Raw genomic sequence first — 57,671 nt, forward strand, 5'->3', positions numbered from 1 at the left:
TGGCGGTCAGCGTTGGAAATGACTTCATAATTATATGTTTATTTAATTTGTCTAAATTCTTTAAGCAGTGACTCGTTGTGAGAACTACTGAGGTAAAAACTGTGTTCCTATGCTTTTACCTGAAAACAGTTGTGTTAGCTTTTCTGGATATCGCCAAGTAGCCACTTCGATTGGTCGTCCGAGGTCGTTAGCGGCTTCTAGTGCGGCTTGAACCTTAACGATCATGCCGTCAGTAATCACTTTACCAGCAATAAGGTCATCGGCTTGTTGTTGATTAAGGCTTGGAATGAGGTGCCCTTTGCCATCCAACACACCACTTACATCAGAAAGAAGTACTAGCTCAGCATCAAGTGCGCCAGCAACGGCAACCGCAGCTTGGTCGGCATTGACGTTCATCAGTTGCCCTTGCTCTGTTAGACCAATAGAGCTAATGATTGGCAGTGAGCCAGCATTAAGAATCGCTTGCAGGACGGTTGAGTCGCCCGGCTCCGCTTTTCCTACTGCACCCAACTCAGGGTTCAGTTCGCTCACTTTGCATAAACCACCATCTGCTAGGCTCAAACCAACGGCATTGATACCGTCTTTAATCGCCTGACCTTGCAGTAATTTATTCGCCGTACCCGCTAGTGCACCAGCAATCACAGGGATCTGATCATAAGGAGTAACACGTAGCCCTTCTTTCTTAACGGTTTCGAGGTTCAATTTATTCATCAAATCATCAACAAGGTAACCACCACCGTGAACAATCACGATTGGTCGTTGTGCCTGTTGTTGGTAAGCAGAGATAGCACCAAATAACTTGCTAAGTGTTTCACCACAAGATAGCGCAGCGCCACCTAACTTTATGATTAATGGTTGATTATTAAGGCTCATATCTAGATTTCCTTACACTAACGCAGTTAATGGCGCAAAACCATAACGTAAATTTAAACACTGCATCGCTTGGCTAGATGCACCCTTTAATAAGTTATCAATCGCTGAAACAACGATGATATGTTGACCTTGAACCTTCCAACCTAAATCACAGAAAGGTGTCTGTTCTACATCTTGAATTCTTGGCAATGTCTCTTCGAGTAATCTCACCGCAGGTTTACCTTGGTAAGCTTGCTCAAAGGCATCTTGTATCTGTTGTTCTGTCACGCCTTCAGCCAATTTCATGGTGATGGTCGCCAAAATACCGCGCTTAAAGTTGCCGAGGTGCGGAGTGAAAATCACATCACATCCTAAGTGTGCAGCCATTTCAGGTTGATGACGGTGATTGAACACGCCGTAAGCTTGCAGACTCACTTCGCAGAAACTGTTAACCATGGTCGCCTTACGACCTGCTCCTGTAACACCACTCGTTGCGTTAATCACAGGCCATTGGTTCTCGTCCAGTAACTTAGCGTCAACCAAAGGCTTAATCGCCAGTTGTGATGCCGTTGGGTAACAACCTGCGACTGCAACAAGCTGAGCTTCTTTTATTTCTTGTTCGTTCCATTCAGCTAAGCCGTAAGCCGCTTTATCTAGCCACTGTTCGTGTTGGTGTTCAAAACCGTAAAACTCTTGGTAGAAGTTTTCGCCTTTAACTCTAAAAGCACCCGATAAGTCGAATACTTGGCAATCATTCTCTAGAAAGATAGGAGCTAGGTCGTGGCTTACTTCGTGTGCAGTAGCTAAGAAAATCACATCAGACTGCTTTGCCACTTCTTCTGGATTCGTTAATGGTTGTACTGGCATATCAATCAAGCCAGCCAACTTACCGTGTAGCGATGCAATAGGTTTACCTGCGTCTACACTATTGGCTGAGACATACAAACCTGATAGCGTGAGCTCAGGGTGTCTGTTTATCATTAGAGCCAGTTCTGCTCCTGTGTAGCCGCTTGCGCCAATGATCGTGGTTTTCAACATCTCAACACATCCATTTCTGAGGTAAGTTACATTTCAAAATTTGACTATTCATACTTAATTTTTAGCTTTATTTGATTTCTTATGCATTAAATATGATTTAATATGTGTTTTACCGACTTATAGTTTTCCTGTCAATAGTAGAAGTGAAGATATTATGCAATTACCGAGTTTCCTTGAGGTCTATAAAGGCCTAATTTCCACCGACTCTATTAGTTCTACTGATCCAAGCTGGGATCATGGCAACGAGAAAGTGATCGAAAAAATGGCCCAATGGTTTAAAGACCTGGGCTTTAGCGTAGAAGTCGTGGAAGTTGAGCCTGGCAAGCATAATATGATCGCAAAAATGGGCTCGGGTGAAGGCGGCTTATTATTGGCCGGGCACAGCGATACCGTGCCATTTGATGAAGGGCGTTGGAATTTCGACCCTCACGCATTGACAGAACACAACAATCGCTTCTACGGATTAGGCACCGCCGACATGAAAGGCTTCTTTGCTTTTGTGTATGAAGCGGCTAAAAAGATGGATTGGAGCAAACAGGCGAAGCCACTTTATGTATTGGCAACCTGCGATGAAGAGACCACCATGCTAGGCGCGCGTCACTTCACGGAGAATGCACCATTTAAACCGGACTACTGCATCATTGGCGAACCCACTAGCCTAGTGCCAATTCGCGGGCACAAAGGCCACGTAGCAAATGCGGTGCGAGTAACCGGCAAATCAGGTCACTCTTCTGATCCTGCATTAGGCGTCAACGCCATCGAGATCATGCATGAAGTATTGTTTGCTTTAATGCAGCTGCGTGACAAGTTAGTGAAAGAGTACCATCACCCGGGTTTCGCGATCCCTAGCCCAACACTAAACCTTGGTCATATTCATGGCGGTGACAGCGCGAACCGTATCTGTGGATGCTGTGAGCTGCACTACGATGTGCGTCCTTTACCGGGTATCAGCTTAGATGGCTTGGACAACATGCTGCGCAGCGCATTGAAAGAAGTAGAAGCAAAATGGCCGGGCAGAATTGAGATTACGCCGCTACACGAACCTATCCCGGGCTACGAGTGCCAACACGACCATCCATTTATTGGTGGAATGGAATCGGTATGTGAGATTGAATCACAAACCGTCAACTACTGCACTGAAGCGCCTTTCCTACAAGAGTTATGTCCAACCTTGGTATTGGGTCCAGGCTCAATCGACCAAGCCCACCAGCCGGATGAGTTCTTAAGCTTCGATTTTATCGACCCAACGATTGATGTTCTGAGTAAATCGATCCGTAAATATTGTTTCTAGTTATTACTAGCTGTCCGATATTTTTGTATAAAAGTCACCCGAAAAGGTGGCTTTTATTCTGTTATCCCGAACACAGCCTGATCTTGTAATTAAATTTCACTTTATTCCGAAGTATTGAAAAATTTACTTCTCCCGCATTTCTAAACCTAATAATTGCAAACTTAGAATGCTTTATTTGACTAGATACAGCAGTTTTCGCTAGATTGTGTACTTAACAAGGAACAATGGATGTAATTTTTTTACGAGGCAGGATGACAATGAACGAGAAATACGCCGCTCTCAAGAGTAACGTAAGCATGCTGGGACGCTTGCTAGGTAACACAATCCAAGATGCACATGGTGACGTTATCTTAGAGAAAGTGGAGACTATCCGTAAACTTTCCAAATCCGCCCGCGCAGGCAACAAAGCTGACCGTGACAGCCTAGTTGAAGAAATCAAAAACCTGCCGAACGAACAACTCACCCCTGTTGCTCGTGCATTTAACCAATTTCTCAACCTCACCAACATGGCAGAGCAGTACCACACGATCTCTCGCCACTGTGAGGAGCATGTTTGTGAACCAGACGTGCTGCAATCTCTATTTTCCAAATTAAACCAGAATGACATCAGCAAGCTAGATGCAGCTCAAGCCGTTCGCGATCTGAACATTGAACTCGTTCTGACTGCACACCCAACAGAAATCACTCGTCGCACCATGATCAACAAACTGGTTAAGATCAACGAGTGCCTGTCTAAATTAGAATTAAGCGACCTGTCACACAAAGAGCGAACGAAAACAGAACGTCGCCTAGAGCAGCTTATCGCTCAAGGTTGGCACTCTGATGTGATTCGTCAGCAACGCCCTACGCCACTTGATGAGGCTAAATGGGGCTTTGCAGTTGTTGAAAACTCACTTTGGGAAGCCGTTCCTGATTTCCTGCGTGAAATGGATGGACGACTAAAAGGCTACCTTGGTGAAGGCCTGCCAATTGATGCACGCCCTGTACACTTCTCATCTTGGATGGGTGGTGACCGCGATGGTAACCCATTCGTAACGCACACCATCACTAAAGAAGTACTGCGCCTATCTCGCTGGAAAGCCGCAGACCTTTATCTAGGTGACGTGAACGAGCTGATTACCGAACTGTCGATGACCAAGTGTAATGATGCCGTTCGTGAACTGGCAGGTGATGAACACGAAGCTTACCGTGCAATCCTGAAGAACCTACGTACTCTGCTGAACAACACGCTAGAAGTGCTGGATGCAAAATTGCATGACACTGAAGTACCGAAGAAAGAAACACTACAGAACATCGACCAACTTTGGACACCGCTTTACGCGTGTTACCAATCGCTGCACGAATGTGGCATGGGCGTAATCGCAGACGGTTCTCTGCTTGATACCCTGCGCCGCCTAAAAGCGTTCGGTGTACACCTAGTGCGTCTCGATGTTCGTCAAGAAAGCACTCGTCACTCAGACGTGCTATCTGAATTGACTCGCTACCTAGGCATTGGTGATTACGACCAGTGGAGTGAGCAAGACAAGATTGCTTTCTTAACCAATGAACTCAGCTCTAAGCGCCCGTTACTTCCTCGCGATTGGGAGCCGTCAGAACAGGTTAAAGAGGTTTTAGACACCTGTAAGGTCATTGCTGCTCAACCTCGTGAAGCCTTCGGTGCTTACGTAATTTCTATGGCTCGTACTGCATCCGATGTTCTGGCTGTTCACTTGCTACTGCAAGAGTGTGGTTGCCCATACCGCATGGACGTGTGTCCACTGTTCGAAACGCTAGACGACTTGAACAACTCAGAAGCAGTAATGAAACAGCTAATGAGCATCGATTTGTACCGTGGCTTTATCCAAAATCACCAAATGGTGATGATTGGATATTCTGACTCAGCGAAAGATGCTGGCGTAATGTCTGCTGGTTGGGCTCAATACGATGCAATGGACAAACTGGTTAAGGTTTGCGACGAAGAAGGCATTGAACTGACTCTATTCCACGGTCGTGGCGGTACGGTTGGTCGTGGTGGTGCGCCAGCGCACGCTGCTCTTCTTTCTCAGCCACCTAAGAGCTTGAAAGGCGGCTTACGTGTAACTGAACAAGGTGAAATGATCCGCTTTAAGCTTGGCTTGCCAGATGTTGCTGTAAACAGCTTCAACCTTTACGCAAGTGCGATTTTAGAAGCGAACCTTCTGCCGCCACCAGAGCCAAAACAAGAATGGCGCGACCTAATGGAAGTGCTGTCTCAAGTCTCTTGTGAAGCTTACCGTAACGTGGTTCGTGGCGAAGAGAAGTTTGTTCCTTACTTCCGTCAAGCAACGCCTGAACTGGAGCTAGGCAAACTGCCTCTTGGTTCTCGCCCTGCGAAACGTAACCCAAATGGCGGCGTAGAAAGCCTACGTGCAATTCCATGGATCTTCTCTTGGAGCCAAAACCGCTTGGTACTTCCAGCTTGGTTAGGCGCTGGTGAAGCAATCCAATACTCAGTAGACCAAGGCCACCAAGCGCTACTTGAAGAGATGTGTCGCGAATGGCCGTTCTTCTCAACTCGTCTGGGTATGTTGGAAATGGTGTACTCGAAGTGCAACATGGAAATTGCGAAGTACTACGACCAACGTCTTGTTGACGAAGAGCTATTACCTCTGGGTGAATTACTGCGTGAACAGCTGCAAAAAGACATCAAAGCGGTACTGAATGTAGAAAATAACGAGAACTTGATGCAGAGCGACCCTTGGGGGCTTGAGTCAATTCGCCTACGTAACATCTATGTTGAGCCACTAAACATGCTTCAAGCAGAGCTGCTTTACCGTACTCGTAAGTGTGAAACACCACCAGCAGAGCTAGAAGAAGCGCTAATGGTGACGATTGCAGGCATTGCAGCGGGCATGCGAAACACTGGTTAATTAGTATTTTCCACTACAAAAAGAACAAAAGGTCGCCATGTGCGGCCTTTTTATTTTGAAAAATAACCACTAGTGAGTATTTTATCAGTTTTTTGGGTTATTTTGTCCATGTATTCTACTTTATGCTTATTATTTAGATATACTACTGCTCCGCTGCGGAAACACTCCAAAAAAATAATCTGCAGCAACTTGACCAATAAACTGGTCATCCTAGGTGATAAACGGCTTTGTAAGGTGACATAACCAACCGATGAGTTGGTGCTACTTAGACATAACCAATATAACGTGCCATTAGAAGCACACTTGTTGTTTAAGTATTTGTTTACTGTTTACCATTTGGATTTCAGACATGTCATTACCACACGTAATTCTAACCGTTTTAAGTACACGCGATGCTACTGGTTACGATATCACAAAAGAATTCTCCGCAAGCATTGGTTACTTCTGGAAAGCTAGCCACCAACAAGTTTACCGCGAGCTAAATAAAATGGCTCAGAACGACCAGGTAACTTGCGTGCTTGAGCCTCAAGAAGGCAAACCTGATCGTAAAGTTTACTCTATCACTGATGCTGGCCGTGGCGCGCTAGGTGAATGGTTTGAACAACCAACTGCACACCCAACCGTTCGTGACGAGTTTTCAGCTAAGCTAATGGCTTGTGCTGTCCAACCTTCTGACGCTTACCGTGTACAACTTGCTGAGCTAGTAGAAGAGTCTCGCAAACTGGTTTCTCACTACAAAGAAATCGAAGCAGCTTACTACGCAACCCCATCGACACTAGACAAGCAAGCACGTCTTGAGCGTCTAACGCTTCGTCGTAACCTACTTATCCGTGAAGCATGGATTGTATGGGCTGAAGAAGTACTGCTTGAACTTGGCGCTCTAGCTTAAGTTAAGCTAGAAAAGAAAAAGGCTTGAACTCTATGAGTCCAAGCCTTTTTTGTATCTATAGGATTTGAAATTCAACTGTCAGGGACTTTTATAAGTACCTAGGCTCAAATTACAGCGCAGCAACTTGTGGACGAACGCCTAGCGTATGGCAAAGTGCGTAAGTCATTTCTGCACGGTTTAGCGTGTAGAAGTGGAAGTCCTTCACACCTTCACGGCTCAGTGTACGAACCATATCAATCGCTTGGCTAGCACCAACAAGCTGACGAGTCGTTGGATCATCATCCAAGCCTTCAAACTGCTTCGCCATCCAGCCTGGTACTTTTACGTTGTTCATCGCAGCAAAGCGAGACGCTTGCTTGAAGTTAGAAACCGGTAGGATGCCCGGTACAATCTCAACATCAACACCCGCCGCCACACAACGGTCACGAAAACGTAGGTAGCTTTCGACATCAAAGAAGAACTGAGTGATAGCACGGTTAGCACCGGCATCCACTTTACGCTTTAGGTTAATAAGATCCGATTGAGCGCTTTTCGCTTCAGGGTGAACTTCAGGGAATGCAGCAACTGAGATATCAAAATCGTGACGAGATTTAAGTAGTTCAACTAAGTCAGAAGCGTACATCTCGGGTGCACCACCGCCTGCTGGAATATCACCGCGCAGCGCAACAATACTTTCAATACCATTTGCCCAGTAATCGTCAGCGATTTGAATCAGCTCTTCGCGGCTCGCATCAATACACGTTAGGTGTGGTGCTGCCACTAGGCCAGTTTGGTTTTTAATTTCTTTAATGATTGAGTGGGTGCGGTCACGTTCACCCGAGTTTGCACCGTAAGTTACCGATACAAATTTTGGTTGAAGTGTTTTAAGACGGTGAACAGAGTTCCACAGGGTCTCTTCCATCTTCTCACTGCTTGGTGGAAAAAACTCAAATGACACATTGATGTTGTCAGAAAGCTCAGCGATATTCTGATTTAAAGCGTCGATATGACTAGCGTGTGTGTATCCCATCTTACTCTCCCTGTGGTAAAAGCAACCACTAAAAACTCAAATCCTTAAACGACGTTTAGACGTCTATATGTCTGTAGAATGTATTGAATACGATTTAATGTCAACAGATCCATTATGAATTTTTCTCAAGTAGATCGTGAGTAAAACTCAAGTAGTTAGATGGCTCGCAAAGCAGAAATAATGTAGAAAAAAGGCTGAAAAACACATCGTGCTTCCAGCCTCATTTATCTTAGTGAATAGTATGCTATTTAGGATTTAAAACAGGCTAGACATTCTGTTTAGATCCGATTGAATTGCACCTGCCGTTACTTCACGACCTGCACCCGGGCCACGAATAACCAACGGATTATCTTTGTACCATTTGCTCTCAATTGCAAAGATGTTATCGCAAGGCAGTAAGTTCGCCAGTGCGTGTTCTTTAGATAGAGCTTCAACACCTACGGTTGCCTTACCATTCTTCTCTAAACGCGCTACGTAACGCAGAACCTTCTGCTGAGAATGTGCTTTCTCTAAACGCTCGGCTAACTCTTCACTCAGCACAGAAGCCTTATCAAAGAAGTCATCCACCGACAGGTCTTGCAACTCTTCAGGTACCAGCGATTCCACTTTTACGTTTTCAGGTTCAATATCTAAACCCGATTCACGAGCCAATATCACCAGCTTACGCATTACATCTGAACCATCGAGGTCAGCTCGTGGATCTGGTTCTGTCAGGCCTTGTTGCCATGCTAAATCCACCAGCTCGCTGAACGGCACCGTACCATCAAACTGTTGGAACAACCAAGACAGCGTGCCCGAGAAAATACCTGATAACGCAATAATGTCATCGCCACTTTCACGCAGGTCGCGTACCGTGTGATTAATCGGCAAACCAGCACCCACTGTCGCGTTGTACAACCAATGACGGCTGATCTTAGCAAACGCATCTTGTACCTGATGGTAATACTCGCTTGATGCCGAACCTGCCACCTTGTTCGCCGAGATAAGATGAATACCTTGTTGTGCGATTTGCAGGTATTTTGCCGCAAGTACAGGGCTCGCAGTCACATCCAGCACCACCGCTTCATCGTAACCCTGAATGGAGCCTAAACGCTCTAACCAGTCGTTTCCATTATTGGCAATCGCTTCGTCGTCAAAGCGTTTACCTACCGAAGTCGCATCAATGCCTTGGTCATCGAACCAATAGGTTTGGCTATCAACCACCGCAACCAATTCAAAGTTCATTCCACGACGCTTTTCGAGTTCCGCTTTTTGCTCAGCAAACAGGCTCAACCAGCTTGAACCAATGTTGCCCTTACCACATAAAGCAATCGCAACACGCTTCTGCGCTTGGAATAGTTGAGAATGAATGCCTTTCACTAGGCTTGATGTTTCACTTTTGCGAATCACTGCCACTAAGCTCAAGCCAGAGTTAGCTTCTGAGATGAATTCAACCGGCGAGCTCTTAAGCTGTTGGTAGAAACCGTAACAGTGGTTCGGATTCTTAGTCACGCCAGCACCCACCGCAGCAATTAAGGAGAAACCCTCTTTGAGCTTAATCTCAGCTTCAATCGCATGATCTTGTAGATATTCTAAAGCGCCACCAGCGATCTCTTCTGTATAAGCAAGACGCAAACAGTGTTGATCCGGTTCAAGCTCATAAGCCAGCGGCTCGAGTTGAGCGCGCTTAAGCCCTTCAAGCACTTCACTCTCTAGACGGTCGAAGTCATGTCCGTGACCAAAGGTCAGCTGCACGATAAGTACTTCATCTAAAGAGGTAATGATTTTCGCGCCACGACCTGATGCCAGTACTCGCTCTATCTGTGTAGAGCCCGCTTCAGGCTGATAGCTGCAACGTAAGCTTAAGTCCATCGCACTTTGAGCCACAGGCTGTAGCGTTCGGCTGTGAAGTACTGGAGCCGCTAAACGAGCTAACTCACTCGCTTCATCAAGGCGAAGCAGAGGCAATAGACACGCATCCGATACCAAACGAGGGTCTGCGCTATATACACCAGCTACGTCACTCCAAATCGTCACGCGTTCAACCTCAGCCAATGCACCAATCACGGTTGCTGAGTAATCTGAACCGTTACGACCGAGTAATACCGTTTCACCATCAGTGTTTTGAGCCATAAAACCAGTAATCACGACGCGGCAATGTGCATGCTGCGCTAGAGCTTCTTTAATCAGAGGGTAAGAGCGTGCGCGGTCAACTTCAGGTTGAGCACCCGCTTCTGCACGTAAAAAGGCACGTGCGTCTTGAGCCACCGCTTGTAAATCATGTTGGCACAACAAAGCGGCTAATAGGCGTGAAGACCAAACTTCACCATGGCCAAGCACCTGAGCTTTTTGCGCTTCGCTTAGAGGAGCAGTTAGCTCACCCAAAGCAGTAAATTCTTGCTGAATAGTGGCCGTTAGCTGAGCCGCAGACTCACCTTCAAGCAGCGCTTCAATCAGCTCAAGTTGGAACTGACGAAGTGCTTGCAAACATTCGTGAGCGATACGACCATCTTTATCGAGCGCTTCAACAAACTCAATCAAGCGGTTAGTTGTTTTACCCGCTGCCGACACCACGACCAAGTCAGTGGCTGATGAGTATTCTCTAAGAATGTTGACCACGCGCTGGTAACACTCAGGATTCGCTAAGCTGCTACCACCAAATTTATGTAGCTGGCGAAAGGTTGCCATTATTAACCCTCCCCTTCAGCAATAAAGCCTTGTGTCTTTTCAAACGCTTGCTTGAGGTCATCAATCAAGTCTTCTGCATCTTCAAGACCAACAGAAAGACGCAGTAACTGTTGAGAAACACCCGCTTCTGCCAGCGCTTCTTCGCCCATTGCACGGTGAGTCATCGAAGCAGGGTGACAAATCAAGCTTTCCACACCACCCAGCGATTCCGCCAAAGAGAACAGCTCTAACTTATCAACAAAGTATTTAAGCGCCTCGAATGAGCCCGCAAACTCAAAGCTCAGCATTGAACCAAAGCCAGACTGCTGCTTCTTCGCGATATCATGACCCGGATGTTCAGGAAGGCTTGGGTGGTAAATCGTGCCGACGAGCTCTTGCTGCTGCAGAGACGCCAGAATTTCGCGTGAGCTTTCTTCGTGAACTCGCATACGCGCACCTAGCGTACGAATACCACGTAGAGTCATGTAGCTATCAAATGGTGTGCCGGTCGCACCAATACAGTTGCCCCACCATGCTAGCTCTTCAGCGTGCTCTTCAGTTTTCGTGACGACAACGCCACCAATAACGTCCGAGTGTCCGTTGATGTACTTGGTGGTTGAGTGGATAACAAAATCCGCACCCAGTTCTAAAGGCTTTTGGAACACTGGAGTCAAAAACGTGTTATCGACAGCAACCAGAGCACCAACCTCTTTCGCTTTACGGCAAGTTTCTGCAATATCAACCACACGAACCAAAGGATTCGATGGTGTTTCAATTAAGATCAACTTTGGCTTAAGCGCGATCGCCGCATCCAGCGCCGCTTGATCCGATTGATCAACGAACAGAACTTTAAAGTCACCTTTGAGTGAGCGAGTGTTAAACAGACGGTAAGTACCGCCGTAGCAGTCGTGTGGTGCGATAATAAGATCATCGCCGCCTAGGAAAGCAGAAACCCATAAGTTAAGCGCCGAAGTACCACAATTAGTGACAACCGCGCCTTTACCCGATTCAAGCTCAAACAGTGCCGTTTCTAATAAACCGCGATTTGGGTTACCAGAACGGGTGTAATCGTACTTTGGCACTTCACCAAAAGCGGGAAACCCATAGTTAGTCGAAAGATAAATAGGTGGGACAACGGCATGGTGTTGCGTGTCTGACTCGATACCAGTACGTACTGCGATGGTTGCTGGCTTCCGGCTGCTCATAGGTGCTTCCTTACAAGTTTTGCGTCTGAGAATCACAGCTGCTTGTCGGCATTTTGCGGCTGTGTTAGATATATGTTATTCACTTTACTTTCATAAACGTGAGACGTCAACACTTCTAGACGTCCATATGTCTTTGCTTATGGCGGTAAATCCCGCTAAAATCACCACTATTAATTTATTCTAACAACTAAAGTGATGAAGGTACGCAATGGCCGACTGGAATGGTGAATACATAAGCCCATATGCTGAGCATGGAAAGAAAAGCGAACAAGTAAAGAAGATTACAGTTTCTATCCCTCTAAAAGTGTTAAAGGTTCTAACTGACGAGCGTACTCGCCGCCAGATTAACAACCTACGCCATGCAACAAACAGTGAGCTACTGTGCGAAGCCTTTCTACATGCGTACACAGGCCAACCACTACCAACGGATGAAGACCTTCGTAAAGACCGTCCTGACGATATCCCTGCTGAAGTGAAAAAGCTGATGACAGAAATGGGCATCGAGTTCGAAGCGTTTGACGAAGAATAAAAACAACTCAGTCACTGCCTTCATTATTGATTCGCTCTAGCTGAACCCTATTTATCACACCGCGCATTGTTTTTTATGACTGCGCTGTGAATGATAGACATAAAAAAACCGACTCCAGATGAGTCGGTTTTTTATTATTCTTTTCGTCTCGATAACGAAACGACGATACCAGAAGATTATGTCATCCAGTCTCTATGCCATATGCTTCTATGCCATGTAGTTAGCAGGCATCTCGATACGAGCTACGCCAGATTCAACAGCCGCTTCTGCTACTGCTTTTGCTACGCGAGGAAGTAGACGTGGGTCCATTGGCTTAGGAATGATGTAACCCTTACCGAACTCCAGTGCAGTCTCGCCCGCAGCTGCTAGTACTTCAGCTGGAACTTCTTCTTTCGCCAGTTCACGAATCGCTTTAACCGCCGCTAGCTTCATTTCGTCATTGATTTCGCTCGCACGCACGTCTAGTGCACCACGGAAAATGAATGGGAAACAAAGTACGTTGTTTACTTGGTTAGGGTAATCACTGCGGCCTGTACCCATGATAAGGTCAGAACGAACTTCGTGAGCAAGCTCTGGCTTGATCTCTGGATCTGGGTTTGAACATGCAAACACAACTGGCTTATCAGCCATCAGCGTTAGAGCTTCTGCTGGAAGCAGGTTAGGACCCGATACACCCAAGAACAGGTCAGCGCCTTCGATAACATCTTCAAGCGTACGCTTATCGGTATTGTTTGCGAACAGCTCTTTGTATTCGTTTAGGTCATCACGACGAGTGTGGATCACACCTTTACGGTCAAGCATGTAGATTTTTTCACGCTGAGCGCCACACTTAATCAGTAGTTCCATACAAGCAACCGCAGCTGCGCCAGCACCTAAACAAACGATCTTACACTCTTCAAGTTTCTTACCTTGAAGTTCGATCGCGTTCAGCATACCCGCTGCTGTCACAATCGCAGTACCGTGTTGGTCATCGTGGAATACCGGAACATCACAACGTTCAATCAAGCGACGTTCAATCTCAAAACAGTCTGGTGCTTTGATGTCTTCCAGGTTAATACCGCCGAATGTATCTGCGATATTCGCAACCGTATCAACGAACTCATCGATTGTGCGGTGTTTTACTTCAATATCGATAGAATCTAAACCAGCAAAACGCTTAAACAGGAGCGCTTTACCTTCCATAACAGGTTTAGAAGCAATAGGACCAAGGTTACCTAGGCCAAGAATCGCTGTACCGTTAGAGATAACTGCAACCATGTTGCCTTTACCTGTGTACTTATAAACGTTATCGACGTTCTGTGCGATCTCGCGAACAGGCTCGGCTACGCCTGGGCTGTATGCAAGTGCTAGGTCTTCTGCAGAGTTTGCAGGCTTCGTCAGTTCTACGGCAATTTTGCCAGGAATTGGGAACTCATGGTAATCAAGAGCTTGCTGACGGAATTGTTCTTGAGGCGATAATTCTTGAGAGGATTGATCTTGGCGGCTGTCTTCAGACATAGGTGTAGGTTCCTAGGATATTATTATTTGGGGGATCTTGTTCATGTTAATGGATGTACTTCAAAGTTCCTAGGTGGTAAAAGCCTCTGTCTCATGAAAAAACGAGATTTCACTACTAATAAGACCAGTGAGCAGTTGAAATTACTGTCGCCTGTTGAACTTTCGAACGGAATTTTAGTGGCGAGAGATAAGCAAGGAGTTGCTCTACAATAGAAAGAGAAAAAAGTTATCGTTAGGCGGGATTGAAACTTGAATGAAAGTCAGTGCTTTCTCAGATAGCAGGCAACCAAAAAGGACACCGAAGTGTCCTTTTTCATGTCTAAATAGCGAGAATTACTTCTTGCTAGAAAGAGCACCGAAACGCTTGTTGAAGCGATCAACACGGCCGCCCGTATCTACGATACGTTGCTTACCAGTGTAGAACGGGTGACATTTGTCACATACGTCTAGGTGGATTGATTCTTTTGCTAGCGTTGAGTTGAACTCAAATGTGTTGCCGCAAGAACAAGTAGCAGTAACTGCTTTGTATTCTGGGTGGATACCAACTTTCATGGGAAAACCTCAATTAGGCCGTGTCGCCATCCGATTCTAAGCCGGACACCACACGTTGTTAAAAAATAAATAAAGACACCGCTGCACCACGAATCGCGATAAAGCCATACCTTTAAGGCGCAGTATAGTAATGAATCTATAAGACAGGATCAACTGATTTGATACATTTTTCACCAATAGTATTTTTCTCTCCCTTATCAGCTTGATATTTCGGGCTTCCATTGCCGTCATTAGTTAACTCACGACGCTCATCCAAACTGCTTCTCGAATTTAAGCGCCTTATCCATTAGACTGTTCGCTCTCGTCAACTCAGATAAAGCCATCCCTTTATGCGTCCAATGATTGCCCGCGTGGCACTGCCTGTTCCACTCGACAAGCAGTTCGATTACAAGATTCCTAGCCACCTATTCCCAATTATTGGTGGACGAGTCTCTGTGCCTTTTGGACGACAAACCTTAACCGGTATTGTAACGGCTCTGGTTAACGAATCAGAATTCGATCTAGACAAACTCAAACCCATTAAAGCCCTATTAGATAATCAGCCAGTTTGGCCGGAATCTGTCTATTCACTATTAATGTGGTGCAGTCAGTTTTATCAGTACCCACTTGGCGAAACCTTTGCTAACGCCCTACCAAGCGCTTTACGTAAAGGCAAAGCCGCAGACTTCGCAACTTTGGTTGAGTGGCAGTTAACGCCATCAGGCAGAGACCAGCTGATGCAGGGCTTTGGTCGCGCGGTCAAACAAGCCAAAGTAATGCACATGCTTGAGCACGGCCCAGTTCCTCATCAAGAGTTCATTGATGAAGAGGTTGGCAGCGCAGTCCTCAAGACGTTAGAAGAGAAAGGCTGGATTGAATCGGTAGAGAAGAAGCCGAAACGTCAGCCGTGGCCAGTGGATCTTGAAAACGACCAAGACAAACCTAAGCTCAATGCTGAGCAAGCTATTGCGATTGCGACCGTAAATAGCCAGACCGCCTTTGGTTGTTTCCTGTTAGAGGGCGTTACTGGCTCAGGTAAGACTGAAGTTTACCTGAATATGATCAAACCGATTCTCGACCAAGGTAAACAAGCGTTAGTGTTAGTGCCCGAGATTGGCCTAACCCCTCAAACGATTAATCGCTTTAAGCGACGCTTCAATGTACCTGTTGAGGTTATCCACTCCGGTCTCAACGATTCAGAGCGCCTAAATGCGTGGCTCTCGGCTCGCGATAAGATAGCAGGCATAGTGATTGGTACCCGTTCAGCTCTGTTCACGCCATTTGCAGACTTGGGCATTATCATTGTCGATGAAGAACACGATGCCTCTTACAAACAGCAAGATAGTCTGCGCTACCACGCTCGCGATGTGGCTATCATGCGTGCTCATAAAGCGCAGATCCCGGTTGTGTTAGGCTCGGCGACTCCGGCCTTTGAAACTCTGCACAACGCTCAGATAGGCAAATACAGTTATCTTACTCTTACTTCACGTGCAGGTGTCGCACTGCCGACCACCAATAAGGTGTTGGATGTTAAGGGTGAATATTTAGAAAGTGGCTTGTCTGCGTCGTTGATTGCAGAAATGCAAAGACACCTCAAAGCAGGTAACCAAGTGATGCTGTTTCTCAATCGTCGTGGATTCTCTCCCGCATTGATGTGTCACGATTGTGGCTGGACAGCCGAATGTAAACGTTGTGATGCTTACTACACCTATCACCAATACAGCAATGAAATGCGCTGCCACCACTGCGGTTCCCAGCAGCATATAGTGCACAATTGCCAAGGTTGTGGTTCAGCGAACTTAGTAACGGTAGGTGTCGGTACCGAGCAATTAGAAGCTCAACTTGGCCAATTATTCCCTGAATACAAAACCATTCGCATTGACCGCGACAGCACCCGCCGTAAAGGCAGCTTAGAAAGCGCACTAGAGTCGATTCGTAAAGGTGAATACCAAATTTTAATCGGCACACAGATGCTCGCTAAGGGCCACCACTTCCCTGACGTGACACTTGTGGCGTTATTGGATGTCGATGGCTCTTTATATAGTAGTGACTTCCGAGCGTCTGAACGTCTTGCCCAACTATTCATCCAAGTAGCAGGACGCGCAGGGCGAGCAAGTAAGCCCGGAGAGGTGATCTTACAAACTCACCATCCAGAACATGGGTTACTGCAAGCCTTGCTTCACAAAGACTACAACCACTTTGCTCAGACCGCACTGGCAGAGCGTAAGCAGGCAATGTTACCGCCTTATACCTTTATGACTCTGTTTAGAGCAGAAGCGAATGACACACGCTTGGTGGAAGAGTTCTTGCGTCAGGTTCGTCATACACTGGAGTCACACCCACTGTTTGACCAATATTGCATGGTGTTAGGGCCAACCCCTGCACCACTGGCGAAGCGAGCGGGTAAATCTCGCTGGCAATTGATTTTACAAACACAGACTCGTTCATTAATGCAGAAGCTATTAATGAGCGCTAAGCCGGCAATTAATATGTTACCCGCCGCGAAAAAAGTTCGTTGGTCACTCGATATAGAGCCGCAAGATTTAAGCTAAACCCCTTCGGGTTAAAACTAATGATAAGTTTGTTCACAAATATTTCATATTTCTCGTGAGCAACTTCACACTAGTCATGTGATTTTTGTTAATCTAGCCGTAACTTTACACGGATTAAACGAATAAAATATTGCAATAAAAAAAGTGTTAGCAACACTTTCATAATATCTATTCGATTACATTTATTATTCACGCCTTAGATACTTAGGCGATAAAGGAACTTAAAAGAGGGTTTAATTTATGGCGACAATGAAGGATGTTGCCCAGCTAGCAGGCGTCTCAACAGCCACAGTATCACGTGCATTGATGAACCCTGAGAAAGTCTCAGTTTCAACTCGAAAACGAGTCGAAACAGCCGTACTTGAAGCTGGATACTCACCCAATACATTAGCTAGAAACTTACGTCGCAACGAATCAAAAACCATCATCACTATCGTTCCTGATATCTGTGACCCTTATTTCGCCGAGATCATTCGTGGTATCGAAGATGCCGCAGTAGAAAATGATTACCTTGTTCTACTGGGTGATAGCGGCCAGCAAAAGAAGCGCGAGTCTTCATTTGTTAACTTAGTTTTCACCAAACAAGCTGACGGCATGCTGCTGCTTGGCACTGACCATCCGTTTGATGTCAGCAAGCCTGAGCAAAAGAATTTACCGCCGATGGTAATGGCGTGTGAGTTTGCCCCTGAGCTTGAGCTGCCTACGGTACACATCGACAACCTGACCTCTGCATTCGAAGCGGTTAACTACCTCGCTCAGTTAGGTCATAAACGTATCGCTCAAATTTCAGGACCAGTATCAGCAACGCTGTGTAAGTTCCGCCAACAAGGCTACCAACAAGCCCTGCGTCGTGCCGGAGTATCGATGAATCCAGCTTACAGCACAGTCGGCGACTTCACCTTTGAAGCGGGCGCTCAAGCGGTTCGCCAATTACTGGCACTTCCTGAACAGCCAACCGCTATTTTCTGTCACAACGATGCGATGGCCATTGGTGCAATTCAAGAAGCGAAGAAGCTCGGCTTACGCGTTCCTCAAGACCTGTCGATTGTCGGCTTCGATGACATCCAATTCGCCCAATACTGCGATCCACCGCTAACCACCATATCTCAACCTCGTTACGAAATTGGACGTCAAGCGATGTTGATGATGCTAGATCTACTTAAAGGCAATGATGTGCAAGCAGGTTCGCGTCTGCTTGAAGCTAAATTGGTCGTTCGAGGCAGTACAGCGCCACCTCGAATGTGACCCTCAGAAATACCCTTATAAATCTGCGGCACATTTTGATGTGCCGCTTCCATTTCTGCACTATTATCCTCGCGCAATCTGGATTACCATGAGGACAGAATCAGCAACTATTGAAATGTCTTGTGGCTAATAGAGATTATGTAAAGCGCGGTCGTGGCACCAAAAAGCCGACCAAAAAACAAGCCCCTCGCCGTAAACCTTGGCGCAGTGGTCTTTTGGCGATCCTCCTTGCCGGTGGTTTTGGTTACGGACTTTACCTATTGAGTAATGATCCTGAGCCGCCAGCAGCAACTCCAGTGGTAACTAAACCCAAACCTAAGCCGAAACCAGCAAAAGTGATTCCGCCGCCTCCTGAAGAGAAGTGGGACTACGTTGAAACGCTGCCAAGCCGAGAGGTTGAAGTAAAAGCCAAAGAGCAACAGATCTCTAAGATCCCTTACATCATGCAGTGTGGCGCTTACAAAACCTCGTCGCAGGCAGAAGCACGTAAGTTGGATATTGCCTTCCAAGGTATCTCGAGTGAGATCCGCAAGAAAGATGGCAGTAGCTGGTACCGCGTGGTTTTAGGGCCATACAAGTTGAAGCGTGACGCAGAACGCGATCGCCATAAGCTACAACGAGCGAAAATCGAACCTTGTGCTATTTGGAAAGACACCGAATAGTTTTAGATTCAGCGGCAGTCTCTGTCTTAGTAAAAGCCGAAAAACAAACACCGAAAGCCTCCCATTGTGGAGGTTTTCTTTTATCCCTCCCCCTTTAGCCAAATTTCCTTACAACTTCCGCCGATAAGTTGCGCGACATCACTCGACCTTCCTTGAATTATCCGAGCACCATCCTCATATACTTTTTATACCCAAAGATAAGAAATATTAAGAGGCCCTACTCGTGACTACCATTGTATCTGTACGTCGTAATAATAAAGTCGTCATCGCGGGTGATGGACAAGTATCTCTAGGCAATACTGTAATGAAGGGCAATGCCCGCAAAGTACGTCGCCTATACAACAACAAAGTACTGGCTGGTTTTGCTGGCGGTACCGCTGATGCTTTCACGCTATTCGAAAAATTTGAAAGCAAACTACAAATGCACCAAGGCCACCTAACCAAAGCTGCCGTTGAGCTGGCGAAGGATTGGCGTAGTGACCGTGCTCTACGTAAGTTAGAAGCACTGTTAGCAGTAGCGGATGAGACCGCTTCACTGATCATCACTGGTAACGGTGACGTAGTTCAACCTGAGAACGACCTGATTGCGATCGGTTCAGGCGGTAACTTCGCTCAAGCAGCCGCTACGGCACTATTAGAAAATACTGATTTAGATGCGCGTGAAATCGCAGAAAAGTCGCTGAACATTGCGGGCGATATCTGTGTATTCACCAACCATCACCACACTATTGAAGAACTAGAAAGCACCGTTGAGCTGCCAAAGCCAGAGTAACGAGCGCTTCCATAAATAACGTTGTATTCAACAGTGATTAAAGAATTAAGGAAAAACCATGTCTGAAATGACTCCTCGCGAAATTGTTCACGAACTCAATCGCCACATTATCGGCCAAGACAACGCTAAGCGTTCAGTTGCCATTGCACTGCGTAACCGCTGGCGTCGTATGCAACTTGAAGAAAGCCTGCGTGTTGAAGTATCACCAAAGAACATCCTAATGATTGGCCCAACGGGTGTAGGTAAAACTGAAATTGCTCGCCGCCTAGCGAAACTAGCAAACGCGCCTTTCATCAAAGTAGAAGCGACTAAGTTCACCGAAGTTGGCTACGTGGGTAAAGAAGTTGAGACCATCATCCGTGACCTAACGGACGTTGCAATCAAGATGACGCACCAACAAGCGATGGAAAAAGTACAATACCGCGCTGAAGAGCAAGCCGAAGAACGTATTCTTGATGCGCTTCTGCCACCAGCACGTGATGCCTGGGGTCAGAACGAGCAATCAACTGAAGACACCACATCTTCAAACACTCGCCAGATTTTCCGCAAGAAGCTGCGTGAAGGTAAGCTAGACGACAAAGAGATCGAAGTCGATGTAGCCGCACCACAAATGGGCGTTGAAATCATGTCACCTCCTGGCATGGAAGAGATGACGAACCAGCTACAAGGCATGTTCCAAAACCTAGCTGGCGACACCAAGAAAAAGCGCAAGATGAAAATCAAAGATGCATTCAAGGCACTGACAGAAGAAGAAGCTTCAAAGCTTGTGAATCAAGAAGAGCTAAAAGAGAACGCGATCTTCAACGCTGAAAACAACGGCATCGTATTCATCGATGAAATCGATAAAATCTGTAAGCGTGGCGACAGCTCAGGCCCAGACGTATCTCGCGAAGGTGTTCAACGTGACCTACTGCCTCTTATTGAAGGCAGCACAGTATCAACCAAGCATGGCATGGTTAAAACTGACCACATCTTGTTTATCACATCCGGTGCATTCCAAGTGGCTAAGCCATCAGACCTGATCCCTGAGCTACAAGGTCGTCTGCCAATCCGCGTAGAGCTTGAAGCACTTTCAGCAAATGACTTCAAACGTATCCTGACTGAGCCAAAAGCCTCTCTGACAGAGCAATACATTGCCCTAATGAAAACAGAAGATGTCAACATTGAGTTCACTGAAGATGGCATTAACCAGATTGCTGACGCAGCATGGCGTGTGAACGAAACGACTGAAAACATCGGTGCGCGTCGTCTACATACTGTAATGGAACGCCTGATGGACGAGATTTCATTCGACGCAACAGACAAAGCTGGCAGCACGCTCGTGATTGACCAAGCTTACGTAAACTCGAAGCTTGGTGAATTCGTTGAAGATGAAGACCTAAGCCGCTTCATCCTGTAGCACACAAAACTCCAACTTATTGCTCTATCTCAAAGAAATAGCAGCTAATAAGCGAATTCAAGGCCCACTTTCGAGTGGGCTTTTTATTACCCGAAAAATGGGCGTATACTCAAATCACAGTATGAAACGAAGACTTACAAAGAATTAGACCTACGATGAAACAATCTCTACTGATTTGGCTTGATGCCGCACGACCAAAAACTCTGCCTCTCGCACTTGTCTCTATTCTTACAGGAAGTAGTTTAGCGTTCGCCGGTGGTCAGTTTTCTCTATCAATTGCACTACTGGCTTTTTTAACCGCCACCCTATTACAGATTCTGTCGAATCTCGCCAATGACTATGGCGATGCAGTAAAAGGCACAGACAACGAAAACCGCCTAGGGCCAACTCGTGCAATGCAATCTGGCGCGGTGACGGCGAAAACCATGAAGCAAGCGATCATCCTCAACATCGTGTTTACCGTGATTGCCGGGCTGATTCTTATTTTTCATGCACTGAGTTCGCTAGAAAGTATCTTATCTTTCATCGCGTTAGGTGTACTAGCCATTGTTGCAGCCATCGCTTACACCGTAGGGAATAAACCTTATGGTTATATCGGCCTTGGCGACTTATCGGTGTTTATATTCTTCGGCTTGTTAGGCGTTTCAGGGACTTACTTCTTGCACACGGGTCATGTTGAACCAAGCCTATTTCTACCGGCTTTAGGCTGTGGACTGATGGCGGTTGCGGTACTCAATATCAACAACATGCGTGATATCGAAAACGACAGCGAATGTGGTAAGCGCACCATGGCGGTTCGTCTAGGACAACGAAGAGCTAAGCACTATCATTTCGCACTGCTTGGGCTCGCCCTTGCTTCGTTTGCTATCTACTTACTGATTCAAGAAAAACCAGTCTGGATCAGCCTGCCGTTTTTGCTGAGCATTATTATCGTTTATAAGCACGGCAAGGCTGTTTGGGAAACCGAAAGACCGGCGCAGATCGCACCAATGATGCCTGTGATTGTGAAATGCTCATTGGTCACTAACCTATTGTTTGCAGGGGTTGTCGTAGCTCAAACTCTATTGAGTTAATTCAGACTAATCATTGCAAAGGGATCAAGCACCGATATACTCAAAGTAAGCTCATTGTTCAAAAGGTATACGAATGGAATACAACACTTCAGCACTGTGCGACATATATTTGGATCAAGTTGATGTCGTGGAACCAATGTTCAGCAACTTCGGTGGACGTGCATCCTTCGCAGGACAGATCACGACATTAAAGTGTTTTGAAGACAACGCTTTGATTCGCTCCGTGCTAGAACAAGATGGTCTGGGACGTGTGTTGTTAATCGATGGTGGCGGCTCACTACGCAAAGCGCTGATCGATGCTGAGATTGCCCTACTTGCCGAAGACAATGAGTGGGAAGGTATTGTCGTTTACGGCTGCGTTCGTGAAGTCGATGAACTGGAAGACATGAACCTAGGTATCCAAGCCTTGGCTTCTATCCCTGTTGGTGCGAGTCAAGAAGGTGTCGGTGAGCTAGACGTTCCAGTGAACTTTGGTAGCGTGACCTTCTTACCAGAAGATTACCTCTACGCCGACAACACTGGCATCATTCTCTCTGCAGAGCCTTTAGATGTAGAACTCGATCTGGATGTCGAAGAAGAAGAGGTCGAGTAACTCACTCAGCTTTGAATACTAAAACAAAGTATAAGAATACAAGCAAAAACGCCCGCTACTGAGTAGCGGGCGTTTTTTTAATTCTGAAGAGTGAATTACTCTACTTCATCCATTTTACCAAGAAGGTTACGGATGCGATCTTGCCATGCTGAATGCTCTTCCTGCATTTGCTGAGTTTTTTGCTCTAGCTCGTGACGGCTTGCTTTAAGCTCACCAGCTTCTGTTGCTAGTGCTTGTTTCTCTTCTTTAAGCTCTTCCACTTCCATTTGAAGAAGTGCAATTGTATCTACTGCTGTTTGAATTTTTGCTTCTAGCTGCTCTAGTACTTCAAAAGACATTCTGGCCTACCTTTAAGTTATCCGTTTGATGGTGAAGGTTCACTCCACTTATTTCCCCATTCTACTCAGCAGAGCAAGGATAAACACTCAATATATTCGATATTTTGCGCCATTCGATGAAAAAAACAGCGCTTTTTACCGAATATTGACGTGAACGATTGCCGCCACAACGGCAAACCGATTATTTTGATGAATAATAACTGTTTTCCACTACGAATTGATCGAGAGCAATCTCCAAAAAACAAAAAGGCAAACGTTTCCTTTTGGATATGGTAAAATCCGCCGCGAAATTTCTATTCCCCCTTTGAAAATTTTGGAGTCCGCATGAAACGCGATTTAGCAATGTCATTCTCTCGTGTCACAGAAGGTGCAGCACTAGCTGGTTACAAGTGGCTTGGCCGTGGCGATAAAAACGCTGCAGATGGCGCTGCTGTAGAAGTAATGCGTAGCCTATTAAACAAAACCGAAATTAGCGGTGAGATTGTTATCGGCGAAGGTGAAATTGATGATGCACCTATGCTATACATCGGCGAAAGCGTAGGTGTAGGCGGCGACGCAGTCGATATCGCAGTTGACCCAATTGAAGGGACACGCATGACAGCAATGGGCCAATCAAATGCATTGGCTGTATTGGCTGCAGGCGAAAAAGGCAGCTTTCTTAAAGCGCCTGATATGTACATGGAAAAGTTGGTTGTTGGCCCGGGCGCTAAAGGCGTGATTGACCTAGAATTACCACTAACAGAAAACCTAGAAAACATCGCGAAAGCATTAGGTAAAACACTCGATACTCTAGTAGTAACCACGCTTGCTAAGCCTCGTCATGATCAGATCATCGCCGACATGCAAGCAATGGGCGTTCGTGTATTTGCCGTGCCAGACGGTGATGTTGCAGCTTCTATCCTAACGTGTATGCCAGACAGCGAAGTAGACGTAATGTACTGCATTGGTGGCGCGCCTGAAGGTGTCGTTTCTGCTGCTGTAATTCGCGCACTTGACGGCGACATGCACGGTCGTCTTCTACCTCGTCACGAAGTGAAAGGCGACACAGAAGAGAACCGTAAGCACGGTGAACTTGAGCTTGAGCGTTGTGCTGAAATGGGCGTAACTGCTGGTATCGTGTTGAAGATGGAAGACATGGCACGCAGCGACAACGTTGTATTCTCAGCAACAGGTATCACGAAGGGTGACTTGCTGGAAGGTATTACTCGTCAGGGCAATATCGCAACGACAGAAACTCTGCTTATCCGTGGCCGCTGCCGCACAATTCGCCGCATCAAATCTATCCACTACCTAGAGCGTAAAGATCCAGAAGTGGTTGGTCATATCCTGTAATCCTCATATCGAGTGAAACAGAATATTCAAAGGCTGATACCAAGTATCAGCCTTTTGTTTTGTTGCCCTATCAGATTATCACCATTGCTATTGATAGGTCAGTAACTGTCAAAATAGTAAATGGTTTGCTTTATAAACACCTTGCCTCATAATAGTAAGGTTCATGAGGTAGGGATAGTATGAAAACAAGCGACAAAATCTTACAGACCATTAAGCGTCAAGGCGCGGTAACCGCGAAACAACTGTCAGAAGAGTTTGGCATGACGACAATGGGTGCGAGGCAGCATCTGCAAAGTCTGGAAGATGATGGCATTCTTGCGTTTCATGACGTGAAAGTAAAAGTGGGTCGCCCGACTCGTCATTGGTCCCTTACTCAACACGGCCACGGTCAATTTTCAGACCGACACGGTGAACTGACGATTCAAGTCATTGATGCAGTCGAGAACCTGTTTGGTAAAGAAGGACTGGCTAAGGTCGCTGCCGAACGTGAACAGCACACTCTCAAGCAATATCAATCTGCCCTATCTGGCTGCAATAACCTGATCAGTAAGCTTGAAAAGCTCACTCAACTTCGTGAAGAAGAGGGTTACATGGCTGAACTTCAAGAGCACGACGATCACTACATCTTGATTGAGAACCACTGCCCTATCTGCAAGGCTGCGACTCGCTGCCCTAGCCTGTGCCAATCTGAGCTCAACGTGTTTACTGAGTTACTAAAAGATGAGTGCCATGTGAGCCGTACAGAGCACATCATTGCTGGCGAGCGACGCTGTACTTACACCTTAACACCCACATTTTTATCTTAACGGAAATCGGTTAATACCGTCTCAATTTTGAGAAAACGCAGATAGATTAAAATTTGTACAGATTTCTTTCTTAAGCTTAAAGCATATGAAACACGCTTAATGCTAAGGAAGGAATGATGGCACATCCACAACCCGCTCAAAAACTGCCACCCTTTGATGAACTTGTCCAACTCGCGAAAAGCGATCCTAAAGCATTCAATCAATTCAAACACGAGATGTGTGAACAGATGATTTGTTCGGCTTCAGAAATGATGCAAGACAGACTTCGCGCTCAACAAAGTCACATCGACTTAGTGGTTAGCCGTTGTAAAAATCCGCACCATGCTAATGTCGTGCTTATGCAGGAGTTGCGTTGTCAGGTCTGTAAATTCCAAGACGCACTCGAAGGCCGCTGCGGTTTTGACGAAACTCTGCCTGAAAATGTCGTACCTTTTAGACCGAATACCGAACCTAAAATGTACTAAGAGTAGAAAGGTATTAAAAAAGGGAGCTCTATGCTCCCTTTTGTTTATTCATTATTCAGCGATTACACTGGATCTTCGCCATAATCATTGCGGCCTTCAGTGCCTTTCAACAAGCCACATTCAATCAAAATCCATAAGCCACACACTAATGCCGCAACGGTTGCCGCCATATGAACTGGCGATACAGATTCTGTCGTCGTCGCTGCCATTGGTGAAGCTAAGCGACCTAGCACTAGCGGCACATTCAATAATAACCAGTAGTTAGACTTGTTGCGGTCGTGCCAGCGCTTAGCGGTTACCGCAAGGTCTGGGATCACAAGCATCAATAGGAAGATTGGCAGCAGGATATAAGAGTAAGCAGGGAACAACACAGAGATACCAGAAGCAAAGCCGGTAATCGCTATATAGTAGAAAACATTCCAAATCCAGTAAGTCTTACGACCAATTCTCCCTTTGAAAGAGAGCAGTAATTCTTTCATCGACATCTTAAATACTCAAATTTATGCGCCGCTGAAAGTCAGCAGCAATGGTTAGTTTATTACTTTTTGAAAGCAACTTTTATCCATATCACGAATATTCACCGTTAAGCTTCTTACATGACTCGCTTGTTCTTGCAGGGTCTGCATTAACGATCGTGACAATTCTCGCTTTTGCTCTTCCGTTCGTCCCGAAAGTAGCTCAAAGCTGATATGAATAAAGTCTACACTATCTTCCTCGTCACCGACCAACCAATTATGGCAACGCAGTGAACGAGACTTCACTGACGGCACATCAAACAAGCCGCATGTGAGTGCTACTTGATGGAGATCTTCTAGTAAGCCTTGGATATTCACTCGCTCATCCACTGAATTGGAGTACTCTAGAACTAGATTCGGCATTGTTACTTCCTGTTGTTAACGCAATCGTTTGTCCCTTAATAACAACTAACGATGAAAAATCCGAGAGGTTAGCTATTATTCTGTCTGCCGGATCACTGATATATGTTCAAAATCTACTCTGACCATTGAGTAAGATCCAAGAAAGTCATGACCACAGTCATGATCTGTTGATATTAATCTGTTATATTATTTCGTAATAAAGTTTACTTTTTTACATTCGATTTATTTAAATACTTTGGAGATATTCCTATGCGTCATCCTGTAGTTATGGGTAACTGGAAACTAAACGGCAGCAAAGAAATGGTTGTTGATCTACTAAACGGTCTTAACGCTGAACTTGAAGGCGTAACAGGCGTAGACGTAGCAGTTGCTCCACCAGCACTTTTCGTTGATCTAGCAGAGCGTACGCTTACTGAAGCGGGCAGCGCGATCATCCTAGGTGCTCAAAACTCTGACCTAAACAACAGCGGTGCATTCACTGGCGACATGTCTCCAGCAATGCTTAAAGAGTTCGGCGCATCTCACATCATCATCGGTCACTCTGAGCGTCGTGAATACCACAACGAATCAGATGAGTTCGTAGCTAAGAAATTCGCATTCCTAAAAGAGAACGGCCTAACTCCAGTTCTTTGCATCGGTGAATCTGAAGCACAAAACGAAGCAGGCGAAACTGTTGCAGTATGTGCACGTCAACTTGACGCAGTTATCAACACTCAAGGTGTTGAAGCTCTAGAAGGCGCTATCATCGCTTACGAACCAATCTGGGCTATCGGTACTGGTAAAGCAGCTACAGCTGAAGATGCACAACGCATTCACGCTCAAATCCGTGCACACATCGCAGAGAAATCTGAAGAAGTTGCTAAGAAAGTTGTTATCCAATACGGCGGTTCTGTTAAGCCAGACAACGCAGCAGCTTACTTCGCACAACCAGACATCGACGGTGCTCTAGTTGGCGGCGCAGCTCTAGACGCGAAAAGCTTCGCAGCTATCGCTAAAGCAGCAGCTGAAGCAAAAGCTTAATTTAAACGTCACCGTTTAAATTGAATGAAAGGTCAACTTAGGTTGGCCTTTTTTATTGCCTGTCATTTCTGAAATCTCAAACAACAGACATAAAAAAACCGCTGATAAATCAGCGGTTTTAAAATTCTTTAAGCAAACACTAAGCGTGGCTTAGAACAACTCTTCTGCTACACGGAACAGCTCAGAACGGTCTGGGTTCTGCATATTCTCGATACAGTCGATGATGTCGTGGTGAACAAGTTCTTCTTTCTCAATACCAACACAACGACCACCGTGACCTTCTTGAAGAAGGTGAACAGCGTAGTTACCCATGCGTGAAGCCAGTACACGGTCAAATGCAGTAGGACGACCACCACGTTGGATGTGACCAAGAACCGTTGCGCGAGTCTCACGACCTGTTGCAGTTTCGATCTCTTTAGCCAGTTCGTTCGCATCCATCATTAGTTCAGTTAGAGCAATGATTGCGTGCTTCTTACCTTTCGCAATACCATCTTGGATGTTGCCGATAAGCTGCTCTTTATCTAGGCCAGTCTCTGGAGTAATGATGTACTCACAACCACCCGCGATTGCTGACATAAGCGTAAGGTCACCACAGTGACGGCCCATGATTTCAACAATAGAAATACGTTGGTGAGAAGAAGACGTGTCACGTAGACGGTCGATTGAATCGATAACTGTATTAAGCGCTGTTAGGTAACCGATTGTGTAGTCAGTACCCGCGATATCGTTATCGATTGTGCCTGGAAGACCGATACATGGGTAACCCATCTCAGTTAGCTTCTTAGCACCCATGTAAGAGCCGTCACCACCGATAACAACAAGTGCTTCGATGCCGTGTTTCTTAAGGTTTTCGATGCCTTTCTCACGAACAGCAACGTCTTTGAATTCAGGGAAACGAGCAGAACCTAAGAAGGTACCACCACGGTTGATTACGTCAGATACGCTTGAACGGTCAAGCTTTTCGATACGGTCTTCAACAAGACCTTGGTAGCCGTCGTAAATGCCGTAAACTTCAATGCCAACTGATAACGCAGTACGAACAACGCCGCGAACTGCTGCGTTCATACCTGGAGCGTCACCACCACTGGTCAAAACACCGATCTTCTTAATCATGCTCACCCTCGATTTTTGGGAATCTATTATTCAATTCTTGTTCTTGCTGATTGTATATCAACAAGATTTTAAATCTATATTTGTGCGTTATGTTACATTTCCTCAACAGGAATAGCACTCAAATCGCGTAAAATTATGTAACATTTCTACTTCTGTAAGAGTATTACAGTTTTACTCAATAACTTTGTTGATTCACATCAGAATCAACATTAATTGTTACTAAGGTGGTTTTTGAATCACCTAGGAGTTAATAATTTTTACTCACTCTAGTTCAAAAGCCACCCACTTACCATTTGCCAGCTGATTTTTAGCACGCATTACCACGAGTGGAATTTCTGCTGCTTCTCCGGCCCAAAGACGACCGAGTACGGGTCTTGGTGAATTAATACATCAGCATCAGGGAACACAGAGATAAGCTTAGCCTCTACTTCATCAGAAATGCGATGCGCTTCAATAAGTGGCATCTCATCTTCAAGTTCTAAGTGCAATTGAATGAAGCGAATTGGCCCCGAACGACGAGTTCTCAGCTGATGCACACCAAGCACCCCTTCCACACTCAACGATGTCTCTTTTATCTGCTTTAACTCTTCATCTGGCAACTTATGATCAAGCAGAGATTGAATCGCTTCCATCGCCATTTGATAAGCGCTGTAAAGAATGTAGATACCGATACCGACCGCAAATACAGAATCCGCTTGGCCAATGCCAAACCAGCTCAACGCTAGAGCCAGCATGATTGCTGCATTCATATATAGGTCAGATTGGTAGTGCAGTGAGTCAGCGGCAATGGCTTGGCTACCCGTTTTCTTCACCACGTGTTTTTGGAATCGAACTAAGCCGAAGGTCATGATCATCGCGAATAAGCTGACGTAGATACCAATCTCTGGAGAGTTCAGTTCATGAGGTCTGAAGAAGCGCTCAATACCATTAAGAATGAGGAAACAAGCCGAGCCCGATATAAACATCGCTTGAGCTAATGCGGCAAGAGATTCAGCCTTGCCATGACCAAAGGTATGTTCTTTGTCGGCGGGCTGCAAAGAGTAGCGAACTACGATGAGGTTAACGACAGAGGCCGCAATATCTAACATTGAATCCACCACGGAAGCCAACAGACTCACGGAACCTGTCACCCACCACGCTACGACTTTCACTATCAATAAAATAGTGGCGATGGTGGTGGCTGCCCAAGCAGCGAGCGTAACTAAACGTGCGTATTCTTGTTTCATAACTTGGCTATAAAGTGACTGATAGCACAAAGTATAACCTGCAAACAACCAATTGAATATGACAGCTAGGATGTAAGACATTCATTTTTAGCGATCAAAAAAGCGGCACTCGGCCGCTTCTTTCTAAACACTTTCATTCAAAGCTGCTTTCTCAAGCTTGAATTACTTGTCTTTATTCATGTGCTTTTCCATTTTTTCAGCACACTTAGTCATGCGCTCTTGTTGGATCTCTTTCAGTTGAGTCTTTTGCTCAGCCGTTAGTACGCTCATCATTTCGTGTTGCTTCTTCAGCATTGCCACGCGACGCTCAGTTTGCTTCTCAACCATTTCGCTTGCTAGGTCGTTCGCTGCTGATTCATCGAAGTTATCAGCCAGTACCAATGCTTGAACTTTCTCTTGGTGCGCTTTCATTTTCGCCATTTTATCGGCTTTATTGCCAGCGTGTTTTTCTTTCATCTCTGCACGATTCGCTTCGCGCATCTCTTTTAGTTCTTCTTTTTGAGCGTCCGTTAGGTCTAGCTGACGCATCACTTTCTTGTCGAAGCCGCCGCATTTACCGTGCATGCCTTTATGATCGCCTTTATCACCACCACCGTAAGCATACGCGCTTGCTGTACCAAAAATAAGTGGAAGTGCCGCAGCTGCTAGTACAAGTTTCTTAGTCATTTTCATAATTGTTGCCTCAATTCGGTATAATAAGTCATGTGTTGCGTCTGTTTCTCAGCGCTTGAATATAGATTAGTCTTTCCCTCGTAAAGTGACGTTTAGAAAGCGTAAAGAATCGTAAAGAGTGAAAGTTGACGAATAATTAGCAGTATTATTAACGTGTAAATAGTAGATAACCGATTAAGGCTTCCCAATGGCGAACATTCTTCTTATTGATGACGACACCGAGTTAACCAGCTTACTCAAAGACATTCTGAGCTTTGAGGGCTTCACTGTTTCCGAAGCCAATGATGGCTATGCGGGACTTGAAGCTATCAATGATGAGATTGACCTGATTCTTTTGGATGTGATGATGCCGCGTCTTAATGGCATGGAAACACTCAAGAAGCTGAGAGAGAATTGGGAAACACCCGTGCTAATGCTGACGGCAAAAGGCGAAGAGATCGACCGTGTGATTGGCCTTGAGCTTGGCGCAGACGACTACCTTCCAAAGCCTTTCAGTGACCGAGAGTTGCTTGCTCGTATTCGCGCTATCTTACGCCGAACACAAACCAACAGCACTCCTAAAACAGCCAGTGATAAGGTTCAATATCAAGACATTGAAGTATTCCCTGGTAAACAAGAAGCCTACTGCAACGGTGAGCTAATAGACCTCACCACAACAGAGTTCGCACTACTGAGTCACCTTATCCAAAACCCAGGGCAAGTGATCACCAAAGAAGCACTAAGCCTAGACGTGCTAGGTAAACGGCTCGCGGCGTTTGATCGCGCGATAGACATGCACATCTCCAACCTACGTAAGAAGATTCCCGAGCGCAGCGACGGCAAATCACGCATCAAAACCTTACGCGGTCGTGGCTACTTATTGGTAGAGGAAGATTAATGCGTATACCTAAAATCACCAGCTTATATGGACGTATCTTTGCCATCTTTTGGTTCACCATGTTACTGGTGCTTTTATCTGTACTTTCGCTGCCACACTTAGACCCGCGAGTGGCGCGCGATGTGCCCGCCGATCATCTCAATAAATTAGAGCGTATTGCTAAGAGCACCGAAAAACGCTACGCCAGAGAGCCGAATCTGGGGAAGATCATCTTCCAACTTGAGGCACCACGTAGCCGTAAGGATTCTCGGGCTCGCATCTATTTAACCGACCTTGAGGGCGCAGTCCTAACCTCAAAAAGGCATTCAGACTACAAACTTAAAGCGATTCGTAACTTTGTGACCTCAATTGATAACCCAGAGGTACCAAAGCAGAAGCTTTACGGACACTACATGGTGGCTGGGCCAGTGCCGATTACACTCGCTGGTGAAGAACTGCTGATGTACGCCGGAGTGAAGTGGAATCAACCGCCGCCATTTTTGCTACGACTGTTTGATAGACCTCTACAGCTATTGCTTGCTGTCATGCTAGCGAGTACTCCGCTATTACTTTGGTTAGCTTGGGCACTGAGTCAACCAGCTCGCAGGCTAGAACGCGCAGCTCAACGTGTAGCGAAAGGTCAGTTTGAGGTCGACCCTACACTTGAAAAAGGTACCTCTGAATTCAGACAAGCGGGTGAAAGCTTTAACCAAATGGTCGAAGCGGTAAACCAGATGATTTCAGGGCAACAACGACTGCTCTCTGATATATCACACGAGCTCCGCTCTCCACTGACTCGTCTGCGCATGGCGAATGCACTGGCGATTCGTAAACAAGGTGATAGCCCAGAGCTTGATCGTATTGATACCGAGGCGCAGCGTTTAGAGCAGATGATCAGTGAGCTACTGACGCTGTCTCGCATGCAGGTCGACAGCCACATTACTCGTGAGGTTCAGCCTATCTCGAGCCTGTGGGAAGAGATCTTGAAAGACGCACAGTTTGAAGCCGAACAAATGGGCAAACAACTGACGTTCTCAGAGATCCCTGAACGTTCAATTTCAGGTAATCCTAAGCTGCTGATGAGTGCGTTAGACAACATTACACGCAATGCGATCTACTACGGCAAAGACCAAGTCGATGTGCAATTCCATGTGGTCCAAGATCAGCTAACAATTTGCGTCAATGATAATGGTGATGGTGTGCCAGAGGATGAACTGGACTCTATCTTCAGACCTTTCTATCGTGTCTCCACTGCTCGTGATCGTAATACCGGAGGCACAGGGCTTGGGTTAACCATTACTGAGAGTGCGATTCGCCAACACAGCGGAACCATCACAGCAACCCGCAGCCAGTTAGGTGGATTGCAACTCGAAATCACCCTACCTATCTTACCGGTGTAATACCCCTACAAAGATCACAGTTGATAATGATTGTTATTATCATTATGGTAAATCCTCTAATTATGGAGGATTTACCATGTCGCACACTTTCCCTGATCTACCCTACGCTTACGATGCCCTAGAACCTTACATTGATGCTAAAACGATGGAAGTGCATTACAGCAAGCACCACAGAACCTACTACGATAAGTTTGTTGCGGCGGTGTCTGGCAGCGAACTAGAACAGCAATCTCTGACCGAGATCTTCGCTAACATCTCACAACACAGTCCTGCCGTGCGCAACAATGGTGGCGGCTACTACAACCACATTTTGTATTGGAACTGTATGTCCCAAGACGGCGGTGGTGAACCAACGGGCGAGCTTGGTAAGGCGATTAAAAGCACATTTGGAGATTTTGCTGCATTCCAAGATCAGTTCGCTCAAGCAGCAATCAATACCTTCGGTTCAGGCTTTGCGTGGTTGGTGGTAGAAGAAGGGCAATTGAAAATCATCTCGACCTCAAACCAAGACAACCCGTGGATGGATACCATCGCCAGTAACGGTGAGCCGATTCTTGCGCTGGATGTTTGGGAACACGCCTACTACATCAGCTACCAAAACCGTCGCCCCGATTACATCAATGCATGGTGGAATGTGGTGAATTGGAATGCGGTTTCTGAAAACTACGCACAAGCCCTCGCGAATAAAGCGTAAGCTAATGGTGGTGAACTGTACTCACTCAGCTTGCCACCGTATACTCTGGCTATCTTTGATTATTCTTATGAACCAACATGTTTGATATCGCTCTATACGAACCAGAAATTGCACCCAATACGGGTAACATCATCCGCCTATGTGCTAACTGTGGCGCAAACCTGCATCTTATCGAACCACTTGGCTTTGATTTTGAAGAGAAGAAAGTGCGTCGTGCTGGCTTGGACTACCATGACCTTGCCCGAGTTAAGCGTCACAAGAATCTAGAAGCCTTCCTTGAGTATCTAGAGAATGAACGCGAAGGTGATTTCCGTATCTTCGCTTGCACCACTAAAACCACAGGTCACCACGTTGATGCCAAGTTCCAACAAGGCGATGTGTTGATGTTTGGCCCTGAGACACGCGGCCTACCTGCTGAGTTCATCGAAAGCATGCCGATGGAACAACGTATTCGTATTCCAATGATGCCAGACGCACGCAGCCTGAACCTATCAAATGCTGTAGCAATCATCGCATTTGAAGCGTGGCGACAAATGGGCTTTGAAGGCGCGGTATAAATACCAACCTCAGTAAAGAACCGCTCACCCGGCCTGTTACCTATTCCTGCTAACAATAGTAAATAGCTAATACGCAATAAAAAAGGCTCTTACCGTTATCTCTTTCTTGCGAAGGATAAAGGTAAGAGCCTTTTCTGTTTCTGGTCTTTTATCTTTCTATATAAAAGAAAGTATAAAGCGACGAGATTAGTTTAAGCGATTACGATCGTTGTCATCGTCTTTCTTCTCAAACTCACCTTCAAAGGTGTTGCCGTCTTTTGACTGATCAAATGGGTCACGATTAAACGGGTCTTGTCCAAATGGACTCTGACCAAAACCACCCTGCCCACCAGCGTGGAAACCGCCAGACATGTTTTTAACCACCATTTTTTCCATCATTTTCTTGGCAATCATCGCTCTTGGCGCTGGCAGTAACACCAACATACCAAGCGCATCTGTCATAAAGCCCGGAGTCAGCAGCAGTACACCTGCAACCGCAAGCATTACGCCTTCAAGAATCTGTTGTGCTGGCATTTCGCCTTGTTGTAACCGACCTTGCACAGACATAAGTGTCTGAATGCCTTGGCTACGAACAAGCGATGCACCAACAAATGCCGTGATCAAAACCAACGCAATAGTTGGCCACAATCCTAAGAAGCCACCAACTTGAATAAATAGCCCAATCTCAATGATGGGTACGAAGATAAATAGTAATAATAAGATAGGAAACACACGCCCTCCTTTGTTACTTGCAGTTTACGCTGAAAGCCCTAGCAATCTCAAATTTATCCTGTAAATAAGCGTGTTTATTGACCCAAATTAACTTTGCAAAATATTGACGAAACAAAACCGAAAAAGGTGATCAACTTACTATTTTTATGCGCTAAGTACAGTATCATGTGCCACATAAGTCAGGACGGATTTATCAGCCCAATATTCTAGCGAACGGAGTATTTGCACACAGAATAGGCTAATAACTAACTATATAATCAGAATAATTCTCTAAGGATCCTGTTATGGCTACTCTATCAGAAGCACAAGTTGATGCTCCTCAAGCTACTCGTCTCGAAGAAGATCTTTTAGGTCAACGTCATGTTCCGGCTGATGCTTACTACGGCATCCACACCCTACGCGCAGTTGAAAACTTCAACATCTCAAATGTAACGATCTCAGATGTACCTGAATTCGTTCGCGGTATGGTGATGACAAAGAAAGCAGCGGCTTTAGCAAACAAAGAGTTAGGTGTGATTCCTAGCGAAGTGGCTAAATACATCATCCAAGCTTGTGACCTAATTCTAGACACTGGCAAGTGCATGGATCAGTTCCCATCGGACGTTTTCCAAGGTGGTGCTGGTACTTCTGTAAACATGAACGCAAACGAAGTTGTAGCGAACGTGGCACTTGAGCTTATGGGCAAAGAAAAAGGCCAATACGAGTTCATCAACCCGAACGACCACGTAAACCGCAGCCAATCGACTAACTGTGCTTACCCAACTGGCTTCCGTATCTCTGTGTACAACAGTGTTCGTAAACTGATCGACGCTATCGAGTACCTAAAAGGTGCATTCGAACTTAAGAGCCAAGAATTCAACACAATTTTGAAGATGGGTCGTACTCAGCTTCAAGACGCAGTTCCAATGACGGTTGGCCAAGAGTTCCACGCTTGGGCTGTAACCATCAATGAAGAAATCAAAAACCTAGAATACACATCAAAGCTACTGCTTGAAGTTAACCTAGGCGCAACAGCTATCGGCACAGGTCTAAACGCAGCACCAGGCTACCAAGGCCTTGCAGTTAAACACCTAGCAGAAGTAACGGGGCTAGAGTGTGTAGCGGCTGAAGATTTAATCGAAGCGACATCTGACTGTGGCGCGTATGTAATGACGCACGGCGCACTTAAGCGTCTAGCGGTTAAGCTGTCTAAGATCTGTAACGATTTACGTCTACTTTCTTCAGGCCCACGTACTGGCCTGAACGAACTGAACCTACCTGAACTACAAGCTGGCTCTTCAATCATGCCTGCCAAAGTAAACCCAGTTGTACCTGAAGTAGTAAACCAAGTTTGCTTTAAAGTTCTAGGTAACGACAACACGGTTTCTTTCGCTGCAGAAGGTGGTCAACTTCAACTTAACGTAATGGAGCCGGTTATTGCACAAAGCATGTTTGAGTCTCTAGACATTCTAACAAACGCATGTGTGAACCTGCGCGACAAGTGTGTCGACGGCATTACTGTGAACAAAGAAGTATGTGAATCACACGTATTTAACTCTATCGGTATCGTTACTTACCTAAACCCATACATTGGCCACCACGAGGGTGACATTGTTGGTAAGATCTGTGCTGAAACAGGTAAGAGTGTTCGTGATGTGGTTCTAGAACGCGGTTTATTAACCGAAGAAGAACTTGATGACATTTTCTCTGTTGAAAATTTGATGCATCCTCAGTATAAAGCGAAGCGCTACGAATAAAGTTAGCGAGAAAGGGCTCCAAGCGGAGCCCTTTTTTAGGCTCCAATACGGTTAACCCTGTTTATTTTGTGGTTTTCTATATGTTGCACTTTTGCTTAATCGAATCTAAACCATAGAACTATTATCTGAACATTCCCTCAATGAGTGGTCACATAATAAAATCTAAATGAGGTGTTACTTATGATTGCAGTAGAACTATTTATCGTCCTGCTCTTTATCTTTTTGGGGGCCAGAATTGGCGGCATCGGTATTGGTTTTGCCGGTGGTGCTGGTGTTATTGCCCTTTCACTTATTCTTGGCGTTCCAACAAGCCAATCTTTTATCCCAATTGATGTAATCTTGATCATCATGTCGGTTATCACCGCAATTGCTGCAATGCAGGTTGCTGGCGGTATGGACTGGTTAGTGCAAATTGCAGAAAACTTTTTGCGTAAGCACCCAGAACGCATCACCTTTTACGCGCCGATTGTGACCTTTTTAATGACGCTGATGGCGGGTACTGGTCATACAGCATTCTCAACTCTGCCAGTTATTGCAGAAGTAGCAAAAGGCCAAGGTGTACGTCCTTCTCGCCCACTGTCTATTGCTGTTGTTGCTTCTCAAATTGCTATCACGGCTTCGCCAATCTCGGCAGCGGTTGTGGCTTTCGCAGCAATGCTTGCACCGTTCGGTGTTGATTACCTAACGCTACTGATGGTTTGTATCCCAACAACCTTCATCGCTTGTATGGTTGGCGCGGTTGTCGCTAACTACATGGGTAGCGAGCTAAAAGACGATCCTGTTTACCAAGAGCGTCTAGAGAAAGGTCTAATTAAACTGGCAACAGAAGAAAAACGCGAGATCCTTCCAACAGCGAAGAAAGCAACTTACATCTTCCTAGCAGCGATTGGTTTCGTGGTTTGCTACGCAGCAGCTATCTCTAGCTCAGTTGGCCTAATTGAAAACCCTGCACTAGGTCGTAACGAAGCGATCATGTCTGTGATGTTAGCGGCAGCAGCGGCAATCGTTATGTTCACTAAGATTGATGCCGCGAAGATTTCTTCAGCGCCAACATTCCGCTCTGGTATGACTGCGTGTGTTTGTGTGCTTGGTGTGGCTTGGTTAGGTTCAACGTTTGTAAACGCACACGTTGCTGAAATCAAAGACGTAGCAGGTGCTCTATTGGCTGACTACCCATGGATGCTGGCTCTTGTTCTGTTCTTCGCTTCTATGCTGCTTTACTCTCAAGGCGCAACAACCGTTGCACTGATGCCTGCAGCTTTAGCGATTGGCGTAGCACCACTAACAGCCGTAGCTTCTTTTGCTGCGGTAAGTGCGCTGTTCGTTCTTCCAACTTACCCAACGCTACTAGCAGCCGTTGAGATGGATGACACAGGATCAACGCGTATCGGTAACCTAGTATTCAACCACCCATTCTTCATTCCAGGTGTGGTAACAATCAGTACTGCGGTAGCGCTAGGCTTCGCATTCGGCGGCCTGTTTATCTAACACTCGCTAATGATTGAACATTAAAAAGGAAGCTTCGGCTTCCTTTTTTGTTTTCTACCCAATGTGATATTTGATACACGTCAAATATCCATTATAAACTTTAAAAATCGCCCAAAAATAAAGTTTGAATAAAATTCCAAGGTTATTCAAACCAACTAGAAACAACACCTATCAAATCAATCCCCCCTCGCTTTTCTTTAATCCATATCGAATATTAATCCAAGCTAACTAACCAAAAAACCTTGCTGTTTTCATGCCATTTTTCAGCCCATTCATTGGCGATTATTTTTGTGAACAGCACCAAACTTAAATACTGAAGTAAGGAATAAAATAACCGCAGCTAAAATAAATCCAACTTCATTTAGATTGGTAAATATAAAAATAACCTTAATTTAAAGTCAGCAACTTTTATCGTTGGTCACTTTATAATAGTCAATGTGTTTACAATCTATAAATCATTAGTCGCTAATTCACATCACTTTTATTTAAGATGATGTAAGGAGATAGCCATGACAACTCAGACAATACCAAGCGAGACAAAAAAGGGCGGCTTCTTTGCCAATTTTAAATTCCCTTCTGCTTATACCATTCTATTTATTCTAATTGCGTTCGTCGCGCTCCTTACCTGGATTGTTCCAGCAGGACAATACGACCGAGCAATGAATGAGGAGCTAGGTCGAGAAGTACCTGTAACAGGTACTTATCAAGCGGTAGAGGGTAACCCTCAAGGTGTAATTGACGTACTACTAGCGCCTATTGACGGCTTCTACGACCACAATAGCTATGAAGCTGCGGCAATAGACGTTTCACTGTTCATCTTAATCATTGGTGGCTTCTTAGGACTCGTCACCAAGACGGGAGCGATTGATGCCGGTATCGAACGCGTCACCGCCCGCTTAGAAGGGCGAGAAGAGTTGATGATACCAATACTGATGGCACTATTTGCCGCGGGCGGTACTGTCTACGGCATGGCAGAAGAATCACTGCCCTTCTACACCCTATTAGTACCTGTGATGATGGCTGCTCGTTTTGACCCTCTGGTGGCTGCCGCAACCGTACTGCTTGGCGCAGGCATAGGGGTGCTAGGCTCAACCATTAACCCGTTCGCAACGGTTATCGCTGCTAACGCCTCTGGTATTCCATTTACCGACGGTATCGCGCTGCGTGTTGGTATGCTAATTATTGGCTGGGGTATCTGTGTCGCCTACGTCATGCGTTACGCAAGAATGGTGCAAGCCGATCCAAGCAAATCGATTGTGTATGACAAATACGAAGAGAACAAAGCGCACTTCCTTGGCAACGCAAGTGGCGAAAAACTTGAATTCACCGCAACTCGTAAGCTAATTCTGACTATTTTTGGTGGCTCATTCGCGGTAATGATTTACGGTGTTTCCGTTGCTGGATGGTGGATGGCAGAGATCTCTGCAATGTTCTTAGCTGCGACCATCATCGTTGGTATAGTGTCTCGCATGAGCGAAGAAGAGTTTACGTCAAGCTTCATTGATGGTGCTCGTGACCTACTGGGCGTGGCGCTTATTATAGGCATCGCACGTGGCATTGTGGTGGTGATGGACCGCGGTATGATCACAGACACCATCCTCTTCTCTGCAGAGCAGATGGTCACCGGGTTGTCTTCGGTTATCTTTATTAACGTGATGTTCTTCTTAGAAATTCTATTGTCATTTTTAGTGCCATCAACGTCTGGTTTAGCGGTATTGACCATGCCAATCATGGCGCCATTGGCCGACTTTGCTGGTGTAGGTCGTGACCTTGTTATCACTGCTTACCAATCAGCCTCTGGCTTGGTGAACTTAATCACACCGACCTCTGCGGTAGTAATGGGTGGCTTGGCGATTGCTCGTGTCCCTTACGTACGCTGGGTTAAATGGGTTATGCCATTAATCGGTATCTTGATGGTGTTCTGCATCATTGTACTGAGTATTGGTGCGCTTATCTAAAACCAGCACACCTCACTTTCTCACACAAAGCCGCTTTCTTAGCGGCTTTTTTGTCACTATCGACTCTAACAAGCTCCTTTCAGAAAAATGCCCTCACAAGCTGCCCACGCATCATTTAAAGCCTCTCTATCACCTAACCTAAGCAGTAAAACGCAAACGAGCTGAAGACACTTGCTAGAAAGCAAAATCAATATTTAACCATCCACGTCAAGGCTAATAAATAAACAAACATTCATCGCTACTATATTTAGATAAATACTTAGTCACTTATTAGAGTTAATTATATTTAAAGAAATTAATTCAGTAATAACCTAGGAGTAATATTGGCTATTTTCATAGAAAATCAGATTAAAACACTCGATTATAAAGTGTGACCGCAATAGCTTTATTCGAATTTAAATTGTTAAGGAATAATTAATTTCACATTCAAAATTAAATATATAAATACTAACACTGCATACTTCCACCTTAAGCTTAATCTTATCAATAAATTTATATTGCATATAAACCCCTGCAATCTCCGTTCTAGTAAGACGAGCAAAAAAAGCATGCATAATGTTCCCTAAGAGTTAACTATTTAGAAGGGATAAACAATAGTTAAAAGTGCATAAAGTTTGTTACAACCCTTAATTTTAAAGGGCTGCGGGATAAAAAACGATTTGTGATAGATCTCTAAGAATACCTGACTAGCAGGCGTAATATTAATTCCAGACAAGAGATATGAATAAATAATTCATTCTTCTCAACTGAAAATAAATAATTACTCTTAGCGATAAAAGTAATTCAAATATATAAGAGAGAGACGATCATGAGTAAGTTCTATGTAGGTTCTGAAATAGGTCAATTACGCCGCGTTCTAGTTCACCGTCCAAGACGCGCACTGACTCACCTAACACCATCTAACTGCCACGATTTGCTGTTTGATGACGTACTGGCCGTTGAGCGTGCAGGTAAAGAGCATGATGCATTTACTCAAACGCTACGTGATCAAGGTGTTGAAGTTCTTCTTCTTACTGACCTACTAGCAGACACGCTAGCCGTGCCAGAAGCGAAAGATTGGCTTCTGAATCATCAAGTTTCTGATTACCGCTTAGGTAAAACTTTTGCTAACGATGTGCGCTGCTACCTGGGCGACTTACCAAACCTAGAGCTAGCAAAAATCCTAACGGGCGGTCTGTCTTACGCAGAAATGCCAATGAAATCATCTTCAATGATGCAAGGTATGCACGCACCAACCGACTTCATTATCGAACCTCTACCAAACCACCTATTTACTCGTGACACATCTTGCTGGGTATACGGTGGCGTATCCATCAACCCGATGGCGAAGCCTGCTCGTCAACGTGAAACCAACCACGTTCGCGCTATTTATCGCTGGCATCCAACATTCGCTGGCCAAGATTTCATTAAATACTTCGGCGATGAAGAAAGCATCAGCTACGACAACTCAACGATTGAAGGTGGTGACGTTCTTGTTATCGGTCGTGGCACGGTTCTTATCGGTATGTCTGAGCGTACAACAGCACAAGGTGTTGAGCACTTAGCATCTAGCCTATTCAAACACGGTCAAGCGAAACAAGTTATCGCAATGCAACTACCAAAACACCGTTCTTGCATGCACTTAGATACCGTTATGACTCACATGAACGAAGATACGTTCTCTGTTTACCCTGAAGTGGTGAGTAAAGACGTGCAGTGCTGGAATCTAACTGGCGATGAGTCTGGCGCGGTGAAAGTGAAAGAAGAAGGCTACTTTGTAACGGCTATCGAAAAAGCACTGGGCGTAGACAAGCTAAACCTAATCACGACGGGTGGTGACAACTTCCATGCAGAACGTGAGCAGTGGAACGATGCAAACAATGTACTAACGGTTAAACCTGGCGTCGTAATTGGCTACGAAGGCAACACCTACACCAACGAAAAATACGACAAAGCAGGCATCACGGTTCTTCCGATTCCTGGAGACGAACTTGGCCGCGGTCGCGGTGGCGCACGCTGCATGAGCTGCCCAATTGAGCGTGATGGTATCTAATCACTAAGACGAAACGGCCAAGTTGAACCATCTTAAATAATCTCAGCTTGGCCAAAATGAGAGAACACAATTATGACTAAGCAAACTGTTGTTGTTGCACTCGGCGGTAATGCCCTACTTCGTCGCGGTGAACCGTTAGAAGCCGATGTTCAACGCCGTAATATTGAAACGGCGGTGAAAACCATCTCTGAAATAGCAAAAGTGTACAACGTAGTGTTAGTACATGGTAATGGCCCACAGGTTGGCTTACTTGCTCTACAAGGTTTGGAATACAAGAAAGTAAACCCATACCCGTTAGATGTGTTGGGCAGCGAAACTCAAGGCATGATCGGCTACATGTTGATGCAAGAGTTCAAGAACTACCTGCCTAACCGCAACATCTCGTGCATGTTGACCCAAATGACGGTTGATCCAAACGATCCTGCATTTGCCGATCCAACCAAACCGATTGGCCCGATCTACGAAGAAGCTGAAGCGCGTGAATTGGCAGAGAAATTCCATTGGATCGTCAAACCCGACGGCCAACATTTCCGCCGTGTAGTACCAAGCCCAAGACCAACAGGCATTGTTGAACACGAAGCGATCACCCAGCTTATCGATGCAGGTCACCTAGTGATTTGTACTGGCGGTGGCGGCATCCCAGTGAAAAAAGAGAATGGCAAATTAGTTGGTGTGGAAGCGGTTATCGACAAAGACATGTCAGCGGCTTTCTTGGCGAAACAACTGGATGCAGATGCGCTACTTATTTTGACCGATGCTGACGCAGTGTACCTTGACTGGGGCAAACCGACTCAACACGCACTACGCAGTACTACACCAAGTGAACTCGCAAAATTCGAATTTGATGCCGGTTCAATGGGGCCAAAAATTGAAGCATCGTGCGAATTCATCCAACAAGGCGGCAAAGTCGTCGGTATCGGAGCGCTGGAAGATGGTTTGCAAATTCTGCAAGGCCAAGCGGGCACCAACATCACCAAAGATTAATCCACTCGCGAGCACTTTAAACCTTGCGAGAAAACTGAATCACCGTTTGAACTGAAATTAATACACAAAAATTGAATCGCGCTTTCTTGAATTTTCTTTCCCTGTAACAAGAAAGCGCCTAAATCTAAGAAGGAATACATCATGGCTTTTAACCTACGCAATCGTAACTTCCTAAAACTACTAGATTTCACTCCACGCGAAATTCAACACTTGTTAGATCTTTCTATGGAGCTTAAAAAAGCGAAGTACAACGGTTACGAACAGCCAACACTGACTGGCAAAAACATTGCGCTTATCTTTGAGAAAACATCAACTCGTACTCGCTGCGCATTTGAAGTTGCCGCATTCGACCAAGGTGCTCGAGTTTCTTACTTAGGCCCATCTGGCTCTCAAATTGGCCACAAAGAATCAATGAAAGACACGGCTCGCGTTCTTGGCCGTATGTACGATGGCATCGAATACCGCGGCTTCGGTCAAGAAATCGTTGAAGAGCTAGGCGCTTACGCTGGCGTACCTGTATGGAATGGTCTGACTGACGAATTCCACCCAACACAAATTCTTGCTGACTTCCTAACTATGACGGAATACGGCCGTGGTAAACAACTGCATGAAATCAGTTTTGCTTACCTAGGTGATGCTCGCAACAACATGGGCAACTCTCTGATGGTTGGCGCTGCGAAAATGGGCATGGACATTCGCCTTGTTGCTCCAAAACAATTCTGGCCACAAGAAGAGCTATTGGCTCAATGTCGTGAAATTGCTGAACACACTGGCGGTAAAATCACGCTAACAGAAGATGTTCAAGAAGGCGTGCAAGGTTGTGACTTCCTATACACCGATGTTTGGGTATCCATGGGCGAAGCAAAAGAAGCGTGGGCTGAGCGTATTAACCTAATGATGCCTTACCAAGTGAACATGGAAATGATCAAGGCAACAGGCAACCCACATGTGAAATTCATGCACTGCCTACCAGCTTTCCACGGCGAAGATACTACGGTAGGCAAACAACTTGCTGCTGAATATCCACAACTAAAAGACGGCGTGGAAGTGACGGATGAAGTGGTCGAGTCTGAATACTCTATCGTGTTCGATGAAGCTGAAAACCGTATGCACACCATCAAAGCGGTAATGGTTGCAACACTAGGCAGTTAACAAACGAAACAGTTAATAAAACTTAGAAGCAATGCACTCTCTTATTTACAAAGAAGTCGATAAGTTGAGTGCAATAACAGGGAAATGCGGGTGGCGTACTTGGGATTTAGCCCTTGGATAAAGCCCGCATTTTTTTTCATTCATTTGAAAGAATTATAGCCGAAGAAAGTCGAAGTTTTTCAGCTTCAACAAAGGCTTAAAAAGAAGTAAAAACACAGACCAACCTGGCATAAATATCCATAAAATGAATACTTTACAGAAACTATTGCGTGCTGTTTTTATCTGAGTATAATCCTCCGAAATTTGTCTTAAGAGAGCAAAAAATGAACCGCAACTCTGTCGCACATAATTGTCAAACTACACGCCAAAGAGTGGCGGTGGTGTCATTTTTATTTTGCTCTATTGATCGTTTCGAAGCCTCCTATTTTTAGGGGGCTTTTTTTTGTCCGCAATTTGACTGTATGCATAGAAAAAGGAAGACCCGTTATGGCGCATTCGTTATTTAACAAGCACATCATCTCCATACCTGAGCTCACTCGTAATGAACTAGAGCTTATCGTCGACACAGCAGCAAGACTCAAGGCCGAGCCAAACCCAGAGCTGCTAAAAAATAAAGTCGTTGCGAGCTGCTTCTTTGAGCCTTCAACTCGAACTCGCCTTTCATTTGAAACCGCAGTTCAACGCCTTGGCGGCACGGTTATCGGCTTTGATAATGGCGGTAACACATCGCTGGCTAAAAAAGGCGAAACGCTTGCCGATTCAGTGCAGGTTATTTCATCTTACGTCGATGCCTTTGTGATGCGTCACCCACAAGAAGGCGCGGCACGTTTAGCCTCTGAATTTTCTAACGGTGTTCCGGTGGTGAATGGTGGCGACGGTGCCAACCAACACCCAACTCAAACCTTGCTGGATCTGTTCTCGATTTACGAAACGCAGGGCACGCTTGATAACCTCAATGTGGCATTCGTCGGCGACCTAAAATATGGCCGTACTGTGCACTCACTGACGCAAGCGCTATCAAAATTCAATAACGTGCGTTTCTTCTTTATCGCACCAGAAGTGTTAGAGATGCCAGATTACATCTGTGAAGAATTAGAAGAGATGGGTATCCAATACAGCACTCACAGCAGCATTGAAGAAGTCGTGCCAGAACTGGATGTTCTGTACATGACTCGTGTACAGAAAGAGCGCTTTGATGCATCGGAATACGCGCACATGAAATCGGCTTACATCCTCACCGCCGATACATTGAAAGACGCTCGTCAAAACATGAAGGTCCTTCACCCGCTGCCACGCGTCGATGAAATCACCACCGATGTCGATAAAACTCCGCACGCTTACTACTTCGAACAAGCTGAAAACGGTGTATACGCTCGCGAAGCCCTATTGGCCCTAGTTCTTAACGACACTTTATAAGCAGGAGAAACAGTCATGGTTAAACAAACTCAGCTACAAGTAGAAGCGATCCGTAACGGCAGCGTGATTGACCACATCCCTGCGCACCTTGGTATCAAAATCCTTAAACTGTTTAAGCTGCACAAAACAGAGCAGCGCATCACTATGGGTTTAAACCTGCCATCATCGGCACTTGGCCATAAAGACCTAATCAAAATTGAAAACATCTTCCTGACCAAGGAACAAGCCAACCAATTGGCTCTTTATGCTCCGCAGGCAACGGTCAATCAGATTGAAGAATATAAAGTGGTTAACAAGCTAACCCTTGTACTGCCAGAGCAAATCCACAGTGTGTTCTCTTGCCCAAATAGCAACTGTATTTCACACGGTGAACCTGTCGAAAGTCACTTTAAAGTGCAGTTAAAACAGGAAAAAGTGCAGCTAAAATGTCACTACTGTGAAAAAGTATTCTCTCGCGAGATCATGAATGAAATTCGCTAACCCTTAGCGGTATTACCTTCGCAACAAAAGCCACTTAACTAATATGGATATTTATTCCCAAGTCGGAATAAATATCCATTAACCAAAGAATAAAACCCCAAAATAAAAGCAATAAACCAGAATATTATTTGGTGATCGCCCTCAAAAAGATAACTATCCTTTAGTGGTAGACTCAATGCATAGATGATCATACATCTCGCATACCCTCCCTTCTTTACTTCGGGATTCATCGGTAAGCCCTATTAATAATCGTACTCTACGGCTTTGGGAGTGCGTTCGGCGCTATGGACAAGCGATATCCACACGTTGACCTTAAGGAGTTGTTCATGAACGAAATCACTGAGCACGGTTGCTTGTATTCAGCTGAAGATAAAACACTGACTGCGGCGTGCAAACGCTTACTACAACAACAAAGCTTCTCGACCCAAAACCAACTGCGCGAGAAACTGGTCGAGATAGGTTATACCGGCATTAGCCAATCAACCGTATCTCGTATTTTGTCACAGCTTGGCGTAGTAAAAATCCAGAACGCCTGTGGTAAAAAGGTGTACTGCATCACGGTTGAAAGTGCACCTGTTCGTGTCGATGCGTCCATCTCATCGCAAATCGAATTAATCACTCATAACCAAGCGATGGTGATAGTAAAAACCCACCCTGGTTGTGCACAGTTGGTCGCAAGATTGGTTGATATCGACCCACATACCGAGATTATCGGCACTGTTGGTGGCAACGACACCGTGTTAATTATTCCAAAAGACACGACCAACATAGATGCTTGCGAACAAGTGGTAAAAGCACGCTTGGGTGTTGCCTAAATGTCTTATTGGCAAGGGCTGTTCACTGCAGTTGCTCTGCTGACTCTCTCTCGACTGCCGACGAAAGTGGCTCACCCGCCCTAATGGATATTTGCTGGTCGATGAAACTAATCACAAACTATTACGGTCTGATTGAGTTAAGATACCTTCAACTCCATTTTGATGACTAAATAGTATGCGACGACTTGCCACATTACTTTTTGTTTGTGTTTCCCTATTCACCCAGCCTGCGTGGGCGCTTTTTGGAAATGACAACGCCGAGCCAAGCTTCGGAGGCAATAACAATGGTTTTGTCCCTGTAGACCAAGCTTTCCCTTTCAATTACTACCAGCAAGACGGCAAGCTCCTTCTCGACTGGCAAGTAAAAGAGGGCTACTACCTCTATCAACATAGCCTCTCTTTCACCGGCAAAAACCTCGCGATCGGCAATGTTGAAATGGAAGACGGCCAACCACACCAAGATGAGTTCTTTGGTGAGGTGAGCATTTATACGCAGCCGCTATTCGTGCAAGTTCCGCTACAGAGTTACCAAGATGGCTCACAGCTGATCGTTAAGTATCAAGGCTGTGCGGACGCTGGGTTCTGCTACCCGCCAGAGATTCGAGTAATCGACATTGAACCGTTTACTGCGACGAGTCCTGGGGATATGAAAAGCAGTGATGTACAAAACAGTGGTGCCTCACAAGGTTCATCTGATGCAACTAGTGAAGCTGACAATTCAGTACAACCCTCTTCTCCTACAGCTGACGCAGCAAGCAATACCACTCAACAAACCAATACTCCCGTTTCAAAAGAAGCAGGCTTAGCCGATAAGCTCGGTGACAGTTGGTGGACTCCTCTCTTGTTCTTAGCACTCGGTGTTGGTTTAGCGTTTACGCCGTGTGTGTTGCCTATGTATCCAATTCTAACGGGTATCGTTTTAGGTGGCGGCAAGCTCAGCCAAGGTCGAGCGCTGATGCTGTCGTTCATTTACGTGCAAGGCATGGCCTTAACCTACACCTTATTGGGTTTAGTGGTTGCCTCTGCCGGCATGCAGTTCCAAGCGGCTATGCAGCACCCTTACGTGCTGATCGCGTTGAGTGTTCTGTTCGTGGCGTTAGCGATGTCGATGTTTGGCGTTTATAACCTGCAACTACCAAGTAGCATTCAAACTTGGCTCAATAACCAAAGCAATAAGCAGCAAGGTGGCAATACTCTAGGCGTGTTCGCGATGGGTGCTATCTCTGGCTTAGTGTGTTCACCTTGTACTACAGCACCACTGTCTGGAGCATTGCTGTACGTTGCTCAAAGTGGTGACCTATTTACCGGTGCAATTGCCCTTTATGCCTTAGCGATCGGTATGGGTATTCCACTGGTCTTAGTCGCGGTATTTGGTAACAAGTTACTGCCGAAAGCGGGCGGTTGGATGGATAAGGTTAAGGTCGTATTTGGCTTCATCTTACTTGCGGCGCCAATCTTCCTATTAGAACGTATCATCCCTGAATTTTGGGCGACGGTACTTTGGTCTAGCCTTGGTTTCATCGCCTTTGGTTGGCTTTACCACAGCAAAAATACTCTGCCATTCGGTGGCTGGAAGCAAAGTGCAGTGGGGATTATTGCGATGCTTGGGCTGTTTGCCTCAGCACAGCCTGCACTCAACTACTGGTTTGCAGAAAAGAGCGTGGTGGTTGAACAGCAAATCCAATTTGCGCGCGTCAACACGGTAGAAGAGTTAGAAATCCAGTTGATTGAAGCGAAGAAACTCGGTAAGCCAGTGATGCTCGATTTCTACGCCGATTGGTGTGTCGCATGTAAAGAGTTTGAGAAGTACACCTTCCATCAAGCCGATGTAGAGAACAAGCTTTCTGATTTTGTCCTTCTTCAAGCGGATGTAACGAAGAACATGCCCCAAGACATTGAATTGCTTAAACAGTTACAGGTGCTAGGTTTACCAACCATTGAGTTCTGGGACAGCAAGGGTAACCATGTTCCAAATGCTCGTGTGACGGGTTTTATGCCTGCCGATATATTCTTAAAGCACATGCAAGACCACCAGCTATAACAGCGACATTCATCTAAATATAAGCACTAACGAAAGCCGCACCGCTCCTCATAACGAGATGGCAGTGCGGCTTTTTTGTGATTGTAAGAAACACTTTCCAAGAACAGGGATAAAAGTCGATATGGTTCAGACTTTTAATGCATAGATATTGTCCACATACGCGATCAGGATGATAATAAATATTAACTAAATTGTTAAAAGTATGAACGTCATGGACTCGACCTATACCATCATCATTGCTGATGACCACCCTCTCTTTCGCAACGCCCTGTTTCAGTCAGTTCATATGGCGATCAGCGGTGCGAACCTGCTTGAGGCCGATTCTCTCGATGCCTTACTAACTCTGCTGAAGAAAGAAGACGAGCCGGATCTATTACTGCTCGATCTGAAAATGCCGGGAGCAAACGGGATGTCCGGTCTCATTCAACTTCGCGCGGAATACCCAGATCTACCGATTGTGGTCGTCTCTGCCAGTGAAGATGCTAGTGTGGTCACTCAAGTGAAGAGCCACGGTGCCTTTGGCTTTATTCCTAAGTCGAGTGATATGCGTGAATTAGTGAGTGCGCTGAATCAGGTACTTAATGGTGACCCATTCTTCCCAGAAGGTCTGATCACCAACAATGCAGCCTGCAATGACCTTGCGGAAAAGATTTCCACACTGACGCCTCAACAGTACAAGGTATTAGGGATGCTTTCTGACGGCTTGCTTAACAAGCAAATCGCGTATGAATTGAATGTTTCGGAAGCGACCATCAAGGCACACATGACAGCCATCTTCCGTAAACTGGATGTAAAAAACCGAACTCAAGCGGTTATCTTACTGCAAGAAGTCCATAATTAAGCTTCACTGATATCCTCTTCTAAAGTCGTCTTAGGTAAACATAAACCCAACCTGACGACTTTATGATCATCTATTTCTGCTACTACCCAAGTGATGTCATGCCACTCAAAGCTATCGCCCAATACAGAGTGTGCGCCAAGCTCTTGAGCAACCAATTGTTTTAACGTCATGTCGCGCTCTTCTTCTGAGCCAAGTTCAATACCATAACAATCACTCACTGCAGCAACCGATAGCTCTACATCTAGGAAGAAGTCACCAAAGAACCGTGCAGCTTCTTCAGCCAAAGGTGCCTCACTGAATAGCTCACTTAAGCTATCTAGGTCTTTATCTTGACCAAGCACACAGAGAATATCGTTCGCCTCTAGCACGGTACTGCCCGATGGGTGAAGCAAGGCATCCTTTCTAAACAGTGCAGTAATACGTGTGCCTTCTGGCATCGACAAGCGCTTAAGCGGTTCACCAACACACCATTTTTCTTCTTTCAGCTTGTAGACAAACATCTCCCACTCACTGGTCGGATAAATCTCAATACCTGTACGCGAAATAGGCGTAGGCGTTGGTGGTAAAGTGACTTGAGCAAGTCTCGCAACTTTCATCAAGCTACCGCCTTGGACAATCAGCGAAACCATAACCACGAAGAAGGCGATATTGAAATACAGCTGAGCATTGGGCAGGCCAGCCATCATCGGGAATACCGCTAAAATGATCGGTACCGCGCCACGTAAACCTACCCAAGAAACAAACCAGCGCTCCTTGCTGGTAAAGCTTCTAAATGGCAGTAAACCCAACCAAACCGACAGCGGACGAGCAAACAGGATCATACCGAACGCCAGTGCCAAGGCAGGGAGTGCGATTTCCATCAATGTCGATGGCGTAACCAATAAACCCAACACTAGGAACATCACGATCTGGCTTAGCCAAGTCATGCCATCAAGAACATTAAGAATAGAGTGTCGAGAGCGTGTCGGACGATTACCAATGAACAAGCCCACTAGGTAAATCGATAAGATGCCACTGCCTCCAAGCATATTAGAGAAGGCAAACAGAGCCACACCGCCACTGAGTACCAAAATCGAATAAAGGCCGTCAGCCAGTTGTACTCGATTGATGAGGCTCCATAAAACCCAACCACCACCTAGGCCGATAAAGGTGCCGATGCCAAATTGCATCGCGAAGCTTTTCAGTAGGAAATTCATCCCCATCTCGGCATCTGGGGTACCAAGTAACGCGATTAAAGTCACCGTCAGGAAGACTGCCATTGGGTCGTTGGTGCCCGATTCAATCTCTAGGGTTGAGCCAACACGCTCGTTGAGGCTTTGCCCTTTCAGCAGAGAAAACACCGCAGCTGCATCGGTCGAGCCCACAATAGCCCCCACCAGAATGCCTTGCATCAGTGATAGTTCGAATAGCCAAGCCGCCATTAAGCCGGTCAGAGTTGCAGTACAGGCCACACCTATCGTGGCTAACGAAAGTGACGGCCAAAAAGCGACCTTGAAACTTGCGACCTTGGTTCGCATACCGCCATCCAGCAAGATCACTGCAAGCGCGAGGTTACTCACCAAGTAAGTTAATGAATAATCGTCAAAATTGATGCCACCGGGACCATCTTCACCCGCCAACATACCAACAAACAAAAAGATCAAAAGAATCGGAACGCCCAATCGTGAGGACACTTGTGAGAAAAGTACACTGATGGCGATGAGCACTGCACCAGTTAAAAATAGGTGATTAATAGTTATTGCGTCCAATTCGTTCCCCCAAAGATTAAACTCGTGATTAAAGCATGTCGAATTTCTGCCATTAGGCAAGAAAAGAGCTCTAAAAGCAGCGTAATGACTATAACAAACTTATATTTCGCTTCGTGTCATATGCAGGGTTAAATAATGATTCTCTGTCATTTAGTTGTTAAATTTTATTACTCCCCCATTAATTCGCCCCTTTTTGTTAGACCTTTGGCTAATTTAACAACATTGTAACATCACATTTTTATATGGTTTTGTCTCCCAACTCCCATATTTCAGTGAATTAGGGCTAATACCGTCCCGACTAAAGTTGCACAGATCCCTTGACTTATCCTTGCTACATTTCAAATCGTAACATTACGTTAACACAACGACATTCTACGGAAACGGAATAAAGGAGAAGGCAATGGCGTTCGAATCTACGGAACATGCTCAAGCCTACTGGAAGGAAAACTTGGGAATTATGGGAACACTGCTCGCTGTCTGGTTTGCAGTGTCTTACGGCGCTGGCATCTTATTTGTGGATGCCCTCAACACCGTTCAGTTTGGCGGGTTCAAGCTAGGGTTTTGGTTCGCTCAGCAAGGTTCGATATACACCTTCGTGGCGCTGATATTTATTTACGTTGTCCGCATGAATGCGCTCGACAAAAAATACAACGTACAGGAAGACTAGAGGCTAGAACATGGATATTCAAACTTGGACGTTTATTCTCGTCGGTATTACTTTCGCGGTATATATCGGCATCGCAATCTGGGCTCGTGCAGGGTCTACAAGTGAGTTCTACGTTGCTGGCGGTGGTGTACACCCAGTAGCAAACGGAATGGCGACTGCCGCTGACTGGATGTCGGCAGCATCATTCATCTCAATGGCAGGTATCATCTCATTCGTCGGCTACGACGGTGCGGTTTACCTCATGGGTTGGACAGGTGGTTATGTACTACTTGCGCTATGTTTAGCACCTTACCTACGTAAATTCGGTCAGTTTACGGTTCCTGATTTCATCGGTGAGCGTTACTACTCGAAAACAGCACGTATGGTAGCGGTATTCTGTGCAATCTTCGTATCATTCACGTACGTTGCAGGTCAGATGCGTGGTGTAGGCGTTGTATTCTCTCGTTTCCTAGAAGTCGACATTAACCTAGGCATCATCATTGGTATGGGTATTGTGTTCTTCTACGCAGTACTTGGTGGCATGAAAGGCATCACTTATACGCAGGTAGCTCAATTCTGTGTCCTCATTTTCGCCTTCCTTGTTCCAGCAATCTTTACGTCAATCATGATGACTGGTAACCCACTTCCACAAGTTGGTATGGGCTCTACGCTATCAGGCACGGATGTTTACTTACTTGATAAACTGGATGGGCTAACCGAAGAACTCGGATTTACCGCCTATACCGAAGGTAACAAGAGCATGGTGGATGTATTCTTCATCTGTGCGGCTCTAATGGTCGGTACTGCGGGTCTTCCACACGTAATCATTCGTTTCTTCACTGTACCAAAAGTACGTGATGCTCGTATCTCAGCGGGTTGGGCTCTACTGTTCATCTCATTGCTATACACAACAGCACCAGGTGTTGCAGCATTCGCTCGTGTAAACATGATCGAAACAATCAACGGCCCTGACATGCAAGGTGTCGCAGCCGCAGACGCACCAAGCTGGTACAAAAACTGGGAAAGCACAGGTCTAGTCGGTTGGGAAGATAAGAACGGCGATGGCAAAATGTTCTACTCGGGCGATGAGCGCAACGAGATGAAGATTAACCGTGACATCATCGTACTGGCTTCTCCAGAGCTAGCGAAACTACCAAACTGGGTTGTAGCACTGCTTGCAGCCGGTGGCCTAGCAGCCGCGCTATCAACAGCCGCGGGTCTACTATTGGTTATCTCAACGTCGATTTCACATGACTTATTGAAGAAAGGCTTCAGACCAAACATGACCGACAAGCAAGAGCTGTTAGCCGCTCGTTTGGCAGCCATGGTCGCGATTGTAGGTGCAGGTTACTTAGGTATTAACCCACCAGGCTTTGTAGCACAGGTAGTAGCGTTTGCCTTCGGCTTAGCCGCAGCATCCTTCTTCCCAGCGATTATCCTAGGTATCTTCTACAAGAAGATGAACAAGGAAGGCGCAATTGCAGGTATGTTGTCAGGTATTGCCTTCACAGCAAGCTACATCATCTACTTCAAGTTCATTAACCCAGCAGCAAGCACACCTGAAAACTGGTGGTTTGGTATCAGCCCAGAAGGTATCGGTACGCTAGGTATGTGTCTAAACTTCGTAGTATCAATTGCTGTAAACAAAGTAACTGCTGAAGTACCACAAGACGTACAAGATATGGTTGAGAACATCCGTTACCCGAAAGGTGCTGGTGAAGCTCACGACCACTAAGCAGAGATGTTTAGCAAAAAACGAATCAGTACTTACATTGTAGGGATTAGGTACTGAACCTCAGAAAGCCGATACGTTATGTATCGGCTTTTTCTTTTTCCTTCCATTTTATAAAAAGATGAACAAAGGGTTGTTTTTAAAATCTCATTTGATAATAATTATCATTAACATCCATTAAAGAGATGCAAATGATGATGAAAGAACAGCAGGGTCTCTATTCGAGGTTCTACAAAGCGCAGGATCGCTTTACCTCCTTAGAACAAGTTCAAGGCCACGAACCGTTTGTGATTCGAGACTATATCGAGTGCGCACTGACGCTTTCCGCTTACTATGAAAAGCACGCCGCCCAAGAAAACATCTTGCTGTGTGAGCTGTACCTGCGCCAAGTTTTCTTCCATTTGATTGAAGCGATTGAATCTTCTGAGCGTAGTTTTACCTTTCGTCATATCTGCCTAGACTCTATTCACTCACCACTATTTTATTTAAAGCGCCACTACTGCCAGCAGCCTCATGGCCAAGTGCGTTTTTTGAATCTCAGCCAAACACTACAACAAGTCCAAGCCCCACTTGGCTAACAAGGATAGAAGATGACCCTACAATTTCGAATTGAAAGAGACAGCATGGGGGAAGTGAAAGTCCCTGCTGATGCGCTGTACCAAGCACAAACTCAACGTGCCGCAGACAACTTCGCGTTTAGCTCCCACAAAATGCCCACCAGCTTTATCCAAGCGCTGGCGTTAATCAAACAAGCTGCTGCTGATACCAATGCTCAATTAGGCTTATTGGAAGGTGATATTGCCAATGCGATTGCCGAAGCGAGCCAAGAGATCATCGATGGTAAGCATCTGGATCAATTCCCGATCGATGTCTACCAAACCGGCTCTGGCACTAGCTCCAACATGAATACTAATGAAGTGATTGCTACACTCGCCTCAAGAAGCTTACAAGGCGACGTGAACCCGAATGATCACGTCAATATGGGCCAAAGCAGCAACGATGTGGTACCAACCGCGATTCAAGTCAGTGTCGCTCTGATGGCTGAAAATAAGTTGTTACCTGCACTCTCCCACCTTTCTGGCTCACTTACCGTTAAGCAGCAAGAACTTGCTGAGGTAGTAAAAACAGGCCGTACTCATCTCATGGATGCGATGCCAATTACCTTTGCTCAAGAGCTTGGTGGCTGGAAGTTCCAGATTGAACACGCCAAGCAAGCCATTGAAAGCACTCTACCTGCTATCAAGGCGCTTGCTCAAGGTGGAACAGCGGTAGGAACCGGGATCAATGCTGACCCACGCTTTGCCGATAAGTTTGCAAGTAACCTGTCCCAATCGACAAAGATCAGCTTTAACTCAAGTGAAAACTTCTTTTTTAATCTCAGCAGCCAAGACGCGATCGTTGCGCTTTCGGGACAGCTCAAAACTGCAGCAGTTGCGATCATGAAGATCTCAAACGATCTTCGCTGGATGAACTCTGGCCCGCTAGCTGGATTAGGGGAAATTGAATTACAAGCTCTCCAACCAGGGTCGTCTATCATGCCGGGCAAGGTAAACCCTGTAATTCCAGAAGCAGCTGCGATGGCGGCAGCGCAAGTAATTGGTAACGACACCACGATTACGGTGGCAGGACAGTCAGGTAACTTCCAATTGAATGTAATGCTGCCAGTCATTGCGCATAACGTATTAGAAAGTATTGAGCTTCTCGCTAATAGCTCACTCGCATTGGCAGATAAAGCGATTGCCACCTTCACTGTGCGCCAAGACAATCTTGATTTAGCGCTTTCAAAGAATCCAATTCTGGTGACCGCACTTAACCCTGTGATTGGCTACCTAAAAGCGGCGGATATTGCGAAGAAAGCCTACAAAGAGGGCTTACCGATTCTTGATGTTGCCGAGAGAGAAACCGATCTCAGCCGAGAAGAACTCAGCAAGCTGCTTGACCCAACCGCGCTCACTCAAGGTGGTATCGCAGGTTAAAATCAGTAACTCATAACAAGTCTATCGGATCAAAAAAGGCCTCATCTGAGGCCTTTTTAGTCGCTAGTAGGTAATTGAAAATAGTTAATTGAATTAACTCACACGATTCAATACCGCTCTGAGTTTTAGTGGCTTCACTGGCTTAGCAATAAAGCTAAAGCTGTTGGCCTTTATCGCTGCCAACATGTCATCGGTTCTATCGGCACTGATGATGACCCCTTCAAAAGAGTCTCCAAGGCGCAATCGACACTGCTGTAAGACTTCAAGGCCTGTTCGACCATTGTCGAGACGATAATCCGAGAAAATGACATTCGGCTGCCAGCCATCGTCGAGACACTTCAAGCTTTCGACCAGGTCAACCGCCGTCTTAACCTCACAGCCCCAACGTCCAATCAAGTTTTCCATACCGACTAAAATTTCTCGTTCATTGTCGACACACAATATCTTGAGATGCTCGATGTCGCTGGTCACCACTGGTGTCGAAGCTTGCACTACTGGAGCCACTTTTTCTGCTCGAGCTAAGGTGATGGAAAAAACACTGCCTTGACCCGGCCATGAACGCATCGAAATTTGATGCCCAAGCACATGAGCAATACCTTTGGAGATGGCTAGCCCTAGCCCCAACCCTTGGTCAGCACGAACTTGGCTACCACGCGTAAACTCTTCGAAGATCTCTTGTTGCTTGTCTTCATCAATACCAGTTCCATTATCCCACACATCGATTCGTACCTGACCGTTCACTCGCCTCGCACCAAGCACCACTTTTCCTTCGGGGTTATAACGGAAAGCATTGGTCAAAAAGTTCTGAATCACACGCCTCAATAACTTAGGGTCTGAGTGAATGAACAATGACGATGGGATCATCTGAAACTCAATTTTTTGTTGTCTCGCTAAGGCACTAAATTCCGCATTCAAGTTAGTTAGTACGTCATGCACGGCAATCGCGTGAATGTTGGTTTCCAATTTCCCAGATTCCAATCGAGAGATATCTAGCAAGTCACCAATCAGATCTTCTGCAGCGCCTAGCGCACTCTCGATGTGAGACGAAAGCTGCTTCACCTCTTGCTCTTTTGCCACCTCAGAAAGTGACGAAGCAAACAGGCGGGCGGCGTTGAGCGGCTGCATCAAATCGTGGCTTACTGCGGCAAGAAAACGGCTCTTGGATTGTGATTCTTGATCTGAAATTTGAGTCGCCTTTACCAAGCGATGGTTCAGCTTTTCGAGCTCTTGGGTTCGTTCGTGCACTCTCGATTCCAAGCTTTCATTGGCATCTTTTAGCGCTTGCTCTGCTTGTCGGAATACAGTGATATCGGTAAAACTCATCACAAAACCACCACTTGGCATCGGGTTACCTTGCACCTCAATCACTCGACCATCAGGACGGATGCGGGAAGAGGTGTGCCGAGTACCTTGTTCAAGGTGATAAACACGACGACGAACGTGATCTTCAGGGTCACCAGGGCCACACAAGCCTTGCTCAGCATTATGGCGAATCACATCTGAAATGGGTCGCCCAACCTGAATTAAACCCGCAGGGAACTCAAACAGTTCTAAGTAACGTTGGTTCCACGCCACCAGCCTCATCTGTTTATCAACAACCGCAATACCTTGACCGATATGTTCAATCGCGCCTTGCAATAAACCACGACTGAAATCATACAGTTCAGAGGCTTCATCAACGATGGTCGCAACCTCTTCAAGCTGCATGTTTCTTCCTTGTAAGGCGGAAGTGAGTACTAACTTAGCAGATGAAGCACCGAATACACCGGCGAGTACGCGCTCTGCGTGTCGAATTAAACTCGCAGGGGCTTGTTGATTAGGGAGTAACGGCTGACCGTGTTGCTGCCAATAGCTATGTAAGGCACTTTTCGCACGCTTGCGCCCCACAA

General features: G+C 45.8%; 50 protein-coding genes (1 of these 50 only partly in view). 34 read left to right on the plus strand and 16 right to left on the minus strand.

The genetic code is table 11. From position 1 onward, the window contains the following. Window positions 1-84: 84 nt before the first annotated feature. Both argB and argC read right to left on the minus strand, forming a co-directional pair. On the minus strand, window positions 85-873 hold the full coding sequence (argB, locus tag OCV56_RS14790; protein WP_086715803.1) for an acetylglutamate kinase: 789 nt from the start codon (window positions 871-873) through the stop codon (window positions 85-87). Window positions 874-885: 12 nt separating this feature from the next. Beyond that, on the minus strand, window positions 886-1,890 hold the full coding sequence (gene argC, locus OCV56_RS14795) for an N-acetyl-gamma-glutamyl-phosphate reductase (protein ID WP_086715805.1): 1,005 nt from the start codon (window positions 1,888-1,890) through the stop codon (window positions 886-888). 154 nt (window positions 1,891-2,044) lie between these two features. Between argC and argE the strand changes: the two genes are divergently transcribed. The 3 genes from argE to OCV56_RS14810 all read left to right on the plus strand — a co-directional run bounded on the left by argE (window position 2,045) and on the right by OCV56_RS14810 (window position 6,958). Continuing rightward, on the plus strand, window positions 2,045-3,181 hold the full coding sequence (gene argE, locus OCV56_RS14800; RefSeq protein WP_086715807.1) for an acetylornithine deacetylase: 1,137 nt from the start codon (window positions 2,045-2,047) through the stop codon (window positions 3,179-3,181). Window positions 3,182-3,432: 251 nt separating this feature from the next. After that, a complete protein-coding gene (gene ppc, locus OCV56_RS14805; protein WP_190960477.1) occupies window positions 3,433-6,069 on the plus strand; it encodes a phosphoenolpyruvate carboxylase in 2,637 nt (878 codons plus the stop codon). A gap of 349 nt (window positions 6,070-6,418) precedes the next feature. Then, window positions 6,419-6,958 (plus strand): PadR family transcriptional regulator, encoded by a 540-nt coding sequence (locus tag OCV56_RS14810; protein ID WP_010435321.1) that lies wholly within the window; start codon window positions 6,419-6,421, stop codon window positions 6,956-6,958. A gap of 109 nt (window positions 6,959-7,067) precedes the next feature. On the opposite strand, the gene metF is transcribed toward OCV56_RS14810, so the two are convergent. The 3 genes from metF to OCV56_RS14825 form a co-directional block, all read right to left on the minus strand. Beyond that, entirely contained in the window at window positions 7,068-7,967 is a 900-nt protein-coding gene (gene metF / locus OCV56_RS14815; RefSeq protein WP_004729683.1) for a methylenetetrahydrofolate reductase, read from the minus strand. A gap of 255 nt (window positions 7,968-8,222) precedes the next feature. Further along, entirely contained in the window at window positions 8,223-10,634 is a 2,412-nt protein-coding gene (locus OCV56_RS14820) for a bifunctional aspartate kinase/homoserine dehydrogenase II (RefSeq protein ID WP_086715809.1), read from the minus strand. A 2-nt stretch (window positions 10,635-10,636) separates the two neighbouring features. Next, window positions 10,637-11,818 (minus strand): O-succinylhomoserine (thiol)-lyase, encoded by a 1,182-nt coding sequence (locus OCV56_RS14825; RefSeq protein ID WP_086715811.1) that lies wholly within the window; start codon window positions 11,816-11,818, stop codon window positions 10,637-10,639. A gap of 208 nt (window positions 11,819-12,026) precedes the next feature. On the opposite strand from OCV56_RS14825, the gene metJ reads away from it, so the two are divergent. Continuing rightward, window positions 12,027-12,347: a met regulon transcriptional regulator MetJ gene (gene metJ / locus OCV56_RS14830; RefSeq protein WP_004415993.1), complete on the plus strand. Its 321-nt coding sequence runs from the start codon at window positions 12,027-12,029 to the stop codon at window positions 12,345-12,347. Between the two features lie 207 nt (window positions 12,348-12,554). Here the strand turns inward: metJ and OCV56_RS14835 are convergent, their stop codons facing one another. Continuing rightward, the gene (locus tag OCV56_RS14835; protein WP_086715813.1) at window positions 12,555-13,844 is read right to left on the minus strand and encodes a malic enzyme-like NAD(P)-binding protein; all 1,290 of its coding nucleotides are present in this window, start codon (window positions 13,842-13,844) and stop codon (window positions 12,555-12,557) included. A 333-nt stretch (window positions 13,845-14,177) separates the two neighbouring features. Further along, window positions 14,178-14,396, minus strand: a complete 219-nt coding sequence (gene rpmE / locus OCV56_RS14840) for a 50S ribosomal protein L31 (protein WP_086715817.1) — start codon at window positions 14,394-14,396, stop codon at window positions 14,178-14,180. Window positions 14,397-14,725: 329 nt separating this feature from the next. Here rpmE and priA point away from each other — a divergent pair, with 329 nt between their 5' ends. The 7 genes from priA to rraA all read left to right on the plus strand — a co-directional run bounded on the left by priA (window position 14,726) and on the right by rraA (window position 22,670). Further along, complete coding sequence (priA, locus tag OCV56_RS14845) at window positions 14,726-16,927, plus strand: primosomal protein N' (RefSeq protein WP_086715819.1); 2,202 nt, start codon at window positions 14,726-14,728, stop codon at window positions 16,925-16,927. A gap of 240 nt (window positions 16,928-17,167) precedes the next feature. Further along, on the plus strand, window positions 17,168-18,172 hold the full coding sequence (gene cytR, locus OCV56_RS14850; protein WP_017103629.1) for a DNA-binding transcriptional regulator CytR: 1,005 nt from the start codon (window positions 17,168-17,170) through the stop codon (window positions 18,170-18,172). A 122-nt stretch (window positions 18,173-18,294) separates the two neighbouring features. Then, a complete protein-coding gene (locus tag OCV56_RS14855; protein WP_086715821.1) occupies window positions 18,295-18,834 on the plus strand; it encodes an SPOR domain-containing protein in 540 nt (179 codons plus the stop codon). Window positions 18,835-19,057: 223 nt separating this feature from the next. Continuing rightward, window positions 19,058-19,606: an ATP-dependent protease subunit HslV gene (gene hslV / locus OCV56_RS14860; protein WP_004729692.1), complete on the plus strand. Its 549-nt coding sequence runs from the start codon at window positions 19,058-19,060 to the stop codon at window positions 19,604-19,606. Window positions 19,607-19,664: 58 nt separating this feature from the next. Continuing rightward, window positions 19,665-21,005: an HslU--HslV peptidase ATPase subunit gene (hslU, locus tag OCV56_RS14865; RefSeq protein WP_086715823.1), complete on the plus strand. Its 1,341-nt coding sequence runs from the start codon at window positions 19,665-19,667 to the stop codon at window positions 21,003-21,005. A 155-nt stretch (window positions 21,006-21,160) separates the two neighbouring features. After that, window positions 21,161-22,078, plus strand: coding sequence for a 1,4-dihydroxy-2-naphthoate polyprenyltransferase (locus OCV56_RS14870; RefSeq protein ID WP_086715825.1), 918 nt, complete (start codon window positions 21,161-21,163; stop codon window positions 22,076-22,078). A 73-nt stretch (window positions 22,079-22,151) separates the two neighbouring features. Then, the gene (gene rraA / locus OCV56_RS14875; protein ID WP_017071322.1) at window positions 22,152-22,670 is read left to right on the plus strand and encodes a ribonuclease E activity regulator RraA; all 519 of its coding nucleotides are present in this window, start codon (window positions 22,152-22,154) and stop codon (window positions 22,668-22,670) included. 95 nt (window positions 22,671-22,765) lie between these two features. Here rraA and zapB read toward each other — a convergent pair whose 3' ends face one another. Continuing rightward, window positions 22,766-23,008 carry a cell division protein ZapB gene (gene zapB, locus OCV56_RS14880; protein ID WP_008219652.1) on the minus strand — a complete coding sequence of 81 codons (243 nt, stop codon included), beginning with the start codon at window positions 23,006-23,008 and terminating at the stop codon, window positions 22,766-22,768. 324 nt (window positions 23,009-23,332) lie between these two features. Here zapB and glpX point away from each other — a divergent pair, with 324 nt between their 5' ends. The 3 genes from glpX to OCV56_RS14895 all read left to right on the plus strand — a co-directional run bounded on the left by glpX (window position 23,333) and on the right by OCV56_RS14895 (window position 25,610). Beyond that, on the plus strand, window positions 23,333-24,340 hold the full coding sequence (gene glpX / locus OCV56_RS14885) for a class II fructose-bisphosphatase (protein WP_086715827.1): 1,008 nt from the start codon (window positions 23,333-23,335) through the stop codon (window positions 24,338-24,340). A 179-nt stretch (window positions 24,341-24,519) separates the two neighbouring features. Next, window positions 24,520-25,146, plus strand: a complete 627-nt coding sequence (locus OCV56_RS14890) for a helix-turn-helix transcriptional regulator (protein ID WP_086715828.1) — start codon at window positions 24,520-24,522, stop codon at window positions 25,144-25,146. A 116-nt stretch (window positions 25,147-25,262) separates the two neighbouring features. Further along, complete coding sequence (locus OCV56_RS14895; protein ID WP_086715829.1) at window positions 25,263-25,610, plus strand: DUF3135 domain-containing protein; 348 nt, start codon at window positions 25,263-25,265, stop codon at window positions 25,608-25,610. 62 nt (window positions 25,611-25,672) lie between these two features. On the opposite strand, the gene OCV56_RS14900 is transcribed toward OCV56_RS14895, so the two are convergent. Both OCV56_RS14900 and OCV56_RS14905 read right to left on the minus strand, forming a co-directional pair. Continuing rightward, window positions 25,673-26,095, minus strand: coding sequence for a DUF805 domain-containing protein (locus OCV56_RS14900; protein WP_086715830.1), 423 nt, complete (start codon window positions 26,093-26,095; stop codon window positions 25,673-25,675). 45 nt (window positions 26,096-26,140) lie between these two features. Next, window positions 26,141-26,488 (minus strand): 5-carboxymethyl-2-hydroxymuconate Delta-isomerase, encoded by a 348-nt coding sequence (locus tag OCV56_RS14905; protein ID WP_086715831.1) that lies wholly within the window; start codon window positions 26,486-26,488, stop codon window positions 26,141-26,143. 249 nt (window positions 26,489-26,737) lie between these two features. Between OCV56_RS14905 and tpiA the strand changes: the two genes are divergently transcribed. Further along, complete coding sequence (tpiA, locus tag OCV56_RS14910; protein ID WP_086715832.1) at window positions 26,738-27,508, plus strand: triose-phosphate isomerase; 771 nt, start codon at window positions 26,738-26,740, stop codon at window positions 27,506-27,508. A 150-nt stretch (window positions 27,509-27,658) separates the two neighbouring features. On the opposite strand, the gene pfkA is transcribed toward tpiA, so the two are convergent. The 3 genes from pfkA to OCV56_RS14925 form a co-directional block, all read right to left on the minus strand. Continuing rightward, the gene (pfkA, locus tag OCV56_RS14915) at window positions 27,659-28,621 is read right to left on the minus strand and encodes a 6-phosphofructokinase (protein ID WP_017630912.1); all 963 of its coding nucleotides are present in this window, start codon (window positions 28,619-28,621) and stop codon (window positions 27,659-27,661) included. Window positions 28,622-28,938: 317 nt separating this feature from the next. Beyond that, window positions 28,939-29,847, minus strand: a complete 909-nt coding sequence (fieF, locus tag OCV56_RS14920; protein WP_086715893.1) for a CDF family cation-efflux transporter FieF — start codon at window positions 29,845-29,847, stop codon at window positions 28,939-28,941. A gap of 162 nt (window positions 29,848-30,009) precedes the next feature. After that, complete coding sequence (locus OCV56_RS14925; protein WP_086715833.1) at window positions 30,010-30,519, minus strand: CpxP family protein; 510 nt, start codon at window positions 30,517-30,519, stop codon at window positions 30,010-30,012. A 187-nt stretch (window positions 30,520-30,706) separates the two neighbouring features. Here OCV56_RS14925 and OCV56_RS14930 point away from each other — a divergent pair, with 187 nt between their 5' ends. The 4 genes from OCV56_RS14930 to trmL all read left to right on the plus strand — a co-directional run bounded on the left by OCV56_RS14930 (window position 30,707) and on the right by trmL (window position 34,026). Then, window positions 30,707-31,396 carry a response regulator gene (locus OCV56_RS14930; RefSeq protein WP_086715835.1) on the plus strand — a complete coding sequence of 230 codons (690 nt, stop codon included), beginning with the start codon at window positions 30,707-30,709 and terminating at the stop codon, window positions 31,394-31,396. After that, window positions 31,396-32,775, plus strand: coding sequence for an envelope stress sensor histidine kinase CpxA (gene cpxA, locus OCV56_RS14935; RefSeq protein ID WP_086715837.1), 1,380 nt, complete (start codon window positions 31,396-31,398; stop codon window positions 32,773-32,775). Before OCV56_RS14930 ends, cpxA begins: the two co-directional genes overlap by 1 nt. Window positions 32,776-32,851: 76 nt before the next feature. Further along, window positions 32,852-33,469 (plus strand): superoxide dismutase, encoded by a 618-nt coding sequence (locus OCV56_RS14940; protein WP_086715838.1) that lies wholly within the window; start codon window positions 32,852-32,854, stop codon window positions 33,467-33,469. Window positions 33,470-33,546: 77 nt separating this feature from the next. Beyond that, window positions 33,547-34,026: a tRNA (uridine(34)/cytosine(34)/5-carboxymethylaminomethyluridine(34)-2'-O)-methyltransferase TrmL gene (gene trmL, locus OCV56_RS14945; protein WP_009844716.1), complete on the plus strand. Its 480-nt coding sequence runs from the start codon at window positions 33,547-33,549 to the stop codon at window positions 34,024-34,026. 186 nt (window positions 34,027-34,212) lie between these two features. On the opposite strand, the gene OCV56_RS14950 is transcribed toward trmL, so the two are convergent. Then, window positions 34,213-34,737, minus strand: coding sequence for an FxsA family protein (locus OCV56_RS14950; protein WP_086715840.1), 525 nt, complete (start codon window positions 34,735-34,737; stop codon window positions 34,213-34,215). A gap of 284 nt (window positions 34,738-35,021) precedes the next feature. On the opposite strand from OCV56_RS14950, the gene aspA reads away from it, so the two are divergent. The 11 genes from aspA (at window position 35,022) to OCV56_RS15005 (ending at window position 49,680) form a co-directional block, all read left to right on the plus strand. Beyond that, window positions 35,022-36,473, plus strand: a complete 1,452-nt coding sequence (gene aspA, locus OCV56_RS14955; RefSeq protein WP_086715841.1) for an aspartate ammonia-lyase — start codon at window positions 35,022-35,024, stop codon at window positions 36,471-36,473. 180 nt (window positions 36,474-36,653) lie between these two features. After that, window positions 36,654-37,961: an anaerobic C4-dicarboxylate transporter gene (locus OCV56_RS14960; RefSeq protein ID WP_086715843.1), complete on the plus strand. Its 1,308-nt coding sequence runs from the start codon at window positions 36,654-36,656 to the stop codon at window positions 37,959-37,961. A 509-nt stretch (window positions 37,962-38,470) separates the two neighbouring features. After that, window positions 38,471-39,919 carry a YfcC family protein gene (locus OCV56_RS14965; protein WP_086715846.1) on the plus strand — a complete coding sequence of 483 codons (1,449 nt, stop codon included), beginning with the start codon at window positions 38,471-38,473 and terminating at the stop codon, window positions 39,917-39,919. 808 nt (window positions 39,920-40,727) lie between these two features. Then, window positions 40,728-41,951, plus strand: a complete 1,224-nt coding sequence (gene arcA / locus OCV56_RS14970; protein ID WP_086715848.1) for an arginine deiminase — start codon at window positions 40,728-40,730, stop codon at window positions 41,949-41,951. A 72-nt stretch (window positions 41,952-42,023) separates the two neighbouring features. After that, window positions 42,024-42,935 carry a carbamate kinase gene (gene arcC, locus OCV56_RS14975; protein ID WP_086715850.1) on the plus strand — a complete coding sequence of 304 codons (912 nt, stop codon included), beginning with the start codon at window positions 42,024-42,026 and terminating at the stop codon, window positions 42,933-42,935. A gap of 141 nt (window positions 42,936-43,076) precedes the next feature. After that, window positions 43,077-44,087: an ornithine carbamoyltransferase gene (locus OCV56_RS14980; protein WP_017063666.1), complete on the plus strand. Its 1,011-nt coding sequence runs from the start codon at window positions 43,077-43,079 to the stop codon at window positions 44,085-44,087. Window positions 44,088-44,573: 486 nt separating this feature from the next. Further along, window positions 44,574-45,503, plus strand: coding sequence for an aspartate carbamoyltransferase (pyrB, locus tag OCV56_RS14985; protein ID WP_017062721.1), 930 nt, complete (start codon window positions 44,574-44,576; stop codon window positions 45,501-45,503). A gap of 15 nt (window positions 45,504-45,518) precedes the next feature. Further along, window positions 45,519-45,983, plus strand: coding sequence for an aspartate carbamoyltransferase regulatory subunit (gene pyrI, locus OCV56_RS14990; RefSeq protein WP_017630899.1), 465 nt, complete (start codon window positions 45,519-45,521; stop codon window positions 45,981-45,983). A 326-nt stretch (window positions 45,984-46,309) separates the two neighbouring features. Then, window positions 46,310-46,798 carry an arginine repressor gene (locus OCV56_RS14995; protein ID WP_017630898.1) on the plus strand — a complete coding sequence of 163 codons (489 nt, stop codon included), beginning with the start codon at window positions 46,310-46,312 and terminating at the stop codon, window positions 46,796-46,798. A 175-nt stretch (window positions 46,799-46,973) separates the two neighbouring features. Continuing rightward, window positions 46,974-48,839, plus strand: coding sequence for a protein-disulfide reductase DsbD (locus OCV56_RS15000; RefSeq protein WP_086715852.1), 1,866 nt, complete (start codon window positions 46,974-46,976; stop codon window positions 48,837-48,839). A gap of 211 nt (window positions 48,840-49,050) precedes the next feature. Further along, window positions 49,051-49,680, plus strand: coding sequence for a response regulator (locus OCV56_RS15005; protein WP_086715854.1), 630 nt, complete (start codon window positions 49,051-49,053; stop codon window positions 49,678-49,680). On the opposite strand, the gene OCV56_RS15010 is transcribed toward OCV56_RS15005, so the two are convergent. Next, the gene (locus OCV56_RS15010) at window positions 49,677-51,428 is read right to left on the minus strand and encodes a potassium/proton antiporter (protein WP_086715856.1); all 1,752 of its coding nucleotides are present in this window, start codon (window positions 51,426-51,428) and stop codon (window positions 49,677-49,679) included. The two genes, OCV56_RS15005 and OCV56_RS15010, sit on opposite strands and share 4 nt — an antisense overlap. Before the next feature lie 400 nt (window positions 51,429-51,828). Between OCV56_RS15010 and OCV56_RS15015 the strand changes: the two genes are divergently transcribed. The 4 genes from OCV56_RS15015 (at window position 51,829) to OCV56_RS15030 (ending at window position 55,782) form a co-directional block, all read left to right on the plus strand. Next, on the plus strand, window positions 51,829-52,095 hold the full coding sequence (locus tag OCV56_RS15015; protein WP_010435433.1) for a DUF4212 domain-containing protein: 267 nt from the start codon (window positions 51,829-51,831) through the stop codon (window positions 52,093-52,095). A gap of 10 nt (window positions 52,096-52,105) precedes the next feature. After that, window positions 52,106-53,809, plus strand: coding sequence for a sodium:solute symporter family protein (locus OCV56_RS15020; RefSeq protein WP_017062715.1), 1,704 nt, complete (start codon window positions 52,106-52,108; stop codon window positions 53,807-53,809). Window positions 53,810-53,997: 188 nt separating this feature from the next. Further along, a complete protein-coding gene (locus OCV56_RS15025) occupies window positions 53,998-54,384 on the plus strand; it encodes a hypothetical protein (RefSeq protein ID WP_167373192.1) in 387 nt (128 codons plus the stop codon). A gap of 12 nt (window positions 54,385-54,396) precedes the next feature. Further along, a complete protein-coding gene (locus tag OCV56_RS15030) occupies window positions 54,397-55,782 on the plus strand; it encodes a class II fumarate hydratase (protein WP_086715858.1) in 1,386 nt (461 codons plus the stop codon). Between the two features lie 93 nt (window positions 55,783-55,875). Here the strand turns inward: OCV56_RS15030 and OCV56_RS15035 are convergent, their stop codons facing one another. Continuing rightward, on the minus strand, window positions 55,876-57,671 hold the 3' portion of the coding sequence (locus OCV56_RS15035; RefSeq protein ID WP_086715897.1) for a hybrid sensor histidine kinase/response regulator. The gene runs 1,636 nt beyond the window's last position; only the last 1,796 of its 3,432 coding nucleotides appear in the window; its start codon lies off the right edge, out of view; its stop codon occupies window positions 55,876-55,878.

This window comes from Vibrio gigantis (assembly GCF_024347515.1).
Classification (GTDB): Bacteria; Pseudomonadota; Gammaproteobacteria; order Enterobacterales; family Vibrionaceae; genus Vibrio; species Vibrio gigantis.

Bases quoted from the DNA above. Each gene is read 5' to 3' on its own strand.
- OCV56_RS14895 (WP_086715829.1), top strand. From the start codon at position 25,263: ATGGCACATCCACAACCCGCTCAAAAACTGCCACCCTTTGATGAACTT.
- OCV56_RS15030 (WP_086715858.1), top strand. From the start codon at position 54,397: ATGACCCTACAATTTCGAATTGAAAGAGACAGCATGGGGGAAGTGAAA.
- cytR (WP_017103629.1), top strand. From the start codon at position 17,168: ATGGCGACAATGAAGGATGTTGCCCAGCTAGCAGGCGTCTCAACAGCC.
- argC (WP_086715805.1), bottom strand. From the start codon at position 1,890: ATGTTGAAAACCACGATCATTGGCGCAAGCGGCTACACAGGAGCAGAA.
- argE (WP_086715807.1), top strand. From the start codon at position 2,045: ATGCAATTACCGAGTTTCCTTGAGGTCTATAAAGGCCTAATTTCCACC.
- trmL (WP_009844716.1), top strand. From the start codon at position 33,547: ATGTTTGATATCGCTCTATACGAACCAGAAATTGCACCCAATACGGGT.
- OCV56_RS14905 (WP_086715831.1), bottom strand. From the start codon at position 26,488: ATGCCGAATCTAGTTCTAGAGTACTCCAATTCAGTGGATGAGCGAGTG.
- arcA (WP_086715848.1), top strand. From the start codon at position 40,728: ATGAGTAAGTTCTATGTAGGTTCTGAAATAGGTCAATTACGCCGCGTT.
- rpmE (WP_086715817.1), bottom strand. From the start codon at position 14,396: ATGAAAGTTGGTATCCACCCAGAATACAAAGCAGTTACTGCTACTTGT.
- OCV56_RS15005 (WP_086715854.1), top strand. From the start codon at position 49,051: ATGGACTCGACCTATACCATCATCATTGCTGATGACCACCCTCTCTTT.
- arcC (WP_086715850.1), top strand. From the start codon at position 42,024: ATGACTAAGCAAACTGTTGTTGTTGCACTCGGCGGTAATGCCCTACTT.
- hslU (WP_086715823.1), top strand. From the start codon at position 19,665: ATGTCTGAAATGACTCCTCGCGAAATTGTTCACGAACTCAATCGCCAC.
- OCV56_RS14925 (WP_086715833.1), bottom strand. From the start codon at position 30,519: ATGAAAATGACTAAGAAACTTGTACTAGCAGCTGCGGCACTTCCACTT.
- OCV56_RS14825 (WP_086715811.1), bottom strand. From the start codon at position 11,818: ATGAGCAGCCGGAAGCCAGCAACCATCGCAGTACGTACTGGTATCGAG.
- OCV56_RS14960 (WP_086715843.1), top strand. From the start codon at position 36,654: ATGATTGCAGTAGAACTATTTATCGTCCTGCTCTTTATCTTTTTGGGG.
- rraA (WP_017071322.1), top strand. From the start codon at position 22,152: ATGGAATACAACACTTCAGCACTGTGCGACATATATTTGGATCAAGTT.
- OCV56_RS14940 (WP_086715838.1), top strand. From the start codon at position 32,852: ATGTCGCACACTTTCCCTGATCTACCCTACGCTTACGATGCCCTAGAA.
- OCV56_RS14810 (WP_010435321.1), top strand. From the start codon at position 6,419: ATGTCATTACCACACGTAATTCTAACCGTTTTAAGTACACGCGATGCT.
- OCV56_RS15015 (WP_010435433.1), top strand. From the start codon at position 51,829: ATGGCGTTCGAATCTACGGAACATGCTCAAGCCTACTGGAAGGAAAAC.
- pfkA (WP_017630912.1), bottom strand. From the start codon at position 28,621: ATGATTAAGAAGATCGGTGTTTTGACCAGTGGTGGTGACGCTCCAGGT.
- OCV56_RS14890 (WP_086715828.1), top strand. From the start codon at position 24,520: ATGAAAACAAGCGACAAAATCTTACAGACCATTAAGCGTCAAGGCGCG.
- fieF (WP_086715893.1), bottom strand. From the start codon at position 29,847: ATGAAACAAGAATACGCACGTTTAGTTACGCTCGCTGCTTGGGCAGCC.
- metF (WP_004729683.1), bottom strand. From the start codon at position 7,967: ATGGGATACACACACGCTAGTCATATCGACGCTTTAAATCAGAATATC.
- OCV56_RS15000 (WP_086715852.1), top strand. From the start codon at position 46,974: ATGCGACGACTTGCCACATTACTTTTTGTTTGTGTTTCCCTATTCACC.
- priA (WP_086715819.1), top strand. From the start codon at position 14,726: ATGCGTCCAATGATTGCCCGCGTGGCACTGCCTGTTCCACTCGACAAG.
- OCV56_RS15020 (WP_017062715.1), top strand. From the start codon at position 52,106: ATGGATATTCAAACTTGGACGTTTATTCTCGTCGGTATTACTTTCGCG.
- OCV56_RS14820 (WP_086715809.1), bottom strand. From the start codon at position 10,634: ATGGCAACCTTTCGCCAGCTACATAAATTTGGTGGTAGCAGCTTAGCG.
- OCV56_RS14900 (WP_086715830.1), bottom strand. From the start codon at position 26,095: ATGTCGATGAAAGAATTACTGCTCTCTTTCAAAGGGAGAATTGGTCGT.
- zapB (WP_008219652.1), bottom strand. From the start codon at position 23,008: ATGTCTTTTGAAGTACTAGAGCAGCTAGAAGCAAAAATTCAAACAGCA.
- OCV56_RS14930 (WP_086715835.1), top strand. From the start codon at position 30,707: ATGGCGAACATTCTTCTTATTGATGACGACACCGAGTTAACCAGCTTA.
- OCV56_RS14870 (WP_086715825.1), top strand. From the start codon at position 21,161: ATGAAACAATCTCTACTGATTTGGCTTGATGCCGCACGACCAAAAACT.
- metJ (WP_004415993.1), top strand. From the start codon at position 12,027: ATGGCCGACTGGAATGGTGAATACATAAGCCCATATGCTGAGCATGGA.
- argB (WP_086715803.1), bottom strand. From the start codon at position 873: ATGAGCCTTAATAATCAACCATTAATCATAAAGTTAGGTGGCGCTGCG.
- tpiA (WP_086715832.1), top strand. From the start codon at position 26,738: ATGCGTCATCCTGTAGTTATGGGTAACTGGAAACTAAACGGCAGCAAA.
- pyrI (WP_017630899.1), top strand. From the start codon at position 45,519: ATGGTTAAACAAACTCAGCTACAAGTAGAAGCGATCCGTAACGGCAGC.
- cpxA (WP_086715837.1), top strand. From the start codon at position 31,396: ATGCGTATACCTAAAATCACCAGCTTATATGGACGTATCTTTGCCATC.
- OCV56_RS14835 (WP_086715813.1), bottom strand. From the start codon at position 13,844: ATGTCTGAAGACAGCCGCCAAGATCAATCCTCTCAAGAATTATCGCCT.
- OCV56_RS14965 (WP_086715846.1), top strand. From the start codon at position 38,471: ATGACAACTCAGACAATACCAAGCGAGACAAAAAAGGGCGGCTTCTTT.
- OCV56_RS14980 (WP_017063666.1), top strand. From the start codon at position 43,077: ATGGCTTTTAACCTACGCAATCGTAACTTCCTAAAACTACTAGATTTC.
- pyrB (WP_017062721.1), top strand. From the start codon at position 44,574: ATGGCGCATTCGTTATTTAACAAGCACATCATCTCCATACCTGAGCTC.
- ppc (WP_190960477.1), top strand. From the start codon at position 3,433: ATGACAATGAACGAGAAATACGCCGCTCTCAAGAGTAACGTAAGCATG.
- OCV56_RS14995 (WP_017630898.1), top strand. From the start codon at position 46,310: ATGAACGAAATCACTGAGCACGGTTGCTTGTATTCAGCTGAAGATAAA.
- aspA (WP_086715841.1), top strand. From the start codon at position 35,022: ATGGCTACTCTATCAGAAGCACAAGTTGATGCTCCTCAAGCTACTCGT.
- OCV56_RS15025 (WP_167373192.1), top strand. From the start codon at position 53,998: ATGATGATGAAAGAACAGCAGGGTCTCTATTCGAGGTTCTACAAAGCG.
- glpX (WP_086715827.1), top strand. From the start codon at position 23,333: ATGAAACGCGATTTAGCAATGTCATTCTCTCGTGTCACAGAAGGTGCA.